Source organism: Streptomyces sp. NPDC049687 (genome assembly GCF_044465285.1).
Lineage (GTDB): Bacteria > Actinomycetota > Actinomycetes > Streptomycetales > Streptomycetaceae > Streptomyces.
Genome location: NZ_JBITLN010000015.1, coordinates 1 through 56,221 on the forward strand (window position 1 = coordinate 1; position 56,221 = coordinate 56,221).

A 56,221-nucleotide genomic window follows, 5' to 3' on the forward strand; every position below is an offset into this window, starting at 1 on the left:
CGGTACGCGGACGACCCTCCGCCTTGCGATGCACCGCACCAGACGCCGCGGGCCCCGCCCTCCGGGCGGACGACGCTACTTTCGAAACACGCCCTGGGGCATCGCTCGCGGGAGCCCGCCCGTCTCCGGGTCGCGGCCGGTGAGGCAGTACAGGCCGCCCGTCGGGTCGCGCATCACCGTCCAGTGGGGGCCGGGGGCGACGGGGGTGGCGCCGAGGCGCTCGTGCCGGGCGCGTACGGCGTCGATGTCGGGGCCGCAGGCCAGGTCCAGGTGGGCGGAGACCGCGTCCCCCTCGTCGAGCCGCTGGAGCAGGATCCGGACCGGCAGGTCCGGCAGCGGGGCGAGCACATGGAACTCGGGCCGGGAGCCCGGCCGTGACGACCAGTCCGGCAGCAGGCCGCTCCAGAACGCGACCTCGGTGTCGTACGCGGACGGCGGGACGTCGACGCAGACCTGGTCCAGACGGCTGCCCCCGGTCACCGGCGGCCGGACGGACTCGCCGTGCCACGGCACCGCGCAGAACAGCTGTCCGGCGGGCGAGCGCAGTACGGCCCATCCGTCGTGCGAGGCGGACGTTCCCGCCCCCAGTTCCAGCGCCGCCCGGACGAACCCGGCCACGTCCTCCACGGCGAAGTCGAGATGCGCCCCGCCGTCCCCGGCCGCGACCCCCTGGGCCTTCACACAGGCGTCGGCGCCGCCGCCGGGCAGCAGGGTGACGAACTCGTCCCGCTCACCCCGGGGCGCGGACAGGGAGGTGTCCGTGACGGCGGTCCAGAAATCGCGGGCCCGCTCGAAGTGCTCGGCGGGCCGGTCCAGGAAGGCGTACGTCCACCGGACGGGTGTGTGGGTGCGGGAGCTCATGGGGCGATCGTAGGGCGGTGGCCCGCGCGGGTTCGCCCGGGATGCGATGGGTCATATCCCGGTCGACTCCGGGACGGTGGTCGCCCACCGAGTCGCCGCGGATGTTCTCCGGTGGCTGAGAAGACCGCACCCGGACCGCGGTGGACGCCGTTGTCGGCGGCCTGCGGGCCGGGTGCGGGGGATACGACCGGGCGAACGAAGAACGCGCAGGTCAAGAGGCGTGAAAAAAATCAGGCCTTCTTCGTCTCCCAGAAGATCTTGTCAATCTCGGCGATCAGCTCCAGGGCCTTCTCACCGGTCTTCGGGTCGGTCGACGCCTTGGCGGCCGAGAGCGCCTTCAGGGTGTCGTTGACCAGGGTGTGCAGCTGGGGGTACTTCTCGAAGTGCGGGGGCTTGAAGTAGTCGCTCCACAGCACGGAGACGTGGTGCTTCGCAAGCTCGGCACGCTGCTCCTTGATGACGGTGGCGCGCGCCTGGAAGTGCGGGTCGTCGTTGGCGGCCATCTTCTCCTGGACGGCCTTCACCGACTCCGCCTCGATGCGGGCCTGGGCCGGGTCGTACACACCGCAGGGCAGGTCGCAGTGTGCGCTGACCTTGACCTTGGGGGCAAACAGGCGGGAAAGCATGGAGCATTCCTTCCTCGTGATCGTCTTCTCAGGTGGGACATTACTCCCTGCAAGGCTGGTTTACGCGGGTGCCCCCATGGGCTTAGGACAAAAGTCGGGGGTGAGACTGAGACTGGTGGAGGAACGGACCGGGGAGGTGCCGGGGATGCCGGAACTGTCGCAGGAGACGGAGCGGGGGAGGGTGGTGGCACCCTTCGGGCTGGCCGAGGTGACCGGGCCGTCCATGGTGCCCACGCTCCACCACGGGGACCAACTGGTGGTGCACTACGGCGCGCGGGTGCGGGCCGGTGACGTGGTCGTGCTGCGGCATCCCTTCCAGCAGGACCTGCTGGTCGTGAAGCGGGCCGTGGAGCGGCGGGACGGGGGGTGGTGGGTGCTGGGCGACAACGCGTACGCGGGTGGGGACAGCACCGACTACGGGACCGTGCCCGACGAGCTGATCCTGGGCAGGGTGCGGCTGCGCTACCGCCCGCTGAAGCCGGATCAGCGCTCGCCGCTGGCGGTGGTGCGCTGGGCGCTGTCGGCGGCGAGGCCGGTGCTGACGGTCCGGTCGGCCTCCAGGCGCTTTCGGGCGCGGTAGGCGGCCACGTTGGCGCGGGTCGCGCAGCGGTCCGAGCAGTAACGCCGGGAGCGGTTGGTGGAGGTGTCGAGGTAGGCGTTGCGGCACGGGGCCGCCTCGCACAGCCCCAGGCGGTCGACACCGTACTCGGTGAGATGGAAGGCCAGGCCCATGGCGGCGATGGCGGCGTAGCCCGCGGTCGCGTTCGAGGGGTGGTCGGCCAGGTGCATGTGCCACAGGGGGCGACCGTCGTCGTCGCGGAAGTTGTGCCCGGAGATCTGAGGGCTGACCGGGAACTCCAGGAGCAGTGAGTTCAGCAGGTTCACCGCCAGCGTCTCGTCACCGCCGTCCGCCGCGTCGAAGACCGCCCGCAGCCGTGCCCGGACCGAACGGAAGCGGGTGACGTCGGCCTCGGTGGCGCGGCGGGCCGCCTCCTGGTTGGTGCCGAAGAGGTCCCGGACGGCCTCCACCGAGGTGAGCGAGTCCTTGGCCCTCAGCGGTTCCTCGGTGTTGACGAGGCGAACGGCATAGTCCGAGTAATAGGCCAGTTCCACTTGTAGTCCTTACGGAGGGGCTCTATGGCACGGGTGCGGTCGGGTAACGGCTGATCGTGCTTTCAGGGTATTACGCGACGGGCGGCGAAGGGGGTTTCAGGACCACCACCGGTACCGAACCGACTGGCAGGCCTGACAACAGAGCAGGGACCGGCACGGGAAAGGGGCGGCACGGGAATGTCCGTACCGCCCCTTCGCCGTCGTGCCGCTACAGCACCTTCGACAGGAACGCCTTCGTCCGCTCGTGCTGCGGGTCGGTCAGGACCTCGCGCGGGTTGCCGGACTCGACCACCACGCCGCCGTCCATGAAGACCAGGCTGTCGCCCACCTCGCGGGCGAAGCCCATCTCATGGGTGACGACGATCATCGTCATGCCGGACTCGGCCAGGTCGCGCATGACGTCGAGGACGTCGCCGACCAGTTCCGGGTCCAGGGCCGAGGTCGGCTCGTCGAACAGCATCAGCTTCGGGTCCATGGCCAGCGCCCGGGCGATCGCCACGCGCTGCTGCTGGCCGCCGGAGAGCTGCGAGGGGTAGCTCGCGGCCTTGTCGGCCAGGCCCACGCGCTCGAGAAGCTGCATCGCGCGCTCCTTGGCCCGGGCCTTGTTCACGCCCTTGACCTGGACCGGCGCCTCGATGACGTTCTCCAGCGCGGTCATGTGCGGGAACAGGTTGAACCGCTGGAACACCATGCCGATGTCCCGGCGCTTCAGCGCGACCTCGCTGTCCTTGAGCTCGTACAGCTTGTCGCCCTTCTGGCGGTAGCCCACCAGGTCGCCGTCGACGTACAGACGGCCGGCGTTGATCTTCTCAAGATGGTTGATGCACCTGAGGAACGTGCTCTTGCCCGAGCCGGAGGGGCCGATGAGGCAGAACACCTCGCCGGACTTCACCTCCAGGTCGATGCCCTTGAGCACCTCCACCAGGCCGAACGACTTGTGGACGCCCTCGGCCCTGACCATCGGCACCGCGGAGTCCCTGACGGACGTGGTGGCCTTCGCGATCTTCTCGGTCATGCCATGCCTCCCTCGCGTCGGCCGATCGACAGCACGTTGGCCCTGATCTTCTGGAAGGGGGTCGGCGGCAGCTGACGCAGGGAGCCGCGGGCGTAGTACCTCTCGAGGTAGTACTGGCCGACGCTGAAGATCGAGGTCAGCACCAGGTACCAGGCCGCGGCGAGGAACAGCATCTCGGCCGGGGCGCCGGAGGTCTGGCCGATGTCCTGGGCGACCCGGAGCAGCTCCGAGTACTGGACCACGGACACCAGCGAGGTCGTCTTCAGCATGTTGATGACCTCGTTGCCCGTGGGCGGCACGATCACGCGCATCGCCTGGGGGACGACGATCCGGCGCAGCGTCCTGCCGTGGCTCATGCCCAGCGCCTGCGACGCCTCGGTCTGGCCCTCGTCGACGGAGAGCAGACCGGCACGGCAGATCTCCGCCATGTACGCGGCCTCGTTGAGGCCGAGGCCGAGCAGCGCGGTCAGGAACGGGGTCATGAAGTCCGACCACTCGTTCTTGTAGACCGGCCCGAGGTTGATGTACTCGAAGACGAGGCCCAGGTTGAACCAGACGATGAGCTGGACCAGGACCGGGGTGCCGCGGAAGAACCAGATGTAGAACCAGGCGACGGACGACGTGACCGGGTTCTTCGAGAGGCGCATGACCGCCAGCAGAATGCCGCCGACCACGCCGATCAGCATGCACAGCACCGTGAGCAGGAGCGTCTTGCCCACGCCGCTGAGGATGCGGTCGTTGAAGAAGTAGTCGGGGATCGCCCCCCAGTTGATCCTGCCCTGGGAGAACGCGTAGACGATGCCGGCCAGCACGGCCAGGGCGACCACGGCGGAGATGTACCGCCCGTAGTGCCGGACCGGGATGGCCTTGATCGCCTCCGGGCCGGCCGGCGGGGTGTCCGCCGGCCCGTCCGTCTTGTCGATGTCAACAGTCACGGGTGTTGCCTTTCAGTGGCCGCGGAACGCGGTCACTTGCCGCCGTTGATGGTGACTTCCTTGACGGCGCCGTCGGCGACGCCCCACTTCGCGATGATCTTCTCGTACTCGCCGTTCGCGATGATGGCATCCAGCGCCGCCTTCAGGGCGTCCCGCAGCTGGGTGTCGTCCTTGGCGACCGCGATGCCGTACGGGGCGGCCTCGACCTGCTCGCCGACGAGCTGGAAGTCGTTGCCGCCGCCGGAGGTCTTCACGGCGTACGCGGCGACGGGGAAGTCGGAGGAGCCGGCGTCGGCGCCGCCCGCGCGCAGGCGGGTCTGGGCCTGCTGGTCGTTGTCGAAGGCCTGGATGGAGATCGTCTTGCCGCCGGTGCACTTCTTGGCCTCGGCCTTGGCGAGGTCCTCGGAGACCGTGCCGCGCTGCACCACGATCTTCTTGCCACACAGGTCGGACCAGGTCTTGATGCCCTGGTCGTCCCCCTTCTTGGTGTAGATCGACACACCGGCGGTGAAGTAGTCCACGAAGTCGACGCCCTCACCGACCTTCTTGCCGGTGTCGGAGTCGATGCCCTCCTGGCGGTCCTTGGTGTCGGTCATCGCGGACATGGCGATGTCGTACCGGTTGGAGCGCAGGCCGGTGATGAGGGTGTCGAAGGTGCCGTTCTGGAAGTCGAACGTCACGCCGAGCTGCTTGCCCATCGCGGCCGCGAGGTCCGGGTCGATGCCCACGGTCTTGCCCGCGGAGTCCTTGAACTCGACCGGGGCGTACGCGATGTCGGAGCCGACCTTGATGACGCCGGCGTCACGGATCGCCTTCGGAAGCTTGCCGGCCAGCGGGGCCGAACTCGTGGAGGCGGAGCCACTGCTCTCCGAGCTGCCGCTGTCTGTCTGGTCGCCGCAGGCGGAGAGCAGCAGGGCGCCCGCGACCGCGAGGGATCCGACCGCTGCCAGGCGGGTGCGCGCGGCGGTCGTGTGTCGGGTGGTGCGTGCGGTCATGGTGGGTTCCTCCGGCGGATGGATGGAGATGCCGATGGGTCGGCACATGCCGATGGGTCGACGAGAACACACACCTTTGGGTGTCGCGACCTCGTGTGATTACCGCATCTTGCCATTCGGACTAGGCCAATCAGGGGGCCAGCCATGTCAAAATCGGATAACGGGCGACCCCCGAACCGCATAGTCCGGTACATCACGCCCGGACGACGCCGGACCATCTGCGGCAATCCGCTCCTCCAGCCGGAGGATCTTCGGTTCCTCTCACGAGGCGTTCGCGAGCCGTACGGCCCATCCGTTGACTTGAGTCCGTGTCAAGGGTTCAACGGCGCCCCTGGCCGGTCTTCGAGCATGAGTCGTGTCACTTGTGATCACCTCTGTCGAGGGTCCACAGACCGAGGGATGTGACCTTGCACGGATTGGACTCGTCGGCTGTGGTCTCCGTCCGGTAAGAAGGTTCTTTACACCCCTCATCCGGGGCTCAGGGCGCGTGTGCGGCGCGCCCGACGCGCAGGCGCCCGTACGCATCACCTCTGGGCCCTGTGCGACGCCCGCCCACTCCTCACCCGGAGTGGCCACCCTCATCCAAGAACACCTAAGGGGTACAACACAGTGGCAGCGGAGATCGTCAATCCTCGCAGCGAGAGCGCGGACCAAACGGGCCAGGAGGGCGGTGCGGAACCCCTCGACTCCTTCGATCCGGCGTTCGCACTGCACCGCGGCGGGAAGATGGCCGTGCAGGCCACCGTCCCGATCCGTGACAAGGACGACCTGTCCCTCGCCTACACGCCCGGCGTCGCACGCGTGTGCACCGCGATCGCGGAGCAGCCGGACCTGGTGAACGACTACACCTGGAAGTCGTCCGTCGTCGCCGTCGTGACCGACGGTACGGCCGTCCTCGGCCTCGGGGACATCGGGCCGGAGGCCTCCCTCCCGGTGATGGAGGGCAAGGCCATCCTCTTCAAGCAGTTCGGCGGGGTCGACGCGGTTCCGATCGCGCTCGCCTGCACGGACGTGGACGAGATCATCGAGACGGTGGTGCGCCTCGCGCCCTCGTTCGGCGGTGTGAACCTGGAGGACATCTCGGCACCGCGGTGCTTCGAGATCGAGCGCCGACTCCAGGAGGCGCTCGACATCCCGGTCTTCCACGACGACCAGCACGGTACGGCGGTCGTGACGCTGGCGGCGCTGCGCAACGCGGCGCGGCTGAGCGGACGGGCCGTCGGTGACCTGCGGGCCGTCATCTCGGGCGCCGGCGCGGCCGGTGTGGCCATCGCCAAGATGCTGGTCGAGGCCGGTATCGGGGACGTCGCCGTCGCCGACCGCAAGGGCATCGTCTCCGCGGACCGGGAGGACCTCACCGAGGTCAAGCGCGAGCTGGCCTCCTTCACCAACAAGGCCGGGCTGACCGGCTCCCTCGAGGACGCGCTGGCCGGCGCCGACGTCTTCATCGGCGTCTCCGGCGGTACGGTCCCGGAGGAGGCGGTGGCCTCCATGGCCGAGGGCGCGTTCGTGTTCGCCATGGCCAACCCGAACCCCGAGGTGCACCCCGAGGTCGCCCACAAGTACGCGGCGGTCGTCGCGACCGGGCGGTCGGACTTCCCGAACCAGATCAACAACGTGCTGGCGTTCCCCGGGATCTTCGCGGGGGCGCTGCAGGTGCGGGCGTCCCGGATCACCGAGGGGATGAAGATCGCCGCGGCTGAGGCGCTGGCCGGGGTCGTCGGCGACGATCTCGCGGCCGACTACGTCATTCCGTCGCCCTTCGACGAGCGGGTCGCGCCCGCGGTGACGGCCGCGGTCGCGGCCGCTGCTCGGGCCGAGGGCGTTGCCCGTCGCTGACGTCCGCCTCGAATGGCCCCGTCCGTCCGGGCGGGGCCGTTTCTTTGCCCATCCGCCCGCCCGTCCGGTGACTTGAAGGGTCGGCATCGCTTGGAGGAGCGGGGGTCGTACGGCGGCCGCGGGAGCGTTGTGGCCGGGCGCGCGGTTCCCCGCGCCCGTCGGGCCTCTCCGGTCACGCTTCCCGGCCGGCCGCGCAAGAGGGCATGTCTCACAGTGGCCTCCGGTTTCGCCGGCCCCTCCCCGGCTCTATCGTCGTGCTCATGTTCGCCGTCTACGCCGCCCGAATCGACCGCGACCAGCCGCTTTCCGGACTGGAGTTGGGGGAGCGCCCGGCCCCCGAGGCCCGGCCAGGCTGGAGTACCGTCACCGTGCGGGCCGCTTCCCTCAACCATCACGACCTCTGGTCCCTGCGGGGCGTCGGTCTCGCGGAGGACAAGCTGCCGATGATCCTCGGCTGTGACGCCGCCGGTGTCGACGAGGACGGCAACGAGGTCGTCCTGCACTCCGTCATCGGCCAGACCGGGCACGGAGTCGGGCCCGACGAGCCGCGTTCCATCCTGACCGAGCGCTACCAGGGCACCTTCGCCGAGCAGGTCGCGGTGCCGACCTGGAACATCCTGCCCAAGCCGAAGGAACTGTCCTTCGAGGAGGCCGCCTGTCTGCCCACCGCGTGGCTGACGGCGTACCGCATGCTCTTCACCAACGCGGGTGTCAGGCCGGGCGACTCGGTTCTCGTCCAGGGGGCCGGCGGTGGTGTCGCCACCGCCGCGATCGTCCTCGGGAAGGCCGCCGGGCTGCGGGTCTTCGCCACCAGCCGGGACGAGGCCAAGCGGAAGCGGGCGCTGGAACTCGGTGCCGTGGAGGCGGTGGAGCCGGGTGCGCGACTGCCGCAGCGGGTGGACGCCGTCATCGAGACCGTCGGCGCGGCCACCTGGTCCCACTCGGTGAAGTCGCTGCGGCCCGGTGGCACCCTCGTCATCTCCGGCGCGACCAGTGGTGACCGGCCCTCGCACGCCGAACTCACCCGGATCTTCTTCCTGGAGCTGAAGGTCGTCGGTTCCACGATGGGCACCAAGGACGAACTGGAGGACCTGCTCTCCTTCTGCGCCGCCACCGGTGTCCGCCCCGTCGTCGACGAGGTACTGCCGCTGGACCGGGCCCGCGAGGGCTTCGAACGCCTGGCCTCCGGCGACCAGTTCGGCAAGATCGTCCTCACTCACTAGTGCCGCGGCACTGGGGCAGATCCCAGTCGTCGTCGGTCGCTGCTCGGCGGGTCCGGGTCCCGGACCCGCCTTTTGCGTGCCGCATACGTCAACCTGGGTTGACATGGAGAGGCCTGTCAACCTAAGTTGACGTCATGACCGAAGCAACGGATCTCGCCGAGCGTGCCGGTGACCGCGATCCACGGGTCGGACTGCGTGCCGTCGCCGCACTGCGCCGGCTGCTGGAGCAGCTGGAGACGGTGCAGGTGCGCAATGCGCGCAACCAGGGCTGGTCGTGGCAGGAGATCGCCGCGGAGCTCGGAGTCAGCAGGCAGGCCGTGCACAAGAAGTACGGGAGGCAGTGATGTTCGAGCGATTCACGAAGGACGCCCGCGACGTGGTGCGCGGTGCCGTCGAGCGCTGCGAGGGGGCGGGGGCCCGGACCGTCGGTACCGAGCATCTGCTGCTCGCACTGCTGGACCGGGAGGGCAGCCGGGCGTCCTTCGCGCTCGCCGCCCTCGGGCTCGCGGAGCGCAGGGACGCTGTACGGGAGGCGCTGGACGAGACGCGTCGGCGCGCGGGCCTCTCGCGCGCCGAGAGCGACGCCCTCGCGGGACTGGGCATCGACGTCTCGGAGATCGTCTCGCGGATCGAGGAGGTGCACGGCGCCGGCGCGATGTCCGACGGCTCCCCGTCCGGCGGAGCGGCGGGCGGCGGAGCGAAGGGCGCGGGGCGGCGGACGGGGCGGCCGGCCTTCGGCCGGGGCGCCAAGCGGATCCTGGAACAGTCCCTGCGGATGGCGCTGTCCCACCACGACCGGCGCATCGGGGACGAGCACATCCTCCTGGCCCTGACCGTCCACCCCGGCCCGGCCGCCGAGGTCCTCGCCGACCACGGGGTCACCCATGCGTCGCTGACACGGGTGCTGTACGGCGGGGGAGAGGCCCAGGCGGGCTGACCCGGCCTCCCCTCCTCCCCCGAGGAGCCTCAGCCCCTCGGCGCCCGGAGTACGGCCCCGATGTGCGCCGCCGCCGCCGACAGGTGGCGGCGGGCGTCGCGCAGTTGGTCGACCGTGACACCGTGGTCCCGGGCCGCGTCGCGGATGTCGTCGCGGAAGCGGTCGAGCAGACGGTCCAGATCGCGGGCGGGGTCGCCGCTGGAGTCCTCGTGGGCCCAGGTGGGCTCGTAGTCGGCCGGGAAGTCCTCCGGGGTGCGGGAGTACTCCGGGCGGGCGGTCGCCGCCGAGGACGGCGGCGCCGACGACTGCGTACCGCCGGCCGAGCGGCCGAAGCCGAGGTCCTTGCCGAACTCCTTCCCGAAGTCCTTGCCGAACTCGCCGAACTCCTTCGCCAGTTCGGTCAGGCCCTCGCGGACGCCCGTCGGCCAGTCGCCGCGCGCGAAGTGGTCCTGGACCTGCTCCTGGACCCGCCGCGCGATGCGCTGCATCTCCTCCTGCGCCTGGGCCCGGGCGTGGTCCTGCGCCTCCTTGGCCTGGCGGCGGGCCCGTTGGGCCTCCTCACGGGCCCGGCGGCTCTCGTCCTTGGCCCGCCGGGCCTGCTCCTTCCACTCCTGCTTGACGCGGCGCATCTCCTCCTTGGCGGCGCGCCAGGACTCCTTGTCCCCGTACTCGCCCTGGTCCGGGCCGGGACCGGCCGGGGCCCCACGCCGGGCCTCGGAGGCCGCCGCCCGCATCTCGCGCCGCAGATCACCCGCCGCGCCCCGCACATCGGCCCGGATCTCGGCGGCCAGCTCGGCGACCGACTCGCGGATCTCGAGCTCCAGGTCGGCCAGCTCACCGCTGCGGTCGGCGAGTTCGGCTCGGCCGGCGTCCGTGATGGCGTACACCTTGCGGCCGCCCTCGGTGGTGTGGGTGACCAGGCCCTCCGCCTCCAGCTTGGCCAGGCGGGGGTAGACCGTGCCCGCCGAGGGGGCGTACAGGCCCTGGAAGCGTTCCTCCAGGAGGCGGATCACCTCGTAGCCGTGGCGCGGGGCCTCGTCGAGCAGCTTCAGCAGATAGAGGCGGAGACGGCCGTGGGCGAAGACGGGAGGCATGTCAGAGCACCTTCTTGTCGGTCGTGCTGTCGGCCGGGCCGTCGGAGGAGGACGCGCCGTTCTGGCCGGAAACGGCATTGTCTCCCGCGGAGGAAGCGGCTTCGCCGGCGGCGGGCTCCCCGGGAGCCGGTTCGCCGTGGGCCGGGCCGTCCTCCGTCGGTGGGCGGCGCAGCAGGGCGATCGAGCCGGAGATCGTCGTCGCCTTCAGCCTGCCGTTGCCCGCGCCGAGGCGGCCGGTGATCCGCTTGGCGCCCCACTGGCCGCTGACCCGGAGGTCCTCGAAGGCGTTGGACACCGAGCCGCTCGCCGTATTGGCCTCCACCTCGGCGTCCGCCGGATGGGGCAGCCGGATGGCGATCTCGCCCGAGACACTGGTCAGGCTGATGTCGGTGGGACGGCTCGCCGGGTCCAGGTCGACGATCATCGACCCGCTCACCGAGTCGGCCTTCACCGAGGAGCCAGCCTCGACCACGGTCAGATCCCCCGAGACGGAGTTGAAGCGCAGATCGCCGGTGAGGGCCTGGGCCTCCACGTTCCCCGAGACGGTGTCCGCGCGGGCCGGGCCCGCGAGGCCCACCAGCGCGGTGTCCCCGTTGACGCTCTTGACCTCGGCGTGGCCGTCGATCCCGGAGACCACGGCGCCGGCGCTCACCACGCCCACCTCCACGCGGGTGCCCGCAGGCACCGCGAGCGAGACGACCGCGCTGCGCCGCCACCCCTTGCGGTCGAGCCACTTGAGGAACCCCTTCCAGGGCAGGTCCTCGTACGCCACCGTCAGCGTGCCGTCGCGATGACTCACCACCAGGGGCGGTCCCTCGATCCGGGACACCTCCAGGCGGGCGGCGCCCTCCTCCGTGCCCACCACGTTCACCGTGCCGTCGACGATGCGTACGTGCAGTTCGCTGACGGGCTCGTCGAAAGTGAGCTTGCTCGGCTCGGCGACGGACACTTCGGACATGGTGACGACCTCCTCGACGACACGACACGCCATATCGCGTCTTCCTCGATTCACGATATATCGCGCCTGGGGAAAGTCAAGGCATCCCGGACACCGTCCACGCGAAAGAGGGCCGCGCACGCAAAAGGGGCGCCCGAAGGCGCCCCGCCGAGTCAGCCGCTCTACTCGTCGTCCTCGTCGTCCAGCCGCGCCAGCCACGTCGCCAGCCGCTCCACCGGCACCTCGAAGTCCGGGTTCAGATCGACGAACGTACGCAGCTGCTCGGCCAGCCACTCGAAGGTGACCTCCTCCTCGCCGCGCCGCTTCTCCAGCTCTTCGATGCCACGGTCCGTGAAGTACATGGGTCAAGGATAAGTGCGTAAAACGGCCGGGCCGCACCCCCGGAAAGGGGTACGGCCCGGCCACGTACGGCCCACGAGAGGGCTCGGCGACTACGCCTCGAACACCTCGCGCACCAGCTGCTCCTGCTCCGCCTGGTGGCGCTTGGCGGAGCCGACGGCCGGGGACGAGCCGTGCGGCCGCGAGATGCGGCGCAGGCGCTCGCCGTGCGGGATGTCGGCGCCGACCGCCAGGTCCAGGTGGTCGATGAGGTTCAGGGCGATGAACGGCCAGGCACCCTGGTTGGCCGGCTCCTCCTGGACCCACAGGTACTTCTCGGCGTTCGGGTACTTGTTGACCTCCGCCTGGACCTCGGCACCCGGCAGCGGGTACAGCCGCTCGAGGCGGATGATCGCCGTCTCCGTGTCACCGCGCTTCTGACGCTCGGCGTCCAGGTCGTAGTAGACCTTGCCGGCGCAGAAGACGACCTTCTTGACGGCGGCCGGGTCCGTGACCGACGTGTCGCCGATGACCGGGCGGAACTGGCCCGTGGTGAACTCCTCCGCCTTCGAGGCCGCCGCCTTCAGGCGCAGCATCGACTTCGGCGTGAAGACGACCAGCGGCTTGTGGTGCGGGTTGTGCACCTGCCACCGCAGGAGGTGGAAGTAGTTCGACGGGAGGGTCGGCATCGCGACCGTCATGTTGTTCTGGGCGCAGATCTGGAGGAACCGCTCCGGGCGGGCGGACGAGTGGTCCGGGCCCTGGCCCTCGTAGCCGTGGGGGAGGAGCAGGACCACGCCGCTCGTCTGGCCCCACTTCTGCTCGGCGGACGAGATGAACTCGTCCACGACCGTCTGCGCGCCGTTGACGAAGTCGCCGAACTGCGCCTCCCACATCACCAGAGCGTCCGGGCGGGCCAGCGAGTAGCCGTACTCGAAGCCCATCGCCGCGTACTCGGAGAGCAGCGAGTTGTAGACGTTCAGGCGGGCCTGGTCCTCGGAGAGGTACAGCAGCGGGGTGAAGTCCTCGCCCGTCTCACGGTCGATGATCACCGCGTGGCGCTGGCCGAAGGTGCCTCGCTGGGAGTCCTGGCCCGCCAGACGGACCGGGACGCCTTCGAGGAGCAGGGAGCCGACGGCGAGGGTCTCGCCCATGCCCCAGTCGATCGTGCCGTCCTCGACCATGGCCGCCCGGCGCTGCAACTGCGGCAGCAGACGCGGGTGGACGGTGATGTGGTCGGGGATGTTGACCTGGGACTCGGCGATGCGCTTCACGACCTCCGTGGAGACCGCGGTCGGCACCGAGACCGGGAAGCCGTCCTGCGGCTCCTGGGCGTCGCTGCCGACGGGCTGCGCGGTGGTGGCCTCGCGGACCTCCGTGAAGACCTTCTCCAGCTGGCCCTGGTAGTCCTGCAGCGCCTGCTCGGCCTCTTCCAGGGTGATGTCGCCGCGACCGATCAGGGACTCGGTGTACAGCTTGCGCACCGAGCGCTTCTTGTCGATCAGGTCGTACATCAGCGGCTGGGTGAAGGCCGGGTTGTCCGACTCGTTGTGACCGCGGCGGCGGTAGCAGATGAGGTCGATCACCACGTCCTTGTTGAACGCCTGACGGAACTCGAAGGCCAGCCGGGCCACGCGGACCACGGCCTCCGGGTCGTCGCCGTTCACGTGGAAGATCGGGGCCTCGATCATGCGGGCCACGTCCGTCGCGTACATCGACGAACGCGAGGACTCGGGGGCCGCGGTGAAGCCGACCTGGTTGTTGATGACGATGTGGACCGTGCCGCCGGTGCGGTAGCCGCGCAGCTGCGACATGTTCAGGGTCTCGGCCACCACGCCCTGGCCCGCGAAGGCCGCGTCGCCGTGCAGGGCCACCGGCAGGACGGTGAAGTCCGTGCCGCCCTTGTTGATGATGTCCTGCTTGGCGCGGGAGACACCCTCCAGGACCGGGTCCACGGCCTCCAGGTGCGAGGGGTTCGCGACCAGGCTGACCTTGATCTGCTCGCCGTCCAGGCCGGTGAAGGTGCCTTCGGCGCCCAGGTGGTACTTCACGTCGCCGGAGCCGTGCATCGACTTCGGGTCGAGGTTGCCCTCGAACTCGCGGAAGATCTGCGCGTACGACTTGCCGACGATGTTCGCGAGGACGTTCAGGCGGCCGCGGTGGGCCATGCCGATGACGACCTCGTCCAGGCGCGACTCGGCGGCGGAGTCGAGCACCGCGTCGAGCAGCGGGATGACGGACTCGCCGCCTTCCAGGGAGAAGCGCTTCTGGCCGACGTACTTCGTCTGCAGGAAGGTCTCGAAGGCCTCCGCCGCGTTCAGCCGGCGCAGGATGCGCAGCTGCTCCTCGCGCTCCGGCTTGGTGTGCGGGCGCTCGATGCGGTCCTGGATCCACTTGCGCTGCTTGGGGTCCTGGATGTGCATGAACTCGACGCCGGTCGTGCGGCAGTACGAGTCGCGCAGCACGCCGAGGATGTCGCGCAGCTTCATCAGGGACTTGCCGGCGAAGCCGCCGACGGCGAACTCGCGCTCCAGGTCCCACAGGGTGAGGCCGTGCTCGGTGATGTCCAGGTCGGGGTGCTTGCGCTGGCGGTACTCCAGCGGGTCGGTGTCGGCCATGACGTGGCCGCGGACCCGGTAGGAGTGGATCAGCTCGAAGACCCGGGCGGCCTTGGTGACGTCGTCGTCGTGGCTGGCGTCGATGTCCTTGAGCCAGCGGACCGGCTCGTAGGGGATCCGCAGGGCCTCGAAGATGTCGTCGTAGAAGCCGCTCTCGCCGAGCAGGAGGTTCGCGACGATCCGCAGGAACTCGCCGGAGGCGGCGCCCTGGATGACCCGGTGGTCGTAGGTCGACGTGAGCGTCATGACCTTCGAGATGCCGAGCTTGTTCAGGGTGTCCTGGCTGGTGCCCTGGAACTCCGCCGGGTAGTCCATGGAGCCGACGCCCATGATCACCGACTGGCCGGGCATCAGACGCGGCACCGAGTGCACGGTGCCGAGGCCACCGGGGTTGGTCAGGGAGACCGTCACGCCGGTGAAGTCGTCCATCGTCAGCTTGCCGTCGCGGGCGCGGCGGACGATGTCCTCGTAGGCCTGCCAGAACTCGAAGAAGTTCAGGGTCTCGGCCTTCTTGATGCCGGCGACGACGAGCTGGCGGTCGCCGTTGGGCTTCACCAGGTCGATGGCCAGGCCGAAGTTGACGTGCGGCGGCTTGACGAGGGTGGGCTTCCCGTCCTTCTCCGCGTAGTGCCAGTTCATCGACGGCATGGCCTTGAGGGCCTGCACCATCGCGAAGCCGATCAGGTGCGTGAAGGAGATCTTCCCGCCCCGGGCGCGCTTGAGGTGGTTGTTGATGACGATGCGGTTGTCGAACAGCAGCTTCACCGGGACCGCGCGGACCGAGGTGGCGGTCGGCAGTTCCAGGGAGGCGTTCATGTTCTTCGCGACCGCGGCGGCCGGGCCGCGCAGCGTCACCAGCTCGGGGCCCTCGGGGGCCGCGGCGGCGGGCGCGGCCTTCGCGGCGGCGGCCGGCTTCGCGGGGGCCGGGGCGGCCTTCGCGGGGGCCGGGGCGGGCGCGGCGGCGGCGGGCTTCGGGGCGGCGGCCGGAGCCGGCACGGAAGCCGGAGCGGCGGGCGCGGCCGGGGCGGCGGGCGCCGGGGGCGTGGTGGTGGTCCCTGCGGCCCCCGCGGCCGCAGTACCCGCCGGAGCCGAGGGACTGGCCGCCCCCGGCTTGTAGTCGGCGAAGAAGTCCCACCAGGCACGGTCTACCGAATTCGGGTCCTGGAGGTACTGCTGATAGATCTCGTCGACGAGCCACTCGTTCGGACCGAACGCGGCCGCGGGGTTCTTGCCCGCTTGGTCTGCGTCGGTCGAGATGCTCGAGTTACTGGGGGACTGTGGCGACACGGCGGCAACCGCCCTCTTCCGCTTCACAAGGTGATGGACAGCGGGAATAAAGGCTACGCCTCCAAGACCGCCAAGGTCAGGTCGAGCCGGTCCATCGTCGCGTAAGTCACATCAGAAAGTGTGTTTCGGGGGTTGAAATGGCGGGAAACAAGCGCGGTTACGCTCGGAAAAGGATGCGTTGACGCAGGTCGCGCACGCCGAGCGCGCGGACCCGTGCGAACCGGTGCCGACCTGCACCGGACCTCTGCCTGATCACAGGTGTCCGGCAGCGCGGACAACCGGTGGATCTTGGGGCTCCGGTTCGCACTTTACGTCAACTTGGCAGAGATGGCTCTCCTGGAAGAGTGATAAGAATCCGGCAACCCCGATGGGATTCGGCCACTCCGATCCGGCCGCCGTGCAGATCGACCGCCCAGCGGGCGATCGCGAGCCCCAGTCCCGTGCCGCCGTCGCTGCCGGGACCGTGCGGCCGGCGGACGGCTCCCCGGTTGAACCGCTCGAAGACGCGGTGCCACTCCGAGCGGGGAATGCCCGGACCCTCGTCCAGGACCTCCAGCTCCAGCGAGTCCGGCTGCGCCCCGCGCCGCGCCTTCACCGTCACCCGGCCGTGCGGCGGGCTGTGCTTGACCGCGTTGTCGATCAGGTTCGCGACGACCTGGTGGATGCGCTCCGGGTCCGCGTGCGCGGTCAGCTCCGGAGGGGTGACGTCCAGGTGCAGATGGACGTCCGTACGCGTGTGGCTGCCACCCGAACCCATGGTCGCGCGCGCCGAGGCGACCATGTTGGCCTCCTTCAGCACGCCCGACAGGTACGGCCACACCTCGAAACGCCGCTTGCGCAGCGGTACGACGCCGTTGTCGAGGCGGGAGAGGTCGAGCAGCGTCTCCACCAGCCGCCCGAGCCGCTCCGTCTGCTTCAGTGCCGTACGCATCGTCTCGGGGTCGGCCTGGGCGATGCCGTCGACCACGTTCTCCAGGACGGCGCGCAGACCCGCGATGGGGGTGCGCAGCTCGTGCGAGACGTTGGCCACCAGCTCCTTGCGCTGGCGGTCCTGCGCCTCCAGCTCGTCCGCCATGACGTTGATCGTCTGGGCCAGGTCGCCCAGCTCGTCACGGCGGTTCTCGCGCACCCGGCGGGTGTAGTCGCCGTGCGAGATGGAGCGGGCGACCGCGTTCATCTCGTCCAGCGGCGAAGTGAGCGAATGGGCCACGAACTGCGTAATCAGCAACGTGGCGATCATCGAGAAGACCGTGATGAAGCGCAGTTCCGTCTTGGTGTGCACCGCGATCATCGACAGACCGGTGGTGATCAGCACCGAGATGACGACCAGTGCGCCCAGCTTGGTCTTGATCGAGAACGGGCGTACGCCGCCCCAGGGCTCCCCGGGGCTTCTCGGTCCGTCCGCGCCACTCATGGCGTCGGGGTCTCCAGCGCGTAGCCCACGCCGTGCACCGTGCGGATCCGCTCGGCGCCGATCTTCCGGCGCAGCGCCTTGATGTGGCTGTCGACCGTGCGGGTGCCGGAGGCGTCCGCCCAGTCCCAGACCTCGGCGAGGAGCTGCTCACGGGAGAGCACCGCGCGCGGGGTGTTCGCCAGGCAGACCAGCAGGTCGAACTCGGTGGGCGTGAGGTGCACGTCCTCCGAGCGCACCCGCACCCGGCGCTGCGCGTGGTCGATCTCCAGCTCGCCGAGCCGCAGGATCCCGCTGCGGGGGGTGGTGGCCGCGATCGCGGCGCGCTCCACCCGGCGCAGCAGGACGTGCACGCGTGCGGCCAGCTCCCGCATCGAGAACGGCTTCGTCATGTAGTCGTCGGCGCCCACGCCGAGCCCGACGAGCATGTCGGTCTCGTCGTCGCGCGCGGTGAGCATGAGCACCGGCACCGGACGGGCGGCCTGTACACGACGGCAGACCTCCAGACCGTCGAAGCCGGGCAGCATGATGTCGAGGATCAGCAGATCGGGCTGCCAAGCCTCGGCGGTGTCGACGGCCGCCGGACCGTCGCCCGCCGTTTGCACGAGGAATCCCTCGGCGCGCAGGCGGGCCGCGATGGCGTCGACGATCGTCGGGTCGTCCTCGACCACCAGGACGCGCCGCTGTGCGCCCGGCGTCGCCGTCGCCGTGCTGTTGTGTGCGGTGTGTGTCTGCTCCATCGCCCGCCCCTGAGTGTGCTTTCCGGAACCAGTGGGGTGATCCCTTGTCTGCGCATGACTGCGGTTGACGCGTAAATGATCGGCGTCAGGGATGCAACGTACCCGGAGTCACCTCGCCTTTGCTATCCAGGCCTGACGGCGATGTGTACGACGTCCGGCACGCCTCGGGCAACCGGGATCTCTTCGGTACGCACCTGTTGGAACCCGGCATTCCCCAAGGTTCCCTCGAATTCCGGAGAGGGCCGCGCCGACCAGACGGCCAGTACTCCACCGGGTCTCAACACCCTTGCGCAGCCTGCGAGTCCGGCGGGCCCGTAGAGACTGTCGTTGTCCTCGGTGACGGTCCAGTCGGGGCCGTTGTCGATGTCCAGGCACACCGCGTCGAACGTGTCGGATGTCTCATTGACGTAGTTCAGCAGGTCCGCTTCGACGAGTGTCGTGCGCGGATCGGCGAGGGCCGGCGAGGAGAGTTCCCCGAGCGGCCCGTCGAGATGCCAGTCGATGACGGCCCGCTCCCGCTCCACGACGGTGACGGCGCCCCAGCGCGGATCGGCGGCGGCATGGGCGAGCGAGAACCCGACACCCAGGCCGCCGATCAGCACCTCGGGGGCGGCGCGGTCCCCGAGCGCGTCCAGCGCGGCGTCGACGAGCAGCCGCTCCGAACGGCCGTCGGAGGTGTCCATCAGGAAGCAGCCGTTGGCGATGATCTGCAGCAGTCGGCCGTGCCGGCGCAGCACGATCTCGCCGTAGGGCCCCTCGCGACGGTCCAGGACTTCGGGTGCTTCTGGGATGTCGTACGAGCTGGGCATCGCCCCATCCTGGCACTTGCCTGACGGTTTGTTGACGCATTTGGGAGAGGCCTGGTCGAAGGCGGGTGAGTGGCTGGTGTGACGTTGACGAGCTCTTGTGCGCTGAACATCCAGGAGCCTGAGGATTCTTCAGAGCTTCCTGTGAATCGGCCCCGGCGTGGCGCCGATCACAGACACGGCACAGGTCGGGCACGAAGGGTGGGGTGAAACGGAAGGAGCGCCTCACAGTGGAACCCTCGGTTGCCCGTACGAGCCCGCCCCTTTCCGATGCCTCGGAACTGCTGGACGCCATCCCCGCCCAGCGTCCGCCGCACCACGCCGAGACGCCCGTCCGGACGAGCCCCCGCCCCCGGCTCCCACGGATCCCCGTCCCCTTCACCCTCTCCTACGGCGCCGTCCTCGCCGTCACCTCCTACGTCACCGCACACGCCGACCCGGCCCTCGTGCACGCCCTCCATCAGGGCTCCAGCACCGACGTGGCCCATCTGCTGCGCACCCCGGTACTGGTGCTGGTGGCCAGCGCGCTGTGGGTGGCCGGCGGTTTCGTCTCGCCCTTCGCGCTCGCCTTCCTGGTGGTCCTCACCGCCCTGGAGCGGCGCGTCGGCGCCGCCCGGACCGCCGTCGTCTTCCTGCTCGGACACGTGCTGGCCACCCTCGCGACCGAGGTCCCGGTGGGCCTGGCCGTCCTGGTGGGCCATCTGCCCGACAGCTCGCTGCACCGCCTCGACTACGGCATCAGCTTCGGCGTCGCCGCGAGCGTGGGCGCCCTGGCCGGGCTGCTCCGCCCCTGGCTCCGGTGGCCGCTGCTCGCCGCGTTCGCCGGAATGCTGTTCCAGGACCTGATCGCCTTCACGGACCCCCTGACGAACTGGGGGCATCTGATCGCCCTGTCGACAGGGGTCGCCACCTGGCCGTGGGTACGGCGCTGGAGCAGGGAAGCCCGCTCCTAGTGCCGCCTGCCGCCTCAGCTGTTCTGCCGCCGCCAGGCCCCGGGCCGGTGCCGGGATGCTTGCTCGCTGTGCACCGGTTTGCGGTGTGCGTGAGTTGCCCGTGAGTTCTGTTGCGGGTGTGCAGCGGTGCTCCCGCGAGGACATGGCGACGCGACCGGCGGAGGTCGTCCGGACGACGACGGACGCGGTGTACCGCGCGCCCGCCGGTCAGTCGTCGTACCGGACCGTGCCGTCCTCCCGCAGAGTCGGGTGGATCTTCATCGGGCCGTACTCGTCGACGTCCGACCGACGGGGCGGTTCGGGGCCGTCCGGGCCCATCCGGACCATGCGCTCGACGCGGCAGACCCGGAACAGGCGGTCCTCCACGCTCACCTCGTCGGCCCGCCCGGCCGCCCGGAACGCCTCGGCGGCGCGCGCGTAGCGGGCCTTCTTCCGGTCGTCGAAGCGGTACAGCATCGCCCAGACGCGCGCCATCCCGTCGTACAGCGAGCGGCGTGCGTCGTGCGGGGTCGGGTGGAGGGAGCCGCGCGGGGTCCAGCCGGTGTCGCCGCGTTCGGCCACCGCGAAACCGACGGGCAGCCGGACCACGTCCGGATGCGTGGTGGCGGCACGGGCGGAGTCCGCGCGCACCTCGGGGGGAAAGCGGGCGCCCGTGTACACGAAGTCGCGCAGACCCAGGCAGAGGGCGCCCGCCATCGGCCCCTCGTCCCGGCCCGGGTCCAGGGCGAAGCCGACGTCGGGCGAGGGGACGCCGATCCGCTCCTCCCAGGAGGGGGTCACCGGCTCCGGATCGGTGGGCCGGGGCGGCTCCAGGCCGTCCTCGCCGGTCCGCGCGAACTCGTCGCCGCGTACGACCCGGTAGCGCACCCCGAGCGCCTCCACCTCGTCGGCCGGGTCCCGCTCCAGCACCGACACGGCCGCGAGCAGGGCGCGCCGGACGGCCGGGTCGTCCGTGCCGTCCTTCGCCGTGAACCACAGGTACGAGTTCAGCCCGTCCCGGGCCTGCTGGGGCATGCCGTCCACCATCGGCTGCAGCAGCCGCCAGCGCGGTTCGGCGGCGGCGGGGTCCCGGGCGGCGACACCGAAGACGGGCCCGCGCAGCGCGATGTGCGGATAGCGCCGGGAGGCCTCCACGGCATCCGCCTCCGTCACCCAGGCGACCGGGTCGTCCCGGCGCACCAGCTCCGCGTGCAGCGCGTCGAGTCGTCGCTTCCAGTCATCGGTCATACGCGCATTGTGGTCGCGGCACGCGACCGCTTCGGGCCGAATGCCGGAAGTGGGCGGGCCCGGGGGAGGGGCGGCTGGAGCGGGGAGGCGCATCCGCCCGCGGAACACCCCACGATGCGCCCCCGAGCGCCCCGCGCGTCCGTATGACGAGGGCGCCGACGCCGCGACGGCGGTGGAGGAGGAGGTCTCGATCAGGTCGACGACCGCCGCCGCGGTGCGACGGCTCGGTCACGGCGGTGCGGCGCCGCGCGAGACGACTCAGCCGTCAACCCGAGCCTGAAAACCGGTCCATGTCCCGCCCGCCGTAATGCCTGGGAATTCCCCCCGTCCATGACGGGCTGAAGGTAGGTGTGAGCTCCCGCCCCGCCCTCCGTGATCGCCCACAGCGAACGGGCGCCATCGTGGGGAACATTCGAAGGCTCATGTGCATTGAGTCGGCATAGCTCAACTTGACTGCCGAAGGGGAGATCATGGCTTCGACGTCCGCATCGCTCACCCTGCCCGTACTGCCTCTCGATGACGAGGTCGTACTCCCCGGCATGGTGGTTCCGCTGGACCTCAACGACACCGACGTCCGCGCCGCGGTGGAGGCCGCCCAGGCCGCCGCCCGTTCGGAACCGGGCAAGCCGAGGGTGCTGCTGGTGCCCCGCATCGACGGGACGTACGCGAGCACGGGTGTGCTCGGCACCGTCGAACAGGTCGGCCGGCTGGCCGACGGCGACCCGGGCGCGCTGATCCGCGGCCGCAGCCGCGTGAAGATCGGCGCCGGGACCACCGGTCCGGGGGCCGCCCTGTGGGTCGAGGGCACGAGGACCGACCAGACGGTCCCCGAGCCGCTGCCCGGTCATGTCGCCGAACTCGTCAAGGAGTACAAGGCGCTCGCCACCGCCTGGCTGCGCAAGCGCGGCGCCTGGCAGGTCGTCGACCGCGTCCAGGCCATCGACGACGTCTCCGCGCTCGCCGACAACTCCGGTTACTCGCCGTTCCTGACCACCGAACAGAAGGTGGAGCTCCTGGAGACCGCCGACCCGGTGGCCCGTCTGAAGCTCGCCACCCAGCAGCTGCGCGACCACCTCGCCGAGCAGGACGTCGCCGAGACCATCGCCAAGGACGTCCAGGAGGGCGTCGACAAGCAGCAGCGCGAGTTCCTGCTCCGCCGCCAGCTGGAGGCCGTCCGCAAGGAGCTGCGCGAGCTCAACGGCGAGCAGGAGGGCGAGGAGTCCGACGACTACCGCGCCCGCGTGGAGGCCGCCGACCTGCCCGAGAAGGTCCGCGAGGCCGCCCTCAAGGAGGTCGACAAGCTGGAGCGGTCCAGCGACCAGTCGCCCGAGGGCTCCTGGATCCGCACCTGGCTGGACACCGTCCTCGAACTGCCGTGGAACGAACGGACCGAGGACCGGTACGACATCCAGGGCGCCAAGTCGGTCCTCGACGCCGAGCACGCGGGCCTGGAGGACGTGAAGGAGCGCATCACCGAGTACCTGGCCGTGCGCAAGCGGCGCGGCGAGCGCGGCCTCGGTGTCGTCGGCGGACGGCGCGGAGGTGCCGTCCTGGCCCTCGTCGGACCGCCCGGCGTCGGCAAGACCAGCCTCGGCGAGTCCGTGGCGCACGCCATGGGCCGCAAGTTCGTCCGGGTCGCCCTCGGCGGTGTCCGCGACGAGGCCGAGATCCGGGGCCACCGCCGTACGTACGTCGGCGCCCTGCCCGGCCGGATCGTGCGCGCCGTCAAGGAGGCCGGGTCCATGAACCCGGTGGTGCTCCTCGACGAGATCGACAAGGTGGGCTCCGACTTCCGCGGCGACCCGGCCGCGGCCCTCCTGGAGGTCCTGGACCCGGCGCAGAACCACACCTTCCGGGACCACTACCTGGAGGTGGAGCTGGACCTGTCGGACGTCGTCTTCCTCGCCACCGCCAACGTGCTCGAAGCCATTCCGGAGGCACTGCTCGACCGCATGGAGCTGGTCCGCCTCGACGGCTACACCGAGGACGAGAAGGTCGTCATCGCCCGCGACCACCTGCTCCCGCGCCAGCTGGAGCGGGCGGGCCTGAACCACGACGAGGTCGTCCTCGACGAGAGCGCGCTGCGCAAGCTCGCCGGCGAGTACACCCGCGAGGCGGGCGTGCGCACCCTGGAGCGGTCCATCGCCCGGCTGCTGCGCAAGGTCGCCGCCCAGCACGAACTGGGCGAGCGGGAGCTGCCGTTCACCATCACCGACGCGGACCTGCGCGGTCTGATCGGCCGGCCGCACCACGTGCCCGAGTCCGCCCAGGACCCGGCCGAGCGGCGGACGGCCGTGCCGGGTGTGGCCACGGGCCTCGCGGTCACCGGCGCCGGCGGTGACGTGCTCTACGTGGAGGCGTCCCTGGCCGACCCGGAGACGGGCGCGGCCGGCCTGACCCTGACCGGTCAGCTCGGGGACGTGATGAAGGAGTCGGCGCAGATCGCGCTGAGCTTCCTGCGGTCGCACGGCGCGGAGCTGGAGCTGCCCGTCGGCGACCTGAAGGACCGGGGCGTGCACATCCACTTCCCGGCGGGCGCGGTCCCCAAGGACGGCCCGAGCGCCGGCATCACGATGACGACGGCCCTCGCGTCCCTGCTCTCCGGCCGGCTGGTCCGCACGGACGTGGCGATGACCGGCGAGGTCTCCCTGACCGGACGGGTGCTGCCGATCGGCGGCGTCAAGCAGAAGCTGCTCGCCGCCCACCGCGCGGGGGTGACGACCGTCATCATCCCGAAGCGCAACGAACCCGACCTGGACGACGTCCCGGCGGAGGTGCTGGACGGGCTCGACGTCCACGCCGTCACGGACGTCCGCCAGGTCCTGGAGCTGGCGCTCGCGCCCGCCACGAACGGCGCGAAGCCGCAGGTTCCGGCCGCGGCGTGACGGACGCGACCGGATGAAGGCAAGGCCCGGGTTCTCCGTGAGGGAGGCCCGGGCCTTCGCCGTACCCCTGCCTTGCCCCGCACTCATCCGTCCCCCGGACGGCCCAGGAAGGGCTACGCCCGTAGACGAGCGGCCGGGAGGGGGCCTGGGAACAGCCACTGGTCTGCGCCTGCGAAATACTTGAAGTGCCGCGGCCATGGTGGGAACCGGCGGAAACAGGAGTGTGCTGACGTGCACGAGGAAGCGAACGGCGACGCGTCGCCGCGCGGTGTGGAGCAGGGCGACCGGGAGTTCCTCTCCCTGGAGAGGGAGCTCACGGTGCTCTTCCGGCGCGCCCGGGCCAACCAGGGCGAGATGGCCCGCGAGGTCCACCCGGACCTGGAGTCCGCCGCGTACGGCCTTCTCGTCCGGCTGGAGGAGTGCGGCCGCCAGCGGGCCACCGAGCTGGCCGGCTACATCGGCGTCGGCAAGGCCACGATGTCCCGCCAGCTGCGCGCCCTGGAACAGCTCGGCCTGATCGCCCGCGAACCCGACCCGGCGGACGGCCGCGCCTGGCTGGTCGACCTGACCGGGGAGGGCCGCAGCCGGGTGAGCAGGGTCCGCGAGGCCCGCCGCGAGCGGTACGTCAGTCACTTCTCGCACTGGGACCGCGGCGAGGTCGCGGAGCTGGCCCGGCTGCTCCACCAGCTGAACCGGGGCATGGAGAAGTAGCGCTCAGCGACGGGACGTCAGAGCTCGGCGTACACCACCGTCGCGTCGTCGTGCGTCTTGCCCCGGCCGGGACGAACCGGGTCGGCGTCCGCCCGTTCCAGGGCCCGCACCCGGTCCACCAGGGCCTGCGGGCCCTCCGTGCCGAGCAGGGCGAACAGGTCCGTCCAGTCGCCCTCGCGGAAGGTCTCCGCCCAGCGCGCCGCTCCGTCCGACAGCGCGGCCAGGGCCCGCACCTGCCCGCGCGGCACGCTCCCGGTCACCGCTTGCCCGGCCACCGCCGGGTCCGCGGCGGCCGTGAAGAAGCCGCCCTCCCGGTTGCGCAGGGTGCCGTCGACGAACGCCGCGCTCCGCAGCAGCTCGCGCGGGATCCGGGCCAGCCGGTCGTCCAGCACCGGGGTGACCTCGCCGTCGGGGGAGGCGAGCAGAAGCGCCGCGTCGGACAGGACCAGGTACTCGACGTGCTCCGGAGACCAGCGCGCGACGGCCACCGTCGCCTGTGGAGTGCGCGGGTGAGAAAGGTCACAGGTTTCGGCATGAGCCTCAGCGGTACGCGCAATCGCGAGGGAGAGGGCCTCGACCAGCGGAACATCCGTGAGTGAAACGGTCAGTTCGGTCAGGGCCCCGCCCAGGCGTGCCGTGAACCAGGGGACCGAATGCAGACAGCCCGCACCGCCCGGTGGCGGAGTCACTCCGTCGAGGACGACGACCGAACCGCCCTGTCCGGAGGCGGGAAGTCCGACGCTCGCGAAGTCCTCGTTGGGGCGGGCCGGATCGCCGGGTTCCGACACAAGTTCCGTACGCATTCGGCCAGTCTGCACGAGCCCTTCACGAGCTCCCCGAAAGGCTTGCATCGCTCCCCGAACAGCCGTGCCACCGCAGGTCAGACGCCTGTTTTGGGGCGTAATGCAGGGGTGCGGAAAGGTGTGGCGGCGAATCCTGCCAAAGCCCGCCGCCCACGTCCAACCGGCCTGCCCGGCAAGGGCGCTGCACGCGCCAGAGGAACTTGCCCGCCAACTCCCCTCCGATGTTCACTCCTTCGGGTGGCGGGGCAGGCGATGCGCGGCCCCCGCCCACCGGCACTGGGAGGGTCGGGGACCGAACCGGGCGTACGCGACAGTTGACGGAGCGTCACATCCGGCCCATGGGTACACGAGTCAGGAATGCGAGCACCGGTGCAGAAGACGCGGCCTCGGCGCACAGGCAGCATGACGGCCTCCGAGGGGGGCGCGGAGCGCACCCCCGTCGGCAAGGGCCGTCCCACCCACGTACGCAACCGGCTGATCGTCGCCGTGGCCGTGGTGGCCGCCGCCATCGCCGGAGCCGGCGCCCCCGCCGTCCTCACCGCCTCCGGGCAGCTGAAGGACTCCCAGGACCTGGTCACCCTGGCCGAGCAGACCCAGGACGCCCTCGTCCTCGCCCAGTCCGTCGCGGACGAGCGCGACGAGGTCACCTCGTTCGTCGCGGCCGGCCGCCCCAAGTCCAAGGCGCCGTCCACCGACAGCAGTACCCGGGTCGACCGGCAGGCACGCGAGCTGACCGGGGAGACGGACACCTCCGCCGCCCTGCGCACCGCCCTCGCCACCCTCGGGTCCGTGCGGCAGTCGGCGCTCACCGGCAAGAGCACCGCCCTGGAGGCGCACGAGGCGTACTCCAAGGTCATCACCGCGCTGCACGGCCTCGCCGACCGGCTCGCCGAGGACATGCCGCCCCGCGCGGGCTCTGGCGCGTACGCCCTCGCCGAGCTCGACACGGCCGTCCAGCAGGCCTCCGCCGCCCGCGGACTGCTGCTCGCCGCGCTGGACGTGCCGACGACCACCAAGTCCGTCTACGACCCCGTCACCGGGCTCACGAACTCCGAGCGGACCTCCTCCGAGGCCGACGCCAAGCAGCGCGACGCCCTCACGGCCGCCGCCCAGCAGGCCCGGGTGCGCTCCGACGCCGCCCTCGCCGCCTTCCGCGAAGGCGCCCCGCAGAACGCGGTCGACTCCTACGACTCCACCGTCACCGGCGGCGACGTCGACACCGCCGAGAAGTACCTCGCCGACCTCACCGACCAGCCCCGGCTGAGCGACGGCGAACTCGGCACCGGCGTCACCAGGCTGGACACGGCGCTCTCCGCCCGCGTCGACCTCATGCGCGGCGTCGAGTCCTCGTTCTACGACCATCGCACCAAGGATCTCGCCCAGCTCCGCGACGACGACGTCACCGCGCTGGAGATCCGGGTCGCCCTGCTCGGCGCCCTGATGCTGCTCGCCGTCGTCGTCAGCACCGGCATGGCCCGCAGCCTCACCTTCCCGCTGTCCGTGCTGCGCCGCGGCTCGGCCCGGCTCGCCGGGGCCGAGAACCCGGCCGCCGAGGAGCCCGTCAGGTTCACCGGCCGCAACGACGAGTTCGCCCAGGTCGTCCGCTCGGTCAACGCCCTGCACGCGCACGCCGTCGCCCTCCACGAGCGCGTCACCACGCTGGAGTCCGACCGCAAGCACCTCGTCGGGCAGCGCCAGAGGATGGCCGACGCCCGCGAGGAACTCCGCGCCGAACTCGCCGACTCCGCCGCCCGCCTCGAGGGGCTGCGCGGCGCCATCACCGGCACCTTCGTCAACCTCGCCCTGCGCACCCTCGGCCTCGTCGAGCGCCAGCTCGCCGTCATCGAGACCCTCGAGGAGCGCGAGCAGGACCCGGACCGGCTGTCGACCCTCTTCAAGCTCGACCACTTCGCCACCGTCATGCGCCGCCACAGCGAGAACCTCCTCGTCCTGGCCGGCACCGAGCACGTCCAGCAGCACGCGGGCCCCATCCCGCTGGTGGACGTCGTCCGGGCGGCGGTCAGCGAGATCGAGCGCTACGAACGCGTGCGCATCGCCTCCCTGCCCCCGCACGCGCACGTGGCCGGCTTCGCCGCCGACGACCTGAGTCATCTGCTGGCCGAACTCATGGAGAACGCCACCTCGTTCTCCCCGCCGGACCTCCCCGTGGAGATCTCCGGCTGGCTCCTGGAGAACGGCGAGGTGATGCTCTCCGTCCAGGACGAGGGCATCGGCATCACCGAGGAGAAGCTGGCCCACCTCAACGCCCGCCTCGCCGAGTTCGACCCGGAGAGCCCGTACGACCAGGAGGGCGAGGAGGGGCTCGGCCTCGGCCTGTACGTCGTGGCCCGGCTGGCCCACCGGCACGCGGTGCGGGTGCAGCTGCGCGAGCAGAAGCAGGGCGGGGTGGCGGCCGTGGTCGTCCTGCCGACCCCGCTGCTGGCCACCGCCCCGGCCGCCGCGGTCCCGTCGGCCACGCCGGCCTCGTCGGCCACCCAGGTCTTCTCCCTGCCGGGCGCGGACGCGGAGGTCAACTCCAACGTCCTGCCGGGCCGCACGAAGGGCGGCGCCGGCGACCCGCTGGTCGCCCTGGCCGAGAAGGCCGTACGCCAGGCGGCGGAGCCCCCGGAGCAGACCCCTGCCGAAACGCGGAACGAGACGCCCACCGAAACGCCGGCTGAGGCGCCCGCCGAAACGCCGAAGGCGACTCCCGCCGAAACGCCGGCCGAGACGACCATGGAACTCCTGCTGCCGATTCCGCAGGAGGCCCCCGAGCCCGAGACGCGGGCCGGTGCGGAGCACAGCCGTGTTCCGGACGAACCCGAGGAACTCGTCACCGACAAGGGACTGCCCAAGCGCACCCCCAAGATCACCACACCCGCACAAGCCCCGCGCCAGCGGACCGGCTCGGTCGACGCCGAGGCCCTCCGCCGCCGCCTGGGCGGCTTCCACCGGGGGGCGGAGGCCGGCTACCGCGACGTAGAGGCGGAGATCGAAAAGACGGGCCGGAACCAGGCTCCGTCGCCTCGAGAAGCACACGCACACGCCGAAGAAGACACGGGGGGCACAGTCGAGGAGGCAAGCAGTTGACCGCGCCCAGTACCTTCGGACTGAGCAGTGAAGCCCGTAATCTGCACTGGCTGTTGACCAACCTCGTGGAGGAGGTCCCCGGCATCCAGTCCGTCGCGGTCGTCTCCTCCGACGGCCTGCTTCTGCTCTCCTCCGACCCCGGCCGGAACGACGAGGCACGTCAGCCCCGGGGCGGCAAACCCACCGGACCGCGCGGCTCCTCCGCCGACCTGGCCACCATCGTCTCCGGCATCGGCAGCCTCACCATCGGCGCCGCCAAGCTCATGGACTTCGGCGGGGTGAAGCACACCATGATCGCCATGGACGAGGGCAGCCTCTTCGTGATGTCGATCAGCGACGGCTCCCTGCTCGGCGTCCACGGCTCCGCCGACTGCGACATGAGCGTGGTGGCGTACCACATGGCCCTCTTCGTGGGCCGCGCCGGCCATGTCCTGACCCCCGAACTCCGCAGCGAGCTACGGCAGTCCCTGGAGTCGGCGGGGAGCGGCCGATGAGCACCGGCCCGGGCGACAAGAAGCAGCTCCCCGTCCGCGGCGGCGACCGCAAGCCCGCCCGTGTCCGTCCCTACTCGCTCACCGGCGGCCGCACCCGCTTCGGTCACGTCCTCCTCGTGGAGACCTTCGTGGCGGCGCTCGAAGCCCCCGAGGAGCGCAAGGAACTGACGAACGGCTCCCTCAAGGTCACGGTCATGCCGGAGCTTCGGGCCATCGTCGAACTGTGCCGCCGTATGCGCACGGTGGCCGAGATCGCCGCGCTGCTGAAGATGCCGCTCGGTGTGGTCCGCGTGCTGCTCAGCGACCTCGCGGACCAGGGAAAGATCCGTGTGTACGGCACCGGTACCGCTCACGGTACGGGCCGTCCCGACCGCGCTCTGCTGGAAAGGGTGCTGAGTGGACTCCGTCGTCTCTGACGCCTCCCCCTCCTTTGGCGTCACCCCCCTCGTCGAACCCGACGAGACCCTGCAGCCCTGGCAGACGGACCGCACCCGAGCCCCCATCGCCACGAAGATCGTGGTGGCGGGCGGCTTCGGCGTCGGCAAGACCACCCTCGTCGGCACCGTCTCGGAGATCGAGCCCCTCCAGACGGAGGCCCTGATGACCGAGGCGAGCGCCGAGACCGACGACCTGACCGGGACGCCGGAGAAGACCACCACCACGGTGGCCATGGACTACGGCCGCCTCACGCTCGACGACGACCTGGTGCTCTATCTGTTCGGCACGCCGGGCCAGCAGCGGTTCTGGTTCATGTGGGACGACCTGGTGCGCGGCGCGATCGGCGCGGTGGTCCTCGCCGACACCCGCCGCCTGAAGGACTCCTTCCCCGCGCTGGACTACTTCGAGAGCTGCGGACTGCCGTACGTCGTCGCGGTCAACCACTTCGACGGCAGCGAGCTGTTCGAACCGGAGGACGTGCGGGAGGCGCTGACGATCCCCGCGCACATACCTGTCATGATCATGGATGCGCGGCGCCGGATCTCGGTGATCGAGACCCTTCTGGCCCTGGTGGGCCACGCGCTCGACGAAACCCCCGAGTAGCACCGACCAAGGAGTCTCCCCGCATGCGGAAGATACTCGTCGTCGGAGCCGGTCAGTCCGGTCTCCAGCTCGCCCTCGGCCTCCAGTCGCACGGGTACGAGGTCACCCTGATGTCCAACCGGACGGCGGACGAGATCCGCTCCGGCCGGGTCATGTCGACGCAGTGCATGTTCCACACGGCCCTGCAGCACGAGCGCGATCTCCAGCTGAACTTCTGGGAGTCCCAGGCCCCGAAGATCGGCGGACTCGGCGTCTCGGTCGCGGCGCCCGGCTCCCACGACCCGGGCCCGACGCAGCGCGCGATCGACTGGGTGGGCCGGCTGGACGGGTTCGCGCAGTCCGTCGACCAGCGGGTGAAGATGGCCGGCTGGATGGAGACCTTCGCCCAGCGCGGCGGGCAGCTCGTCATCCACGGCGCGGCCGTCTCCGACCTCGACTACTTCTCCCGCGCCTACGACCTGGTCCTGGTCTCGGCGGGCAAGGGCGAACTGGTGTCGATGTTCGCCCGCGACCCCGAGCGCTCCCCCTACTCCGAGCCGCAGCGCGCCCTCGCCGTCTCCTACGTCCACGGCCTGGGCCCGCGCCCCGAGCACCCCGATCTCGAAGCCGTCCGCTGCAACCTCGTCCCCGGCGTCGGCGAGCTGTTCATCATGCCGACGTTCACCACCTCCGGGCGTGCCGACATCCTCTTCTGGGAGGGCATACCCGGCGGCCCGCTCGACGTCTTCGACGGCGTCAAGGACCCGGCGGAGCATCTCTCCCTGACCCTGGAACTCATGGAGAGGTTCACGCCGTGGGAGTACGCCCGGGCCACGAAGGTCGAACTGACGGATGCCGGTGGCACTCTGGCCGGTCGTTACGCGCCGACGGTGCGCAATCCGATCGGCCGTCTTCCCGGCGGGGGACTGGTGCTCGGTGTGGCCGATGTCGTGGTGGCCAACGACCCGATCACCGGGCAGGGGTCCAATTCCGCGTCCAAGTGTGCGGCGGCCTACCTCGCGTCGATCCTCGAACACGGGGAGAAGGAGTTCGACGAGGAGTGGATGCGGCGTACGTTCGACCGGTACTGGGAGACGGCTCAGTACGTCACCAAGTGGACCAACGCGATGCTGGCGCCGCCGCCGGAGCACGTCGTGAACCTGCTGGGTGCGGCGGGGGCGCTGCCGGTCGTGGCTGATCGTTTCGCCAATGCCTTCAACGATCCCGCCGACTTCGAGGACTTCTTCTACGAGCCGGAGAAGACCGCCGCGTATCTGACCTCGGTCACCGGCGCCTGAGGGCCCTCCGACCTGGACTCCGACCGTCGTCGTCTGTCGTTGCCGGTCAGCGTCGGCCGCCCTCGCACGGCCCACGGACGGCCCCGGAGACAGCCTCTCCGGGGCCGCCGGCGTTCTTGGCGTTCAGCCCTTCGAGGCGAAGCGCGGGATGGTCCCGCGCACGTGGGGGCCGGGGTGCGGCACGGCGGCACCGGCCCTCGGTGGCTGACGACCGCGGCGTCCTATGCGCGTACCGCGGCAACCGCCTCGTCGAAGGCCCGGTCCATGTCGACCGTGCCGTTGCTGCGGACCCAGGTTTCCGTTGCGGCTTCGGAGCAGGCCAGGGCGCAGGCGACGAGCGCGCGGGCCCGCAACTCGGTCATGGCGTCCGCCGGAGTGCCCAGTCGTCTGGCGATGTCCGGCAGCAGCAGCTCCGTCCACTGCTGCCGTTTCTCCAGCTGACGCCCCCGGAGAGAGGGCGACGCGTGCAGCATGCCGGTGATCTTGAGAAAGTCCTCCGGTGTGTAGGGAAGAGACTCGACGAGCGCCTTGAGCGCCGCCCTGAGTGCTTCCCACGGGGGCTCGTCCGCCGGACGGGCTTCCAGCGCGGCCCGCAGTGTCCGGCCGTTTTCGGCGTGGTCGCCGAGCACGATGTCTTCCTTCGTGCCGAAGTAGCGAAACAGGGAGCGCCGCGAGATGCCGATCTCGCCGGCGATCTGTTCCATGGTGGTCGCTTCGAAACCGTGTTCGAGGAACAGTCGCATCGCGGTGGCGGCGATCTCGGCCTGCACTGCCCGCCGGGTGCGCTGTCGTAGCCCGGGCGGGCCGCCTTCGCGATCGTTCATGAGCCCCAGTCTACCGCGTTATGCACTCGGTGCGGTATTGGCACTGGGTGACAAGATAGGCTTATGGTGTCACATGCTGAGTGCAGCCGCCGTCTCCCGGGAGCAGCCCATGAACGCCGTCGACTACCGCGGCCAGACCACCCTCATCACCGGTGCCAGCGCCGGCATCGGAGCAGAGTTCGCCCGCCAGATCGCCGCGCGTGGCTCACACGTCATCCTCGTCGCCCGCCGCCGGGAACGGCTCGACGAACTGGCCGCCGAACTCACCGCGGCTCACGGTGTCCAAGCCGCGGTCATCCCTCTCGACCTCAGCCGGCCTGGGGCAGGCCAGATGCTCGCCGAGGAAGTGGCACGGCGGGACCTGACCGTGACGAGCGTCGTGAACAACGCGGGCTTCGGCACCTTCGGCCCGTTCCACACCGAGGACCCGCAGCGCCTGCGGGAGGAGATCTCCGTCGACGTCGCAGGTGTGGTCGACATCAGCCGGGCCTTCATCGAGCCGCTGCGGACCTCCGGCACCGGGGTGCTGATCAATGTCGCGAGCATGGCCGCGTACTTTCCCTCCCCGAACATGGCCGTCTACGCGGCAGCCAAGGCGTTCGTGCTGAGCTTCACCGAAGCCCTGTGGCGGGAGTCCCTCGACACCGGGCTGCGCGTGCTCGCCCTGTCCCCCGGCGCGACCAGCACCGAGTTCTTCGACGTCATCGGCACGGACTCCGCGGACGGCGGCACCAGACGCCAGTCCCCCCAGGAGGTCGTGACGACGGCGCTGCGGACGCTCGACCGCCGCACGCCACCACCGAGCGTCATCTCCGGCCGGCTCAACCGCGTGATGGCGAGCCTGGGCCGGGCAGTCACCAGACGCCGCGCGGTCCTGCTCATGGGATCCATGACCGCTGCCCGCTAGAAACCGGGTTTTCGATCAGACAGGTCGGTGTCGCGGTCGTGCTCAGCAGGGGGATCTGCCCGACGAGGAGTGGGCGGTGCTGGAGCGGCTGCTGCCCAGCGGTCTGGATGAGTCGCTCGGCGCGTCCAGCCTCGTCCTCGCGGACGAGGCCGGCCCGTGCGTTGCGCAACTACCAGCGCGTGGTGACACCGTCCGGGCCATGCATGGGCGGCGAGTGCAGCCACAGCCGATACCCCGGGTGTGTCCGAAACAGACAGGCGGCCGCAGCGCCACGTACACCAGCGAAGGCTGCAAACAGTCACTACAGAGCGCCCTGGACCAGGCAGGCGTCTGAGACGACCTGTATCGCCCGTGCGACCGGGGCCCGTCAGGAGGTGCCCTTCACCAGTTGACCCGCCGCCCGTGACGGCGGGCACGCGGGAGCGCGTGCGTGCCTGGTCCTGCGGTCCTCAGGAACGCGGGGGCGCGAAGGGGCCTCTGAAGACCGACGTCAACCGCCTGCACGTCCTCATCGGCGGCCGACGGCACAAGACCCTGCCCTCCTGCGACGGCTTGTGGTCGTCGCGGAGCGCGCCGGACGCCATGAGCTTCTCCCGCGCCTGCGCGCTTCCCTTGTTCTCGAGTTCGGCGATTGCGGCCAGCTGGGCGGCGGTGAGGGAGGCGAGGAGTTTCTCCACGTCGTCGAGGCGCCGGCGGACGTCGTCGCGTTCCCTCTTCCTCCGCTCGGTGAGGGTGAGCTGGGCGTCCAGGGAGGCTCGGGCCTCGCGGGCCAGGCCGTCGGCCCTGCGCTCGCTGCCTTCGAGGCGGCCGACCGTCTCGGCCCGCTCCCGCGCCAACTGGCCGATCACATGGCCCTGGTCGAGGGCGTGCTGGGGATCGCGGGCGAGCAGCAGCCGTACGTAGGGGGAGATGTCGGTGGTGCTCTGGTACTGCTGGCGGGCCAGCCGACCGGCCGCGCCCCGGCTCTCGTGCAGGGTCAGCCGGGCCTTCGCCAGGTCGGCCTCCAGGCGGTCGGTCTCGGCGCGGCGTCGCTTGAGCGCCTCCTCGGTGGCGTTGTAGGCCTCGGTGGCCTTCTCCGCCTCCCGGTACACCCGCTGAAGGTCCGTCAGCAGCTCGGCCACGGTCCGCTCGGCGGGAGCCGGGGGCTCCGTTACGGCCATGGCGGCGCCGGTGGCCAGAACGGCCTGCGCGGCCATGACCGCCGTGGAGACCGCACAGGCCAGACGCAGCAGCCTTCCTGACACGTCATCACCTCCGCTGCGGCGGAGGCACCCGGGTGGCCCCTCCGTCCCGCAGGGCGAGCATGAGACGTACCGGCGCGGTCCGCGCGGCAGGCGTGCGCGGTTCGGCGCAACGGGGTCACCCGTCGGTGTCGTCCCGCTTCCCGCCCGGCGTGGGGGTTTCCGGTTTCGACCAGGGCCACTTCAGGCGGCTGCTCGCCTGTCCCGCCCCTTGGTCACCTTCGGCGGCGTACTGGTACTTCCACCCTTGCTGCAGACCGAGCCGCTTGCCGTGCCCGCGCGGCACCCGCCGGTACACGAGAACGGTCGGCGGGCCGCCCTCCGGGTCGGGGACCGGGATGCGGTACGTCTTCGGCGGGTGCCCGGTCATGCCCAGCAGGACGGGCAGGACGCGGCCGTCCATCGGGCCGCCCTCGAAGGGGGTGTCTTCGCTCTTCACGACACCAGTGTCGATCAGGACTCCGCGGCCAGCGCACCCCGGACCAGCTCGGCGGTCTGCGGGTCGCGTGCCGCGGTCACCGTGAGGAGCGCGACGAACTGCTCCACCAGCCAGTCCCGCAGCTCCTCGGCGGGCGGCTGCTGGTCCTCGTCCAGCCAGATGAGGGAGGCCGCCTCGACCGCGGTGATCCACATCCGGACGGTCATCCGGAGCCGGGGGCCCGGATCGACCACCCCGAGGTGGCTGTAGATGTGCTCGGCCGCGGACCGCCGTACGCCGTCCACGATCGCCGTCGTACGGGAGGTCTCCACCACGCTGCCGCCCTGCAGCAGGGCGCTGAAGCCGGCGTCGTGGCGGCCGACGAACCCGAGGTAGCGGTCCAGGGCGCGGGCGAGACGGGGGAGGAGCGGGCCGTCGTGGGGTTCGTCGAAGCAGTGCTGGAGCTCTTCCGCGGCGGAGCGCAGCGCGGCCTCGTACAGCTGCTGCTTTCCGCCCGGGAAGTACCGGTAGACCAGCGGGCGGGACACCCCGGCGGCCTCCGCCACGTCGTCCAGCGAGACGTCCTCGGGAAGCCGGTGCGCGAAGAGGGTGAGCGCCGCGTCGAGGAGCTGGCTGCGCCGCTCCTCGACACTCAGGCGGCGATAGGCGGGCGCGGCGGGGGGCATGGGTGCAGCGTAGTCGCGCGGCCGCGGGTCCGTCGTGGCCGGCCGTGCCCGGGCGGCGGGGCCGCGGAGCACACCGCCCCGGGCCTCTTCGGGTGGGCGTCCTCCCCTACGCGAGCAGGCCCGACGACCTCCACAGCCGCCGCCCCACCCCGCGCAGCACCCCGATGTCCTCCAGGAAGTCCGTCAGCTTCTTCGCCCCGGTCTGCATGACCTCCCGCCGATGCCCGCTGGCCTTCACCTGGGCCATCGCCTCCCGCTTGTCCAGCCCCACGTTCGTGTAGACCTCGGGATTCACGAAGGCCACCGAGAACACCCTCGCGAACTCACCCGACGTCACCCGGGTGAACTCCTGGGACCACCTCGGCGCGGTCACCATCTGGCGCCGCAGCTCCTCGCGGGCGTACCGGACATGGCGCGCCTCTTCCGCCACGTGAATACGGGTGACTCCCCGGACCAGCGGCTGCACCCGCTCGTCGGGGAAGGTCAGCCGCTGCATCCAGTCCAGCACCTCCTCGCCCAGCAGTGTCGCCGTGAAGGAGCCGGGCGTGGTGGAGACCGTCTTGAAGAGGCGGCCGAGGTTCTGGTGCACCCGGCTCACCGGGTACCAGGGCGTCCCGCCGGCCGTGATGAGCCGGGCGAACATCTTCGAGTGCCGGCACTCGTCCTCGATCTCGGTGAGCGCGTACCGCACATGCGCGCTCGTCGCCGCCTTGTCGTAGATGTGCCGGACGAGCAGCTGCATCAGGATGATCTCGAACCAGATGCCCAGCGAGGCCAGCGCCGCCGCCTCGTGCTGGGACAGCAGGATCCGCTGCTCCTCGCCCATCCGCTTCCACAGCGGTGTGTCGTACAGCGACACCAGCTCCGGCGGCCAGAACCACTTGCCCTCCTCGAAGGGCGCGTCCCAGTCCAGCTCCTTGTCGGGGTCGAAGGAGTGCTTGGCGGAGGACGCCAGCAGCCGCTCGGCCACCTGCTCCCGGTCCCTGAGCAGGCCCAGCGCATCCCGCAGCCCGTGCAGCGCGTCGGCTTCCGTGAGGGTCGTCATGGCACTTATGAGACTGCCTGTCAGCAAGGCCGTCAACCCTCGTGCGCATCGAATCGACGGCGGATCGACGGCTCCCCCCTATGGAGTAACGTGCTGACGTGTCCACGCCCCCGCCGCCGCAGAACCCCTACGGCCCGCAGAACCCCTACGGCCCGCAGAATCCCTACGGCTCCCAGAACCCGTACGGTCAGCAGCAGCCCCCGCAGCCTCCCCCGGGCCCGTACGCCCCCGGCCCGTACGGTCAGCCGCCCGCCCCCCAACAGCCGTACGGCGCTCCGTACCCGCCGCCCTACGGCTGGGCCCCGCCCCCGAAGAAGAGCCGGGTCGGGCTGGTCCTCGGGATCGTGGGCGGAGTCGTCGGGCTGGCCGTGCTGGGTGTGGTGGCGCTCGTGCTGATCGGCATGAAGGTCGAGAGCGACTTCCCCGAGGCCGAGTACCGGCTCACGCTGCCCAAGACGCTGGACGACGGCCGCTACGAACTCACCGACGACCTCTCCGACACCGAGGGGCAGAGCATCGAAGACGAGATGGACGGCGCCTGGGACGCCAAGGTCACCGCTTCCAAGGTGGGTCAGTACAGCCTGGGGGGTGACGAGACCGCGGGCGCGCTGCTGGTCTCGGGCATGTACGGCCGCTTCCAGAACGCGGACGACAACCGCGACGCCATGCTGAAGGGAGTCGGCGAGGCCGACGGGCTGACGGTGGCCGTGAAGCCCAGGGACTTCCGCCCGAACGGCTCGGACACCACGGTCACCTGCGAGGTGGTCACTCAGGAGGAGGCCGGTACGACGCTGACGTATCCGGTCTGTGCCTGGGTGGACGGCAACACGGCGGCCGTGGTCGCCGAGATCACCGAGGAGAACGTCTCCCAGGACGCCTCGGACGTGGACCTGGAGGCAGCCGCCGAGACCACCCTCAAGATCCGCTCCGAGACCCGGAAGCCCCTCCGGCAGGACGCGAGTTGACAACAATGAGCCAACATCGTCTGGCTCGTTTTCCTCTCGAACTCAGGTACGATCGGCGCCCCCAGTGCTGCCGGATGCGTGCGGCGCCGCTCTCCTGAAAGGACGCCACACCCGTGTCCGCTCCGCTGCCACGCCGGTCGAAGGGGCCGTCGGCGATCGCCGCGGCCTCCGCTGCCAACGCCAGGGGTCTTTCCGGGTCCGAAGGCGACACCGGGGGCAGGCCCGAGCGGGAGACACCCGAGGCCGCGCCGCCGCCCATGCCCGCGGCGGCGGTCACCTTCGTGGCGGGGCTCAGTGGTTCGGTGCCGGTCGGGGCGGCCGACGACCCGGCCGGGGCGGTCCCCCGGCCCCCGGCCCCGGTCCGGCGGCGGCTGCCCCGGGCGGTGCCGGCGGCCGGCGCGGCGGTGGCGGTGGCCGCCCTGATCGGCGGCGCCCTGCTCATGACCGGCGGCGGTGACACGCGGCCGTCGGCATCGGCGCCGGGTGCCGCACCGGGCATCACGCACGGGGGGCCGTACGGCAGCCCGCCGAGCGTGACCGGCTCGGCCTCGCCGTCCATCTCGCCGTCCGCCTCGTCGTCGGCGGACCGCGCGAGCGCGTCGCCGAAGGCGTCGGCCAAGGGATCCGCCACCCCGGGTGGCGCCCCCACCACGGCGGCGGCCAAGTCGACGGCCACCACGGCCGCCGGTACCCAGCGTTCCGGCACCGGGTCGGGCAGCAGCGGCGGCGGCAGCTCCTGTGTCTCCACCGCGGGCTCGGGCGCCATCACCGACCACTCCGCCTGCGCCTCCTCGGGAACCCTCACGTTCCAGGCGACCTTCCACGCCTCGGAGTCCTTCTACCACGTCTTCATCAACACCGACGGCGACACCTCGACCGGCTACCAGCTCCCGTATCCGTCGCCGTCGGTCCTCGGCGCCGACTACATGATCGAGAACGGCGGCCTCTACCGCAGCCGGTCGACCGGCTGGAGCTGGACCGAGACCGCCGCCCGGCCCACGATGAAGGTCAGCGGCTCCACGCGGACCTGGACGCTGTCGCTGAGCACGCTCGGCTCACCGGCCGGGACACAGAGGGTGGAATTCAACGCGGGGTCCGACTACACGCCGGTGATCACCTTCAGTCCGAAGTAGCGGCCGGCCCGGCACGGGGCCCGCTCAGGCCGAGCAGCCCAGGTCCTCCGGCACCGCGAGGCGCACCGGTTCCGCGCCCTGCGCCGGGAACGAGGTGCGCAGCGTGAAGGCGTACGGGGTCGGACCGTTGGTCCGCAGGTGCAGCAGGCGAGACTCGGCCTCCGCGACCGTGGGGCGGTGGCCCGCCGGGACCCACCACAGCACCGCCATCGCCTCCCGCACCCGCTCGAACCACTCCCTGCGCCGGGCGAGCATCTCGCGGTGGCGGCCCTGGTACATGTACGCGGTGAGGGCGTCGCTGTCCCGCCACACCGACATGTTGACGATCAGCCACTCGTCCCCGAAGACCGGGATGGCGGTCGCGTCGCCGCTGTTGTCCTGGAGGCGCCACACGAAGCCGGGCGCCGCGTCGGCGTCCGCGTTGACGGGGTCGAGGGCGTCGACGAAGTCCTTCAACTCCGGGGAATCCAGGGGGAACTTGAGGCGGGCGAGGTTGACCTGGGCGAGTTCGAAGGCGGTGGTGTTCTCGAGAGGCGCGGCGGCTTCAGACATGAGCAAACCGTAGGACGGGCCTGTACGGTCCCGGAACCCCCCGTCTCACGACGTGAGCACCGCCTCCATCGCCGCCCGTGCGATCGGCGCCGCCATCCCGCCACCGGTGATCTCACCACGGTTCGCCGACCCGTCCTCCACGACCACCGCCACCGCGACACTCGGCTCGAATTCCCGCTCGCCCTGCGCCCAGGAGACGCACCAGGCGTACGGCGTCCCGGCGTTGCCGATGCCGTGCTGCGCGGTGCCGGTCTTGGCGCCGACCCGCGCGCCGGGGATCGCCGCGTTCGTCCCGGTGCCCTCGCGCACCACGTCCTCCATCAGCTCCCGCAGCCGCCTGGCGGTCGACGGATACATCGCCTGCCGTGCGGCACGGGAGCCGGCCGTGGCCACCGTGGCACCATCCCGCCGCGTCGTCCGCTCCACCACGTACGGCTGGCGCACCACGCCCCCGTTGGCCACCGCCGCCGCCACCATCGCCATCTGCAGGGGCGTCGCCCGGGTGTTGTACTGCCCGATCGACGACAGCGCGAGCTGCGCCCGGTCCAGCGAGGTGTCGAAGGTGCTGGTGGCGACCGAGAACGGAATCCGCACGCCGGTGTCGTTGAAGCCGAACGCCTGGGCCGTGCGCGACATCCGCGCCAGCCCCACATCCACCCCGAGCTTCGCGAACACCGTGTTGCACGACCACTCGAAGGCCTCCCGGAGCGGGGCGTTCGCACAGCCGTCGCCCTCGTTCGTCAGGCTCGTCGTCGTCCCCGGCAGCCGGTACGGCGCGGGCGAGTCGGTCGGCTCGTCCAGGTCCTTGATCACGCCCGCGTCCAGCGCCGCCGCCGCGGTCACCACCTTGAAGGTCGACCCCGGCGGATACGTCTGCCGCACCGCCCGGTTCAGCATCGGCTTCTCCGGATCGCCGTTCAGCCGCGCCCAGGCCTGTTCGGCCCCGGCGTCGTTCCCGGACAGCAGGGAAGGGTCGTACGACGGACTGGACACCAGCGCGAGCACCCGCCCCGTCGCCGGTTCCACCGCCGCCACCGCGCCCTTGCGGCCGCCCAGCGCCTCGTACGCGGCCCGCTGGACACGGCTGTCGAGCGTCGTGACGACCATCCCGCCGGGCGGGCGGCCCCGCGTCACGTCGTTCCACAGCGGGAACGGCGACAGCATCGGGTCCACGCCGGACAGCACGTCGTCCTCGGCGTGCTCCAGGAACGTCGTCCCGTACTCCTGCGAGGCGAAGCCGGTCACCGGCGCGTACAACGGCCCGTCGCGGTACGTCCGTTCGTAGCGCAGCTGCTCGCCGGTGTCCCGGGAACCGGTGACGGGGCGGCCGTCGACCAGGATGTCACCGCGCGGCTGGCCGTAACGGGCGATGGACCCACGGCGGTTGGCCGCGTTGTCGTCGTAACGGGCGGACTGGACGACCTGGACACGCAGGGCGTTGGCCAGGAGCGCCAACAGGAGCAGGGCGCAGAAGGCGGCGGCGTGCCGGATGTGCCGGGTCATGCCGTTTCCTCGCCGGTCATGGTGCCGCCTTTCCGTCGTACTGGCGCCGCGCCGAGTCGCTCACCCGGATCAGCAGCGCCACGATCGCCCAGTTGGTGACCACCGACGAGCCGCCCTGCGCCAGGAACGGCATCGCCATGCCCGTCAGGGGGATCAGCCCGGTCACCCCGCCCGCGATCACGAACACCTGCACCGCCACGATCGAGGCGAGGCCGATGGCCAGCAGCCGCCCGAAGGGGTCCCGCAGGGCCAGACCCGCCCGGTAGCCGCGTTCCACCAGCAGGCCGTAGAGGAGGAAGAGCGCCGACAGACCGGCCAGACCCAGCTCCTCGCCCGCCGTCGCCAGGATGAAGTCCGACTTCGCGGCGAAGCCGATGAGGATGGAGTGCCCGAGCCCGAGTCCGGTGCCGAGCACACCTCCCGCCGAGAACGAGAAGAGGGACTGGGCCAGCTGGTTGGGCCCCAGGCCCGCCTCGATCGACGCGAACGGGTGCAGCCAGTCCTCGATCCTGCTGTGGACATGCGGTTCGAGCCGGCCGACGGCCACCGCGCCGAGCACCGCCAGCAGCAGCCCGACCGCGATCCAGCCGGTGCGGCCGGTGGCGACGTACAGCATGATCACGAACAGGCCGAAGAAGAGGAGCGAGGTGCCGAGGTCCCGCTCCAGGACCAGCACGCCCACGCTCACCAGCCAGATCGCGACGATCGGCCCGAGCACCCGGCCGGTCGGCAGCTGTATGAACCAGATCTTCCGGCCCGCGTACGCCAGCGCCGTGCGGTTGGCCGCCAGGTACGCGGCGAAGAACACCGCGAGCAGCACCTTCGCGAACTCCCCCGGCTGGATGGAGAACCCGGCGATCCGGATCCAGATCCGGGCGCCGTTCACCGCCGGGAAGAGGATCGGCAGCGTGAGGAGGGCGAGCGCGGCGACCACGCAGACGTACGCGTACCGCTGGAGGACACGGTGGTCGCGCAGCGCCGCCACGACGACGATGAACAGACCGATGCCCAGGGTGGACCAGACGAGTTGGGTGGGGGCGGCGTGGTCGCCGGGGGTCTCCAGGTCCAGCCGGTAGATCAGCACCAGACCGATGCCGTTCAGCAGCACGCCGATCGGGAGCAGCAGCGGATCGCCGTAGGGGGCGCGCAGGCGTACGGCCAGGTGCGCCAGCAGCGCGAGCACGCCGAGCCCGGCGCCGTAACCCGCGGCGCCGGGCGGGACGGTGCCGTTCTTGGCGAGGCCGACCGCGCAGTAGCCGTACACGGAGAGCAGGACGGCCACGACGATGAGGGCGAGTTCGACGCCGCGGCGCCGGGGGAGGCGTACGGCGGGGTCGGCGGGGACGCCGGCGGCCGCCACTGGGGTCGCGGCTCCGGCTCCGGCTCTCGTCATGCCCGGAACTTACCCAAATGGGGCTCCTTGTGAGCCTTGGACGTTTTTTCGTGTCAGCACCAGCGCGGGGCCTCGCCGATGTTGTCGATGTAGCGCGCCGCGCCCCAGGCCCAGGTGCCGTCCGTGAGGAGGTACCAGAGGGGGTTGCCCTGCACGTTCTGCCCGGCGGTCTTGCAGAAGATGGAGACGATCTCGCCGCGGTGCGCGACCCGGATCACCTGGCTGGCCCTGGTCGGCCTGCTGCGCAGGAGCAGTTGGCTCGCGGTGACGCGGCCCCGGTACAGGCGCTGGTCGTTGTTGTGGCCGCCGCCGCCCTGGTGCCAGCCGTTGCCGTCCCCGCCTTGGCCGCTGCCCTGGTGCCAGCCGTTGCCGTCCCCGCCTTGGCCGCTGCCCTGGTTCGAGTGGCCCCCGTTGCCCCCTTGGCCGCCGTTGCCGCCTTGGTTCTGCCAGGAATTCCCGTTGCCGCCCGGGTCGTTGCCGTTGCCGTTCCAGCCTCCGTCGTCACCCCCGCCCTGACTCCCGTTGTTCCCCGCACTGGAGCCGGGGTCACCGCCACCGTTCCCGTTCCAGCCGTCGTCGGCGGTGGCGGGGGTGACGGCGGCCGCGGTGACCAGTGCGCCGACGGCGGTCGCCAGGGCGAGGCGGGTGAGGGCGGAGCGGCGCAGGGACATGGCGATACCTCCATGAAGAGGGTGAAACTGACTAACCGCCACATTAGAAGTGCTGACCGGGCGTCGCCCGTCACGCTGGGCCATCGGGGAGGGTGTCACCGCCCGGAGGTGTCCGAGGAAGCGTCAGCGTGGCCACCGCCCCGCCGTCCGGCGCGTTGGCGAACTCCAGCCGGGCGCCCAGCACCTCCGCCTGGCCGACCGCGATGGTCAGTCCGAGCCCGTGGCCCTTCGCCCCGCCCTCCGTGCGGAACCGCTGCGGCCCGTGCGCGACGAGGTACTCCGGATAGCCGTCCCCGTGGTCCCGCACGGTGACCACCGGCCCGTCCACCGTGAGGACGACGGGTCCCCGCCCGTGCCGGTGCCCGTTGGCGACGAGATTGCCGAGCACCCGCTCGAGCCGCCGTCGGTCGGTCTCTGTCCGGGCGTCCCGTACGACCCTGATCTCGGTGTCGGTCCCCGACGCCCGCACCACCCGCCCGGCCAGCACCCCCAGCTCCTCGTCGTCGAGCTCCAGCCGCTCCCGCCCGGTGTCCAGCCGGGAGATCTCCAGCAGGTCCTCGGTGAGCGTGCGCAGCGCCGCCACCCGGTCGCGCACCAGCTCCGTGGGCCGGCCCGGCGGCAGCAGCTCGGCCGCCGCGTGCAGCCCGGTCAGCGGGGTGCGCAGTTCGTGCGCCACGTCGGCGGTGAAGCGCTGCTCGCTCTGCAGCTTGCCCTGGAGGGTCGCCGCCATGGTGTCGAGCGCGGCGGCCATGGCGGCCACCTCGTCCTGCGGCCGGCCCGGCTCCTTGGTACGGGGATCGTGCACCCGTGCGTCCAGGTCCCCGGCGCTGATCCGCCGGGCCACCTGTGCGGTGGTGTGCAGCCGCCGGGTCACCCGGGTCACCGCGAACGCGCCGACCAGCAGCGTCGCCCCGATGGCCAGTCCCGACGACCACAAGATCGCGGAGTCCAGACCCTCTATGGTTCCGGCGCTCTGCGCGTAGTCGACCTGGACGGCTAGGGCCCGCCCGCCGTCGGCCGGTCCGGCCGCCCACATCGTGGGGCGTCCCCGGTGGTCGGCGACCATCGTGCCGCGCTCCCCGTGCAGCGCCAGCGCCCGCAGCGAGGAGGGCAGTCCCGGCGGGTCCACGCCCGCGCCCCAGCCGAGTGTGTCCCCGGCCTCGAAGGCCGCCGTCGCGTCCTCGAGCCGGGACAGCGCGAGGTCACGGGCCTGGCCGACGGTCTGGTTCGTCACGGACACATGGACCAGGACGCCGAGCAGGGCGGCCAGCGCACAGCACATCACCGTGATGAACACGGCGGCCTTCACGGCGAGCGTGCCGGACCACCGGGGGAGCGCGAGCCTCATCGGCCGCTCGTGGAGGAGGAGGCGGACGGGGGCCGGGCCGGCGAGGGCGTCGGGCCGGGGGAGCGGCCGGCGGGACGCCTCGGGTCGCCGGTGCGCAGCATCTCGTCGTGGGTGAGCAGCATGGCGTGCTGCTGCTGGTCCCAGGTCCACTGCAGCCGGTACTCGTAGCCGGCGACCTCCGAGGGGGAGCGGATGATCACGGACCGCCCCGCCAGTTCGACCCCGCTCACGGCGTCCTCGTAGGCCATGACCTGTACGAGTCGCCGGTCGCGGACGGTGTAGACGCGTACGGCCGTGAGCTTGCCCGGCAGCTGACGGAAGCCGAGTGTCATCTCGTCGCGCCCGTCACCGGTCAGGTCACGGTAGTAGGCCTTGAGGACGGGACACTTGCGGCCCTGAGTCCCGCTCCTGCCGCAGTCGGCCATCAGCCGCGCGGTCTCGTCGTACGCGCCGGCGCCGTAGTCGCCCGGGGCGGCGGCGATCTCCGCGCGGACGACGGCGACCGGATCCACGTCCCGGATGTCGCCGTGGGGAACGGCGACCCCCTTGATCACCTTGGTGTCCACCTCGCCGATCTCGAAGGCCGGGCTGGAGGCGGGGGTCAGATGCGGCCAGAGCCTGTCCGGGCTCACCGCGGTCGGCGTGGCCCCCGCACTCTGCAGCTCACCGGCGTCGCCGCAGCCGGCGATCACCGAGGCCGACAGGGTGGCGAGGGCGAGGGCGCGGGCGGTGCGGCCGAGGCGGGGGAGACGGCGGGGACGACTGGGCGGCACGGGCTCGGGGCTCCTGTGATGCATGGCGATGCGGGACCCCGTACACCTTATTACCTATGGGTAGGTAAGTCCCTTTTGTGTATGGGGTGACTGGTGAAACGATTGTGCACGGTCACTCGGCCAGCTCCTCCAGCAGCCTGGCCGTGGGCAGCCCCGCCCGCAGGTACTCCACGAACAGCTCGTTGTGCAGGGCCCACGGCGAGCGCCGCGACCGTATCAGCCGGATCGACTCGTCGGCGGAGTGCCCCCGGCGCATCAGCGTGTGGCCGACGACGAGCCCCGAGCGGTTGTACCCGCTGTAGCACCGCACGAGGACGCTCCGCCCCTCGTCCAGGGCGTCACCGGCGGCCTGAGCCAGCCGGATCACCCCCGCGAGCTGGGTCCCGTCCAGCGGCCCGTCCGGAATCGGCCACACATGATGGACGACGTGGGGGTCGGGTCCATGCCCGTCCCGCGCCCGGGTCAGCGTCTGCACGAGATCGAACTCGTCCCGCACCACGGCGAGCACGGACTGCCCGGAGGCCCCCTGGTACTCGTGCCCGCCCATCCACAGCCCCGGCACGATCTCGTCCCACGGACGCTCCGGAGCCGGTACGTCGGGTTGCTTCCTGCGGCTCCGCAACGACGCCTCCCCACGCGCGCACCCTGAGCCCTATGACCTGCCCAACTCCTTCTCACGGTAACCGCCTTCTTGCCCTCGCAGCACCCCGCCTGTTCCCATGGTCGTGGGGTGATGGTGCATGAGCGGACTGCGCGTCGTACCAACCTGGCGGCACGGCCAGGAGCGGCTCTACGTCTGTCTCGCGGACGGCAGGAACATCGCCTGGTACGACCGTGAGGCAGCGAGGATCAACCTGCTCGTCGACGACCGCCGGGAGGACGTACTCCAAACGCTGGGCCCGTTCCTCACCGGCCCGGTCACGGTCGGCCCGCCCCCGGTACCGACCCCCGCGGAGCTGGCCCGCCTCGCCCTCCACCCGGACGACGACCTGGCCCCCAACCGCCCCGGCGAGGCCCTGCTGGTCGACCTGGACCGCGCCCCTGGCCCCGCCCACCGCCTCCGTCCCGACCCGCGCCGCCACGCGCTGGCCGCCGAGCAGACGATCGGCGAGGCCCTGGACCGCCTGGACGGGGCCGGCTGGCACACCCTGCACTCGATCCCGCTCCCCGGCGGCGACCGCGTCCACCACCTGGCCATCGGCCCGGGCGGCCTCTTCGCGATCCACGCCCTGCACGCGCGCAAGCAGCGCGTCCGCGTAGCCGACCCCCTGGTCACCCTGGGCCGCCGCCCCCCGGACGCCCTCCTGCGCCGCATCCGCTCCGACGCCGGCCGTGTCTCCTACGCCCTCACGGCCGAGGTCCACCCCGTGCTGGCCCTGGTCGGCCCGGCCGACGTCTCCTTCACCACCGCCCCCCGCGAGGTCCGCATCCTCACGGACCCCGAGATCGAGAGCTTCGCCCGCCTCGGCGCCGTCCTGAAACCGGCGGACGTGGAGGCGCTCCACGCGATGGCCCGCGACCGGAGAACCTGGTCGAAGGTGTGAGCCCTGGGGCCGCCGGTGCGCCTCGCTCGGCCGGGGCTCCCCTTCCGGGCGGGTCTCCGTCGCCCGGCCCGTCCGGTGTTCGAGGGCGGGTCCCGTTCAGGGCCCAAGAGGGTCCGGGGCCGCTGCCCCCGGCGGGGCCGAAGGGGCGGCGCCCCCGAGGAGGGGAACAGGTAAGGGCCGCGGAGGCGGAAAACCCCGCGGATCACGGCAGCGCCCCCGCCCGTCCGGCATCCAGCAAGGGCTCCAGCAGATCTCCCTGCTCCCGCACCCGCGCCGCGACATCCGACGCCCGCAACACCAACCGCTCCGCCGCCCGGAACTCGGCGACCTCCTCCACTTCCTCCCATCCCACCGGCGCCGAAACAGTCGGCTCCGCCCGGGCCCGCAACGTGTACGGCGCCGCCGTCGTCTTCCGTGCCGCGTTCTGACTCCAGTCCACGAACACCTTCCCCGGCCGCAGACTCCGCGTCATCCGGTGCAGTACCAGCCGGGGCATCGCCCGCTCCGCCTCCACGGCCAGCCGCTTGGCGTACTCGGTGACCCGTTCGGACGACGCCCCGCGCACCGCCGCCAGCAGGTGCAGCCCCTTCGACCCCGACGTCTTCGCATACGCCTCGATCCCGTCCCCGGCCAGCCGCTCCCGCAGCCACAACGCGACCTCGCAGCACTCCACCACACTCGCCGGGGCCCCGGGATCGAGGTCGAAAACAAGCCGGTCGGCCTGCTCGGGATCCTGAACCACCCACTGGGGCGTATGGAACTCGGTCACGAGGTTCGCCGCCCACACCAGGCTCGCCAGATCCTGCACCACCACCATCCGGGCCGGCCCCTCCGACCGCGGAACCTCGGCGGTGGTGACCCACTCGGGCGTCCCCGGTGGCACGTTCTTGGCGAAGAACATCTGCCCGTCGGGCCCGTCCGGATAGCGCAGAAAGGACAGCGCCCGGCCCCGCAGATGGGGGAGCAGCACGTCGGCGACGGTGACGTAGTAGTGCAGCACCTCGCCCTTGGTGAACCCGGTCGCCGGATACAGCACCTTCTCCAGATTGCTGAGCGCGAGCCTCCGCCCCTCCACCTCTGTGATCGGCGTCATACGATGAGAATCACACGAAACCGGCACAAAACGCCCGACGCGACGACATGGCCCGACACGACGACGCGGCCGGACCCGACGACTCGGCCCGCCACAACGCTTCAGGAGGACGCTGCCCGTGCGATCCATATGGAACGGCGCCATCTCCTTCGGCTTGGTCAGCATTCCGATCAAGCTGGTGAACGCCACCGAGAGCCACTCGATCTCCTTCCGCCAGATCCACACCGAGGACGGTGGCCGTATCCGCTACCGCAAGGTCTGCGAGCTGGAGGACCGCGAGGTGACCCAGTCGGAGATCGGCAAGGGGTACGAGGACGCCGACGGCACGATCATCCCCATCACCGACGACGACCTGGCCCATCTGCCGCTGCCGACGGCGAAGACGATCGAGATCGTGGGCTTCGTTCCGGTCGACCGGATCGACCCCCTCCAGATGGACGCCGCGTACTACCTCCAGGCGGGCGGCGCCCCCGCCGCCAAGCCGTACACCCTCCTGCGGGAGGCGCTGAAACGCAGCAACAAGGTCGGGATCGCGAAGTACGCGCTCCGGGGCCGGGAACGCCTGGGCATGCTCCGTGTGGTCGGCGACGCGATCGCCCTGCACGGCCTGCTCTGGCCGGACGAGGTCCGGGCCCCCGAGGACGTCGCCCCGGACACCGACGTCACGGTCCGCGAACAGGAACTCGACCTCGCGGACGCCCTCATGGACACCCTCGGCGAGGTCGACCTGGACGACCTGCACGACGAGTACCGCGAGGCCGTCGAAGAGGTCGTCGCCGCGAAGGCGGCCGGCGAGACGCCCCCCGAGGCCCCCGCCCCGCCGTCCGGCGGCAAGGTCCTGGACCTGATGGCGGCCCTGGAGAAGAGCGTGCGCGCCGCGAAGGAGTCGCGCGGCGAGGCCCCCGCCGAGGAGGCGGAGGTCAGATCCCTCCCGCGCGAGACGGCCCCCGCGTCCCCCAAGCAGACGGGCGGCAAGAAGTCGACGTCCGCCGCGAAGAAGACGGCATCGGCGTCCGGGTCCGCGCGGAAATCCACGGCCAGGACCGCGAAGACGGCGAAGTCGGCACAGGGCGCGAAGAAGGCGACGGCATCGAAGAACACGACGGCATCGAAGAACACGGAGGCCAAGAAGACCGCGGCGAAGAAGACGCCGGCGAAGAAGACCACCTCCCGCAAACGCCCCGCCTGACCGGACGCACCGCTCACCCTCCCCGGCCCCGTCCTGGTGGTCCCCGCCCGGTGGGGCAGCGCCCGCCACCGCCACCACTGCTGCGCGATGCCGGCCGAGGGGATGAACATCGCCGTGAACGTCTGCTCTCCGTGGCCGTCCGGGCGGGCGGCGCCGTGCCCGCCCTCCGCTCGGCCGAGACCGCCGCCCTCCGCTCGGCCGAGACCGCCGCCCTCCGCTCGGCCGAGACCGCCGCCCTCCGCTCGGCCGAGACCGCCGCGCACCGAACGGCCACGGTCGCCGAGCACGGCGAGACCCTGCCCGGCGGCGGAGTCACGTGGTGAGCGGCCGAACGGACCGTCGGCATGGGACGGCGGTTTCGCGCGCAGGGACACCCCGCCCCCACTCCCTCAAGCCGCCTCCTCCAGGGCACCCTCCACCGCCACCGGCCGGCGCGCACCCGCCCGCCCTCGCCCCGGGAACAGCACCAGCCCCGTCCCCACCGCCAGCCCCACCGCGGCGGCAACGGGAAACCGGCCGCCGTAGGCGAACCCGTGCCCGGCGAAGTACGTCAACGCCCCGACGCTCAGCCCCATCCCGGCCCACAGCCGCCATGCCGCCACCCCCCGGAGCCCCGCGTCGGGCCGCATCCGCCCCGACAGCTCCGCCAGCCCCCGCTCCAGCGGCCGCAGCGCTGCCACCACACCCCCCAGAACGCCCCCGAGCACCAGCAACCACGGCACCCGCATCGCCCACCAGGCCCCCGAGCCGTACTCGGGCTGAGGCGCGAGGCCGGTCAGATAGAAGGCGGCGGCCACCACCAGCACCGGCAGCATGTGCCACAGGTAGAGCGTCATACTGGCGGCCCCCATCCCCCGCACCACCCGCCACACAGCCGCCCGCTCCACCACCCGCCGCACCCCCGGCGCCACCAGCAGACACACCCCGACCTGTGCCACCGCCCACGCCAGCATGGCCATCGACGGCGGGTTGGTGTTGCTGGGGTCCTGCCCGGTCACCAGGATCAGACTCACGGGAAACGGCCCGAGGCCGACGAGCAGCGCGAAACCGACCCCGCCCCCCACCGCCATGGCGGCCGGCAGGGCCCGTCGTCTCCCACCCTCGCCCAGCGACCCGTCCCGCCAGCAGAAGCCGAGCTGATAGACGACACCCCAGACGAGCAGATAGTTCAGCGCCCCCACGGCCTCGACGACCCCGCCGTACGACGCCCCGCCGGCACCCCCCACCACCAGCGTCCCCACCCCGAGAGCCACCACCCCCATCCCCACGGGCACCCGCGCCCCCCACCGCCGATGCAGCCCATACATCGCCGGCGTAAGGGCACTGAGCAGCAGATACACCGGCAGGAACCAGAACTGCATCGCCATCGCCCAGCCCACGAGAGCGAGCGTGCCCCGTTCCACGCCGACCGCCGAACTGACTCCGACGGCGAGGAGCACCAGACAGCTGTACGCGGCCACGGGCAGCAGCAACCGCACCGCCCGCTGCCCCACCCACCCCGCGCCCGTCGCACCGCCGGCCCGCGCCCGCTCCCAGGACCCGCTCGCCGCATGCCCCCCGGCGAGAAAGAACAACGGCATGATTTGGAAGCCCAGCGTGAGCCACTGCGTCCACGGCACGGCCGCCAACAACTCCGGCGCCGCGATCCGCCCGTCCGGATCCCGCACCAGCCCCGTGATCAACCAGTGCCCCGCCACGACGAGCAGAATGGCCCACGCCCGCAAGAAATCGACATACCGATCCCGACTGCCGCCCATGCCCGGCATGCTTCCCCCCTTCCAACTCCAGGGCACCGAAGAGCCCTTGTCGCAACCAAGCCGTGCCCAGGACGACATCCCCGGCGTCCGGCCCGGCCCCGGTCCCGTTACTCGTTCCGAGACCGCACGAAACGGAGGACGGCGATCCGCTCGCCGGGCTCCGGCGGCCGGGTCCAGGACCGGGTGGTAAGGGTGTACGCCCGCCCCCGGGTCACGGCGAACCGGGGGATCCGCACCCCGAACTCGCCCGCGACGGCGTCCAGGAGCCCCGCCTCACCCGCACGGCCGCTCCCGAAGAAGCGGTCCGGATCGAGCGACCCGGGTACGGCTCCCCGCCGGTCGGTCGTCTCGTCCCCCCGGACCGTGAACGCGTACCGCTCCTCGCCGTCCTCCGCGACGGAGAGGTGGAAGACACCCGGCGGCCCGGGACGCACGGCGGGGGAGCTCCACACCACCACCGCCCGGCCCCCTTTCCTGCCGTCAGGAGCGTGCCCGCCCCGCGAGGCGACAACGGCCGGCGACACGAACCGCTGCGCGTTGAACGGATGCGGCCGCCCGTCGAACGCGAAACTCCACTCCGGCCCCGCCAGACCGACCGCCGTGGTCGCCCGGTCCTCCCAGTCGGCTGCGGCCTCCCGCCCGGCGTCGCGCCCCGCCCCGAAGAACACCTCGAACCGGCTCTCCGGCCCCCGCAGTCCGGACCCGCCCTCGGCCCCTATGAGGGCGGGCAACTCGTCCGGCCGGACCCCCTCGACGAGGACGAACCGGTACCCCGCCCGCAGCTCACTGTCCTCCGCGTCGGCCAGCCAGGCCAGCCCCGGAGGGTCGATGTCGGCCGCGGGCACGGGCGGATCCCCCGTCTCTCCGGCCCGGGGGGTGGCCAGCAACTCCAGTCCCCGCTCCCGGACACCGCACACCGGACCGAGGAAGGGATCGGCCAGCAGCCCGACCGGCGCCAGCAGCTCCGGTCCCCTGGGCCGCCACTGCGGCAGTGCGGCTCGCAGAATGCGCCAGGCCTCGTCGCTGAGCCCCCAACGGGCCGCTTCCCGGGCCTCCTCCACGGCCCGGCCGAACGGCCCCTCCGCGCTGTACAGATACGAACCGTCCCGCACCTGCCGCAGCACGGAGTCCCCCAGTTCCCGCACGGACCTGTCCGCGGTCTGCAGACGCATGGTCCAGGTGCTGTCGTCCTTCCAGCTGTCGCGGGCGTGATCGGCCGCGAGCACGGGCAGCAACTCGGGCGCATGCACGGGATCTGCGGCCAGCGGCCAGAAATCGACCATGTAACTGTGTCCGGACAGCCGCCGTATCTGGTCGTACAGCCCTCTCGCGCGAGGCCTGCCGTACTCCTTCGCCTCGGCCAGCACGGCCTCCGCCCGCTCGTACCGCCCGCCCAGGGCGTCCAGCCGGGCCTGCTCCACCGACGCGTCCAGCGCCCGGGTGGTGTCGTTGACGAAGGCGGACCCCAGCCGGCCCGCCGCCAGATTGTGGAACTCCCGGTGCATCGCCCGCATGTACTCCCGGAAGGAGCCGTACCGCGTGGGCGGGGCGGCGTGCCAGGACGCCCAGACGTACACGGCCCACTCACCCGAGTCGTCCACGTCCCCCGGATCCATCAGCACGTACATCGCGTCCGCCTCGACGCTCAACTGCAGCGCCCGTCCCCACATCCCCGCGAGCAGCACGTCCGCCGGTGCCGGGTCCTCCTCCAGCTCACCCGGAAAGTACTCGCTGAGCCCCGCGGCGTCCTGATGCCACGTCAACTGCTCAGTCCCGGCGAGCACCCAGACGAACCCGCCCGCGTGCCGCCACCCGTCGCTCACCTCCAGGAACGCCCGGTACGAAGGCGGCAGCCGACACCCGAGCCGCTCCTCGGCAGCCGCGATCCGTGCCTCGTCCGCGCCGGCGAATCCGAGCCACCGCTCCCGCAGAGGCCCCTCGTCCCGCGCCCCGACCTCCTCCCCGGGCTCCCGGGCATCAGCCCACTCCGCACTCCACTCCACCAGGAACTCACGCCACTCGAACCCACCCGTTCCGACCATGCAGCCATGCTGACACCCGCCACTGACAACGCCCGGGAACGAGGGGGCGGGCGACCGACGCAGACCATCTTGACGCCACTGATGTTACCGGTAACATCGACGCCTGTCGGAGCATCCACCCCTGCCCGCACCGCCGTGGCCCGTCCGCCCCTGGAGCCCGCGTGACCGACCAGCCCACGCAGCGACGGCCTGCCTCGCCGGAGCCGGAATCCCCGGAGGCACCACCCATCACCGGCCGCCCGGCGACGCGCCGCCCCGCCGTCAGCGCGCCCGTCCGCACCACACCCGTCTTCACGACGCCCGCAGTGGTCGCCTCCTGCCTCGGATTCGTCCTGATCGGCGCGCTGCAGGCCCTCTACGGCCCCGCGATCCCGGCCCTGCGCGAGGAGTTCGGGCTCGCCCCGTCCACCGCGGGTCTCGCCCTCAGCGCCCACTTCGTCGGCGGCGTCGCCGGAGTCCTCCTCTTCGACCGCCGGTACGGCCGCAGCGGCAACCGCCGGATCCTCGGCACCTCCTACCTCCTGATGGCCACCGGCGCCGCAGGCTTCGCCCTCGCCCCGAACTGGCCCCTGGCCCTCGCCGCCGCCCTCCTCGCGGGCCTGGGCTTCGGCGGCATCGACTACGGCCTCAACCAGCTCTTCGCCGTGGGCTTCGGCCACCGCTCCACCGCGATGCTCAACATCCTCAACGCCCACTTCGGCATCGGAGCGATCCTCGGCCCGGCCCTGATCGGCGCGGTCGGAGCCGACCACTACCCCGCCCTCTTCCTCGCCTTCGCGCTGGTCGACCTGCCCCTGCTCCTCTGCCTGCGAGGCGTGCGCGACCAGGCCCCGCAACCCCCCGCCGACACGGAAGGACCCAGGCCCGCCGCCCTCGCCCTGCGCTCCGTACTGGCGGTCTTCGTCACCCTCTACGTCCTGCACGTCGGCATCGAGGCAGGCGTGGGCGGCTGGGAGCCCACCCACCTCCAGAGCGTCGGCTACGGCGCCGGCCTCGCCGCCACCGCCACCTCGGTCTACTGGCTGATGATGACCGTCGGCCGCTTCCTGGTCGCCCCCCTCGCCCTGCGCCTCTCGGCCCAGGCGATCATCACCGTCTCCTGCGCGGGCATGACGGCCTGTCTGTTGCTGGCCGCCGTACCGGACCTGGCGCCCTACGCCTACGCCGGCGTAGGCCTCTTCATCGCACCGATCTTCCCGACCGGCCTGCCCTGGCTCCACCGTTCCGCCCCGAGGGCCCGCCGCGCCGGCGCCCTGGTCATCGCCGCGTCGATGGCCGGCGGGGTCGCGGCAGGCCCAGCCCTCGGCAAGGTCATCGAGTGGTCCGGCGTCCGCGCCGTACCCCTCCTCCTGTCCGCGGTCTCGGCGGCCTGCCTGGCGGCGACACTCTGGCTGACCCGGGCCACACGCACGAAGGACGGCCCCTAGCCACCCCCAGGCCCCCAAGCCCCCAAGCCCCCAAGCCCCCAAGAAGGGACCCGCAGTGCCGGCCCTCACCACCACCTCCGACGGCTTCCTCCTCCGCGGAGAACCCTTCCGCATCCTCTCCGGCGCCCTGCACTACTTCCGCGTCCACCCGGACCAGTGGACCGACCGCCTCCGCAAGGCCCGTCTGATGGGCCTGAACACGGTGGAGACGTACATCCCCTGGAACCTCCACGAGCCCCGCCCCGGCACCCTCGACCTCGACGGCCTCCTCGACCTCCCCCGTTTCCTCCGCCTGGCCCAGACGGAGGGCCTGAACGTCCTCCTCCGCCCCGGCCCGTTCATCTGCGCCGAGTGGGACGGCGGCGGCCTCCCCTTCTGGCTGACCACCGACCCCACCATCCGCCTGCGCACCAGCGACCCCCGCTTCACGGACGCCGTCGACCGCTACCTCGACCTCCTCCTCCCTCCCCTCCTGCCCTACATGGCGGCGGCGGGCGGCCCCGTCATCGCCGTACAGGTGGAGAACGAGTACGGCGCGTACGGCGACGACACCGCCTACCTCAAGCACCTGGAGTCCGCCCTGCGTTCCCGAGGCATCGAGGAACTCCTCTTCACCTGCGACCAGGCGGACGGCGACCACCTCACGAACGGCACCCTCCCCGGCGTCCTGGCCACCGCCACCTTCGGCAGTCGAGTCGACCGCTCGCTCGCCCGTCTGCGCGAGGCACAGCCCGAAGGCCCGCTGATGTGCTCGGAGTTCTGGATCGGCTGGTTCGACCACTGGGGCGGCCCGCACCACGGCCGCGACACCGCCGACGCGGCCGCCGACCTTGACCGCCTGCTGTCCGCGGGTGCCTCCGTGAACATCTACATGTTCCACGGCGGCACCAACTTCGGTTACACCAACGGCGCCAACCACCACCACGCCTACGCCCCGACCATCACCTCGTACGACTACGACGCCCCCCTCACCGAGAGCGGCGATCCGGGCCCCAAATACCACGCCTTCCGCGAGGTGATCGCCCGTCATACCACCGTGCCGGACGAGCCGGTGCCTGCGCCCGCAGCCAAACTCCCGTCCATCGAAGTCGAGTTGACCGACCGGCTGTCACTGTTCAGGCGCCTCGGCCACGACGGCACGCGCTCCGTCGATCCGGTCACCGCCGATGAACTGGGCCGGCGCGCCGGATACGTCCTCTACCGAACCCACGTGCCGGCCACGGGAGCCGGCCTGCTCCACTTCGATGGCGGAGTCGGCGACCGTGCCCAGGTCTTCGTGGACGGCGCGCCCGCCGGCGTCCTCGAACGCGAACGCCACGACGAGACGCTGCCCGTCCACGTCCCCCGCCCCGGCGCCGTCCTGGACGTCCTGGTGGAGAACATGGGCCGGGTCAACTACGGCCCCCGCATCGGCGTCCCCAAGGGCCTGCTCGGCCCCGTCACCTTCAACGGCGAGGCGCTGCGGGGCTGGGACTGCCACGCCCTGCCCGTGGACGACGTACCGCCCGAGACCGCCTTCACCCCCGCGAACACGCCCACCGCGGCCGGACCCGCCTTCCACAAGGGCACGTTCGAGGTCGCCGAGCCCGCCGACACCTTCCTCTCCCTCCCCGGCTGGACCAAGGGCCAGGCCTGGATCAACGGCTTCCACCTGGGCCGCTACTGGAACCGCGGCCCCCAGCGCACCCTCTACGTCCCGGCGCCGGTCCTGCGCCCCGGCGTCAACGACCTCGTCCTCCTCGAACTCCACGGCACCACCACCCCCCGCGCCCATCTCACCGACACCCCCGATCTCGGCCCGGCGCCGTCCTGATGCGGCACCACGAACGACCCGACGGCGTGCGTACGCGGGGGAGCGGCCGGTGGCCGACCAGTTCTTCGCGGCCCGCCGCCGGGACCAGGCCCAGGGCCGCCTGCCGCCCGGCGGGCAGGGATCCGTGAAGCGGCTGCCCCCGCAGCCCGAGGCGCGGGTGTACGTGCCGGGGGAGGCTCCGAGCGGGTGTCGCGGAGTGGGTGCCGCGCCGAAGACGGACGCTCGGCCGGGCCTGACCCCGGTCCCCCTCCCCCCTCCGGCCTATCCTGTGGTTCCGCCGGGCCGCGCAGCCCCGGCGGATCCGCGGTCGCGATCAGGACGCCCGCGGACCACCCGAGGCCGAAGGAAGCAGAGCACCCACCATGACCCCAAGCGCCGCCGACGGCCCGGCGACCAAGGGACGCAGCCGACGCAACTTCGCCGGCGCGCGCCCCGTGATGGACGACGTGGCGAAACTGGCGGGCGTCTCCAAGCAGACGGTCTCGCGGGTGCTCAACGACAACCCCGCCGTACGAGCCGAGACCCGCGAGGCGGTCCGGGCGGCCATGCGCACCCTCGGCTACCGCCCCAGCAGCAGCGCCCGCTCCCTGGCCAGCGGCCGCACCCGGATGCTCGGCGTGATCTCCTTCGACGCCGCCCG

51 protein-coding genes and 1 pseudogene (1 of these 52 cut by a window edge) are annotated in these 56,221 nt (G+C 71.5%); 22 read left to right on the forward strand and 30 right to left on the reverse strand.

Features of this window, described 5'->3' with window-relative positions:
• Window positions 1–75: 75 nt before the first annotated feature.
• Both ACIBVL_RS34895 and sodN read right to left on the reverse strand, forming a co-directional pair.
• Window positions 76–861: a VOC family protein gene (locus ACIBVL_RS34895; RefSeq protein ID WP_399103740.1), complete on the reverse strand. Its 786-nt coding sequence runs from the start codon at window positions 859–861 to the stop codon at window positions 76–78.
• A gap of 230 nt (window positions 862–1,091) precedes the next feature.
• Complete coding sequence (gene sodN / locus ACIBVL_RS34900) at window positions 1,092–1,487, reverse strand: superoxide dismutase, Ni (RefSeq protein ID WP_390822500.1); 396 nt, start codon at window positions 1,485–1,487, stop codon at window positions 1,092–1,094.
• Between the two features lie 145 nt (window positions 1,488–1,632).
• Between sodN and sodX the strand changes: the two genes are divergently transcribed.
• Window positions 1,633–2,067: a nickel-type superoxide dismutase maturation protease gene (sodX, locus tag ACIBVL_RS34905; protein WP_399104057.1), complete on the forward strand. Its 435-nt coding sequence runs from the start codon at window positions 1,633–1,635 to the stop codon at window positions 2,065–2,067.
• Here sodX and ACIBVL_RS34910 read toward each other — a convergent pair.
• The 4 genes from ACIBVL_RS34910 to ACIBVL_RS34925 all read right to left on the reverse strand — a co-directional run bounded on the left by ACIBVL_RS34910 (window position 1,971) and on the right by ACIBVL_RS34925 (window position 5,545).
• Window positions 1,971–2,600, reverse strand: a complete 630-nt coding sequence (locus tag ACIBVL_RS34910; protein ID WP_399103742.1) for a CGNR zinc finger domain-containing protein — start codon at window positions 2,598–2,600, stop codon at window positions 1,971–1,973. The two genes, sodX and ACIBVL_RS34910, sit on opposite strands and share 97 nt — an antisense overlap.
• Window positions 2,601–2,808: 208 nt before the next feature.
• Entirely contained in the window at window positions 2,809–3,561 is a 753-nt protein-coding gene (locus ACIBVL_RS34915) for an amino acid ABC transporter ATP-binding protein (RefSeq protein WP_399104059.1), read from the reverse strand.
• A 50-nt stretch (window positions 3,562–3,611) separates the two neighbouring features.
• Window positions 3,612–4,550: an amino acid ABC transporter permease gene (locus ACIBVL_RS34920; protein WP_399103744.1), complete on the reverse strand. Its 939-nt coding sequence runs from the start codon at window positions 4,548–4,550 to the stop codon at window positions 3,612–3,614.
• 32 nt (window positions 4,551–4,582) lie between these two features.
• Window positions 4,583–5,545: an ABC transporter substrate-binding protein gene (locus ACIBVL_RS34925; RefSeq protein WP_399103746.1), complete on the reverse strand. Its 963-nt coding sequence runs from the start codon at window positions 5,543–5,545 to the stop codon at window positions 4,583–4,585.
• Window positions 5,546–6,154: 609 nt separating this feature from the next.
• On the opposite strand from ACIBVL_RS34925, the gene ACIBVL_RS34930 reads away from it, so the two are divergent.
• From ACIBVL_RS34930 to ACIBVL_RS34945, 4 genes are all read left to right on the forward strand, one after another.
• A complete protein-coding gene (locus ACIBVL_RS34930) occupies window positions 6,155–7,384 on the forward strand; it encodes an NADP-dependent malic enzyme (protein ID WP_399103748.1) in 1,230 nt (409 codons plus the stop codon).
• Between the two features lie 260 nt (window positions 7,385–7,644).
• Window positions 7,645–8,607, forward strand: coding sequence for a zinc-binding dehydrogenase (locus ACIBVL_RS34935; protein WP_399103750.1), 963 nt, complete (start codon window positions 7,645–7,647; stop codon window positions 8,605–8,607).
• A gap of 134 nt (window positions 8,608–8,741) precedes the next feature.
• Window positions 8,742–8,951, forward strand: coding sequence for an HTH domain-containing protein (locus tag ACIBVL_RS34940; RefSeq protein WP_399103752.1), 210 nt, complete (start codon window positions 8,742–8,744; stop codon window positions 8,949–8,951).
• Window positions 8,951–9,544 (forward strand): Clp protease N-terminal domain-containing protein, encoded by a 594-nt coding sequence (locus tag ACIBVL_RS34945; RefSeq protein ID WP_399103754.1) that lies wholly within the window; start codon window positions 8,951–8,953, stop codon window positions 9,542–9,544. Before ACIBVL_RS34940 ends, ACIBVL_RS34945 begins: the two co-directional genes overlap by 1 nt.
• Before the next feature lie 29 nt (window positions 9,545–9,573).
• Here the strand turns inward: ACIBVL_RS34945 and ACIBVL_RS34950 are convergent, their stop codons facing one another.
• The 7 genes from ACIBVL_RS34950 to ACIBVL_RS34980 all read right to left on the reverse strand — a co-directional run bounded on the left by ACIBVL_RS34950 (window position 9,574) and on the right by ACIBVL_RS34980 (window position 18,779).
• Window positions 9,574–10,638: a helix-turn-helix transcriptional regulator gene (locus ACIBVL_RS34950; protein ID WP_399103756.1), complete on the reverse strand. Its 1,065-nt coding sequence runs from the start codon at window positions 10,636–10,638 to the stop codon at window positions 9,574–9,576.
• A 1-nt stretch (window position 10,639) separates the two neighbouring features.
• On the reverse strand, window positions 10,640–11,596 hold the full coding sequence (locus ACIBVL_RS34955; RefSeq protein WP_399103758.1) for a DUF4097 family beta strand repeat-containing protein: 957 nt from the start codon (window positions 11,594–11,596) through the stop codon (window positions 10,640–10,642).
• A gap of 161 nt (window positions 11,597–11,757) precedes the next feature.
• Window positions 11,758–11,937 (reverse strand): DUF6104 family protein, encoded by a 180-nt coding sequence (locus tag ACIBVL_RS34960; protein ID WP_003992906.1) that lies wholly within the window; start codon window positions 11,935–11,937, stop codon window positions 11,758–11,760.
• A gap of 90 nt (window positions 11,938–12,027) precedes the next feature.
• Complete coding sequence (locus ACIBVL_RS34965; RefSeq protein WP_399103760.1) at window positions 12,028–15,819, reverse strand: multifunctional oxoglutarate decarboxylase/oxoglutarate dehydrogenase thiamine pyrophosphate-binding subunit/dihydrolipoyllysine-residue succinyltransferase subunit; 3,792 nt, start codon at window positions 15,817–15,819, stop codon at window positions 12,028–12,030.
• Window positions 15,820–16,132: 313 nt separating this feature from the next.
• Window positions 16,133–17,233: a sensor histidine kinase gene (locus ACIBVL_RS34970; RefSeq protein WP_399103762.1), complete on the reverse strand. Its 1,101-nt coding sequence runs from the start codon at window positions 17,231–17,233 to the stop codon at window positions 16,133–16,135.
• Window positions 17,230–17,970, reverse strand: coding sequence for a response regulator transcription factor (locus ACIBVL_RS34975; protein ID WP_310433446.1), 741 nt, complete (start codon window positions 17,968–17,970; stop codon window positions 17,230–17,232). Before ACIBVL_RS34975 ends, ACIBVL_RS34970 begins: the two co-directional genes overlap by 4 nt.
• A gap of 122 nt (window positions 17,971–18,092) precedes the next feature.
• Window positions 18,093–18,779 (reverse strand): spermidine synthase, encoded by a 687-nt coding sequence (locus ACIBVL_RS34980; RefSeq protein WP_399103765.1) that lies wholly within the window; start codon window positions 18,777–18,779, stop codon window positions 18,093–18,095.
• A gap of 227 nt (window positions 18,780–19,006) precedes the next feature.
• On the opposite strand from ACIBVL_RS34980, the gene ACIBVL_RS34985 reads away from it, so the two are divergent.
• Window positions 19,007–19,729: a rhomboid-like protein gene (locus tag ACIBVL_RS34985; protein ID WP_399103767.1), complete on the forward strand. Its 723-nt coding sequence runs from the start codon at window positions 19,007–19,009 to the stop codon at window positions 19,727–19,729.
• Between the two features lie 207 nt (window positions 19,730–19,936).
• On the opposite strand, the gene ACIBVL_RS34990 is transcribed toward ACIBVL_RS34985, so the two are convergent.
• Complete coding sequence (locus tag ACIBVL_RS34990; RefSeq protein ID WP_399103769.1) at window positions 19,937–20,956, reverse strand: DUF5954 family protein; 1,020 nt, start codon at window positions 20,954–20,956, stop codon at window positions 19,937–19,939.
• A gap of 470 nt (window positions 20,957–21,426) precedes the next feature.
• On the opposite strand from ACIBVL_RS34990, the gene lon reads away from it, so the two are divergent.
• Together lon and ACIBVL_RS35000 are read left to right on the forward strand one after the other, a co-directional pair.
• A complete protein-coding gene (lon, locus tag ACIBVL_RS34995; RefSeq protein WP_399103771.1) occupies window positions 21,427–23,841 on the forward strand; it encodes an endopeptidase La in 2,415 nt (804 codons plus the stop codon).
• Window positions 23,842–24,072: 231 nt separating this feature from the next.
• The gene (locus tag ACIBVL_RS35000; RefSeq protein ID WP_399103773.1) at window positions 24,073–24,552 is read left to right on the forward strand and encodes a MarR family winged helix-turn-helix transcriptional regulator; all 480 of its coding nucleotides are present in this window, start codon (window positions 24,073–24,075) and stop codon (window positions 24,550–24,552) included.
• A 17-nt stretch (window positions 24,553–24,569) separates the two neighbouring features.
• Here ACIBVL_RS35000 and ACIBVL_RS35005 read toward each other — a convergent pair whose 3' ends face one another.
• A complete protein-coding gene (locus ACIBVL_RS35005) occupies window positions 24,570–25,355 on the reverse strand; it encodes a protein phosphatase 2C domain-containing protein (RefSeq protein WP_399103775.1) in 786 nt (261 codons plus the stop codon).
• A 402-nt stretch (window positions 25,356–25,757) separates the two neighbouring features.
• Between ACIBVL_RS35005 and ACIBVL_RS35010 the strand changes: the two genes are divergently transcribed.
• Genes ACIBVL_RS35010 through ACIBVL_RS35030 form a run of 5 tightly spaced genes read left to right on the forward strand, consistent with a single transcriptional unit; the run spans window position 25,758 to window position 31,257 of the window.
• Window positions 25,758–28,445 carry a nitrate- and nitrite sensing domain-containing protein gene (locus ACIBVL_RS35010; protein WP_399103777.1) on the forward strand — a complete coding sequence of 896 codons (2,688 nt, stop codon included), beginning with the start codon at window positions 25,758–25,760 and terminating at the stop codon, window positions 28,443–28,445.
• On the forward strand, window positions 28,442–28,939 hold the full coding sequence (locus ACIBVL_RS35015; RefSeq protein ID WP_399103779.1) for a roadblock/LC7 domain-containing protein: 498 nt from the start codon (window positions 28,442–28,444) through the stop codon (window positions 28,937–28,939). The genes ACIBVL_RS35010 and ACIBVL_RS35015 overlap by 4 nt, the downstream gene beginning before the upstream one ends.
• Window positions 28,936–29,355: a DUF742 domain-containing protein gene (locus ACIBVL_RS35020; protein WP_399103781.1), complete on the forward strand. Its 420-nt coding sequence runs from the start codon at window positions 28,936–28,938 to the stop codon at window positions 29,353–29,355. Before ACIBVL_RS35015 ends, ACIBVL_RS35020 begins: the two co-directional genes overlap by 4 nt.
• The gene (locus tag ACIBVL_RS35025) at window positions 29,336–29,980 is read left to right on the forward strand and encodes a GTP-binding protein (RefSeq protein WP_399103783.1); all 645 of its coding nucleotides are present in this window, start codon (window positions 29,336–29,338) and stop codon (window positions 29,978–29,980) included. Before ACIBVL_RS35020 ends, ACIBVL_RS35025 begins: the two co-directional genes overlap by 20 nt.
• A gap of 23 nt (window positions 29,981–30,003) precedes the next feature.
• Entirely contained in the window at window positions 30,004–31,257 is a 1,254-nt protein-coding gene (locus ACIBVL_RS35030; RefSeq protein WP_399103785.1) for a styrene monooxygenase/indole monooxygenase family protein, read from the forward strand.
• A 221-nt stretch (window positions 31,258–31,478) separates the two neighbouring features.
• On the opposite strand, the gene ACIBVL_RS35035 is transcribed toward ACIBVL_RS35030, so the two are convergent.
• Window positions 31,479–32,081 (reverse strand): TetR/AcrR family transcriptional regulator, encoded by a 603-nt coding sequence (locus ACIBVL_RS35035; protein ID WP_399103787.1) that lies wholly within the window; start codon window positions 32,079–32,081, stop codon window positions 31,479–31,481.
• A gap of 73 nt (window positions 32,082–32,154) precedes the next feature.
• On the opposite strand from ACIBVL_RS35035, the gene ACIBVL_RS35040 reads away from it, so the two are divergent.
• The gene (locus ACIBVL_RS35040) at window positions 32,155–32,988 is read left to right on the forward strand and encodes an SDR family NAD(P)-dependent oxidoreductase (protein WP_399103789.1); all 834 of its coding nucleotides are present in this window, start codon (window positions 32,155–32,157) and stop codon (window positions 32,986–32,988) included.
• 533 nt (window positions 32,989–33,521) lie between these two features.
• Here the strand turns inward: ACIBVL_RS35040 and ACIBVL_RS35045 are convergent.
• The 4 genes and pseudogenes from ACIBVL_RS35045 to ACIBVL_RS35060 all read right to left on the reverse strand — a co-directional run.
• Window positions 33,522–34,232 (reverse strand): annotated as a pseudogene (locus tag ACIBVL_RS35045) (coiled-coil domain-containing protein); the annotation flags it as partial.
• A 115-nt stretch (window positions 34,233–34,347) separates the two neighbouring features.
• Window positions 34,348–34,668 carry a hypothetical protein gene (locus ACIBVL_RS35050; RefSeq protein ID WP_399103791.1) on the reverse strand — a complete coding sequence of 107 codons (321 nt, stop codon included), beginning with the start codon at window positions 34,666–34,668 and terminating at the stop codon, window positions 34,348–34,350.
• A gap of 14 nt (window positions 34,669–34,682) precedes the next feature.
• Window positions 34,683–35,333 carry a TetR/AcrR family transcriptional regulator gene (locus ACIBVL_RS35055; RefSeq protein WP_399103793.1) on the reverse strand — a complete coding sequence of 217 codons (651 nt, stop codon included), beginning with the start codon at window positions 35,331–35,333 and terminating at the stop codon, window positions 34,683–34,685.
• Between the two features lie 106 nt (window positions 35,334–35,439).
• Window positions 35,440–36,378 carry a diiron oxygenase gene (locus tag ACIBVL_RS35060; RefSeq protein WP_399103794.1) on the reverse strand — a complete coding sequence of 313 codons (939 nt, stop codon included), beginning with the start codon at window positions 36,376–36,378 and terminating at the stop codon, window positions 35,440–35,442.
• A 98-nt stretch (window positions 36,379–36,476) separates the two neighbouring features.
• Between ACIBVL_RS35060 and ACIBVL_RS35065 the strand changes: the two genes are divergently transcribed.
• Window positions 36,477–37,343 carry a hypothetical protein gene (locus ACIBVL_RS35065; protein WP_399103796.1) on the forward strand — a complete coding sequence of 289 codons (867 nt, stop codon included), beginning with the start codon at window positions 36,477–36,479 and terminating at the stop codon, window positions 37,341–37,343.
• A 113-nt stretch (window positions 37,344–37,456) separates the two neighbouring features.
• Window positions 37,457–38,476: a hypothetical protein gene (locus tag ACIBVL_RS35070; RefSeq protein ID WP_399103798.1), complete on the forward strand. Its 1,020-nt coding sequence runs from the start codon at window positions 37,457–37,459 to the stop codon at window positions 38,474–38,476.
• A 24-nt stretch (window positions 38,477–38,500) separates the two neighbouring features.
• Here ACIBVL_RS35070 and ACIBVL_RS35075 read toward each other — a convergent pair whose 3' ends face one another.
• The 7 genes from ACIBVL_RS35075 to ACIBVL_RS35105 form a co-directional block, all read right to left on the reverse strand.
• The gene (locus ACIBVL_RS35075) at window positions 38,501–39,028 is read right to left on the reverse strand and encodes a DUF3291 domain-containing protein (RefSeq protein WP_399103800.1); all 528 of its coding nucleotides are present in this window, start codon (window positions 39,026–39,028) and stop codon (window positions 38,501–38,503) included.
• Between the two features lie 45 nt (window positions 39,029–39,073).
• On the reverse strand, window positions 39,074–40,531 hold the full coding sequence (locus tag ACIBVL_RS35080) for a peptidoglycan D,D-transpeptidase FtsI family protein (RefSeq protein WP_399103802.1): 1,458 nt from the start codon (window positions 40,529–40,531) through the stop codon (window positions 39,074–39,076).
• Window positions 40,532–40,547: 16 nt separating this feature from the next.
• On the reverse strand, window positions 40,548–41,924 hold the full coding sequence (locus ACIBVL_RS35085) for an FtsW/RodA/SpoVE family cell cycle protein (RefSeq protein ID WP_399103804.1): 1,377 nt from the start codon (window positions 41,922–41,924) through the stop codon (window positions 40,548–40,550).
• 53 nt (window positions 41,925–41,977) lie between these two features.
• Window positions 41,978–42,595 (reverse strand): SH3 domain-containing protein, encoded by a 618-nt coding sequence (locus ACIBVL_RS35090; protein WP_399103806.1) that lies wholly within the window; start codon window positions 42,593–42,595, stop codon window positions 41,978–41,980.
• A 70-nt stretch (window positions 42,596–42,665) separates the two neighbouring features.
• The gene (locus ACIBVL_RS35095; protein WP_399103808.1) at window positions 42,666–43,943 is read right to left on the reverse strand and encodes an ATP-binding protein; all 1,278 of its coding nucleotides are present in this window, start codon (window positions 43,941–43,943) and stop codon (window positions 42,666–42,668) included.
• A complete protein-coding gene (locus ACIBVL_RS35100) occupies window positions 43,940–44,740 on the reverse strand; it encodes a hypothetical protein (protein WP_399103810.1) in 801 nt (266 codons plus the stop codon). The genes ACIBVL_RS35095 and ACIBVL_RS35100 overlap by 4 nt, the downstream gene beginning before the upstream one ends.
• An 88-nt stretch (window positions 44,741–44,828) precedes the next feature.
• The gene (locus ACIBVL_RS35105) at window positions 44,829–45,338 is read right to left on the reverse strand and encodes a protein phosphatase (protein WP_399103812.1); all 510 of its coding nucleotides are present in this window, start codon (window positions 45,336–45,338) and stop codon (window positions 44,829–44,831) included.
• Between the two features lie 118 nt (window positions 45,339–45,456).
• Here ACIBVL_RS35105 and ACIBVL_RS35110 point away from each other — a divergent pair, with 118 nt between their 5' ends.
• On the forward strand, window positions 45,457–46,260 hold the full coding sequence (locus ACIBVL_RS35110; RefSeq protein ID WP_399103814.1) for a nuclease-related domain-containing protein: 804 nt from the start codon (window positions 45,457–45,459) through the stop codon (window positions 46,258–46,260).
• 202 nt (window positions 46,261–46,462) lie between these two features.
• Here ACIBVL_RS35110 and ligD read toward each other — a convergent pair whose 3' ends face one another.
• Window positions 46,463–47,353, reverse strand: a complete 891-nt coding sequence (gene ligD, locus ACIBVL_RS35115) for a non-homologous end-joining DNA ligase (protein WP_399103816.1) — start codon at window positions 47,351–47,353, stop codon at window positions 46,463–46,465.
• Window positions 47,354–47,471: 118 nt separating this feature from the next.
• On the opposite strand from ligD, the gene ACIBVL_RS35120 reads away from it, so the two are divergent.
• Complete coding sequence (locus ACIBVL_RS35120; RefSeq protein WP_399103818.1) at window positions 47,472–48,542, forward strand: Ku protein; 1,071 nt, start codon at window positions 47,472–47,474, stop codon at window positions 48,540–48,542.
• 131 nt (window positions 48,543–48,673) lie between these two features.
• Complete coding sequence (locus ACIBVL_RS35125) at window positions 48,674–48,865, forward strand: hypothetical protein (protein WP_399103820.1); 192 nt, start codon at window positions 48,674–48,676, stop codon at window positions 48,863–48,865.
• A gap of 66 nt (window positions 48,866–48,931) precedes the next feature.
• On the opposite strand, the gene ACIBVL_RS35130 is transcribed toward ACIBVL_RS35125, so the two are convergent.
• A complete protein-coding gene (locus ACIBVL_RS35130) occupies window positions 48,932–50,308 on the reverse strand; it encodes an acyltransferase (RefSeq protein ID WP_399103822.1) in 1,377 nt (458 codons plus the stop codon).
• 98 nt (window positions 50,309–50,406) lie between these two features.
• Window positions 50,407–52,341, reverse strand: coding sequence for an SMI1/KNR4 family protein (locus ACIBVL_RS35135; protein WP_399103824.1), 1,935 nt, complete (start codon window positions 52,339–52,341; stop codon window positions 50,407–50,409).
• 305 nt (window positions 52,342–52,646) lie between these two features.
• Between ACIBVL_RS35135 and ACIBVL_RS35140 the strand changes: the two genes are divergently transcribed.
• From ACIBVL_RS35140 to ACIBVL_RS35150, 3 genes are all read left to right on the forward strand, one after another.
• Window positions 52,647–53,768, forward strand: a complete 1,122-nt coding sequence (locus tag ACIBVL_RS35140; RefSeq protein ID WP_399104061.1) for an MFS transporter — start codon at window positions 52,647–52,649, stop codon at window positions 53,766–53,768.
• 55 nt (window positions 53,769–53,823) lie between these two features.
• A complete protein-coding gene (locus tag ACIBVL_RS35145; protein WP_399103825.1) occupies window positions 53,824–55,581 on the forward strand; it encodes a glycoside hydrolase family 35 protein in 1,758 nt (585 codons plus the stop codon).
• A 362-nt stretch (window positions 55,582–55,943) separates the two neighbouring features.
• Window positions 55,944–56,221, forward strand: partial view of a LacI family DNA-binding transcriptional regulator gene (locus ACIBVL_RS35150; protein ID WP_399103827.1) — the start only. The gene runs 793 nt beyond the window's last position; 278 of the gene's 1,071 nt are visible here — the first part of the coding sequence; the start codon lies at window positions 55,944–55,946; its stop codon lies off the right edge, out of view.

Excerpts from the sequence above, each read along its gene's own strand:
- ACIBVL_RS35005 (WP_399103775.1), bottom strand. The coding sequence starts at position 25,355 with ATGCGTACGGAACTTGTGTCGGAACCCGGCGATCCGGCCCGCCCCAAC.
- sodN (WP_390822500.1), bottom strand. The coding sequence starts at position 1,487 with ATGCTTTCCCGCCTGTTTGCCCCCAAGGTCAAGGTCAGCGCACACTGC.
- ACIBVL_RS35110 (WP_399103814.1), top strand. The coding sequence starts at position 45,457 with ATGAGCGGACTGCGCGTCGTACCAACCTGGCGGCACGGCCAGGAGCGG.
- ACIBVL_RS34945 (WP_399103754.1), top strand. The coding sequence starts at position 8,951 with ATGTTCGAGCGATTCACGAAGGACGCCCGCGACGTGGTGCGCGGTGCC.
- ACIBVL_RS34960 (WP_003992906.1), bottom strand. The coding sequence starts at position 11,937 with ATGTACTTCACGGACCGTGGCATCGAAGAGCTGGAGAAGCGGCGCGGC.
- ACIBVL_RS35020 (WP_399103781.1), top strand. The coding sequence starts at position 28,936 with ATGAGCACCGGCCCGGGCGACAAGAAGCAGCTCCCCGTCCGCGGCGGC.
- ACIBVL_RS34940 (WP_399103752.1), top strand. The coding sequence starts at position 8,742 with ATGACCGAAGCAACGGATCTCGCCGAGCGTGCCGGTGACCGCGATCCA.
- ACIBVL_RS34935 (WP_399103750.1), top strand. The coding sequence starts at position 7,645 with ATGTTCGCCGTCTACGCCGCCCGAATCGACCGCGACCAGCCGCTTTCC.
- ACIBVL_RS34970 (WP_399103762.1), bottom strand. The coding sequence starts at position 17,233 with ATGAGTGGCGCGGACGGACCGAGAAGCCCCGGGGAGCCCTGGGGCGGC.
- ACIBVL_RS35100 (WP_399103810.1), bottom strand. The coding sequence starts at position 44,740 with ATGCATCACAGGAGCCCCGAGCCCGTGCCGCCCAGTCGTCCCCGCCGT.
- ACIBVL_RS35030 (WP_399103785.1), top strand. The coding sequence starts at position 30,004 with ATGCGGAAGATACTCGTCGTCGGAGCCGGTCAGTCCGGTCTCCAGCTC.
- ACIBVL_RS35040 (WP_399103789.1), top strand. The coding sequence starts at position 32,155 with ATGCTGAGTGCAGCCGCCGTCTCCCGGGAGCAGCCCATGAACGCCGTC.
- ACIBVL_RS34980 (WP_399103765.1), bottom strand. The coding sequence starts at position 18,779 with ATGCCCAGCTCGTACGACATCCCAGAAGCACCCGAAGTCCTGGACCGT.
- sodX (WP_399104057.1), top strand. The coding sequence starts at position 1,633 with ATGCCGGAACTGTCGCAGGAGACGGAGCGGGGGAGGGTGGTGGCACCC.
- ACIBVL_RS35055 (WP_399103793.1), bottom strand. The coding sequence starts at position 35,333 with ATGCCCCCCGCCGCGCCCGCCTATCGCCGCCTGAGTGTCGAGGAGCGG.
- ACIBVL_RS35075 (WP_399103800.1), bottom strand. The coding sequence starts at position 39,028 with ATGTCTGAAGCCGCCGCGCCTCTCGAGAACACCACCGCCTTCGAACTC.
- ACIBVL_RS34975 (WP_310433446.1), bottom strand. The coding sequence starts at position 17,970 with ATGGAGCAGACACACACCGCACACAACAGCACGGCGACGGCGACGCCG.
- ACIBVL_RS35090 (WP_399103806.1), bottom strand. The coding sequence starts at position 42,595 with ATGTCCCTGCGCCGCTCCGCCCTCACCCGCCTCGCCCTGGCGACCGCC.
- ACIBVL_RS35060 (WP_399103794.1), bottom strand. The coding sequence starts at position 36,378 with ATGACGACCCTCACGGAAGCCGACGCGCTGCACGGGCTGCGGGATGCG.
- ACIBVL_RS34950 (WP_399103756.1), bottom strand. The coding sequence starts at position 10,638 with ATGCCTCCCGTCTTCGCCCACGGCCGTCTCCGCCTCTATCTGCTGAAG.
- ACIBVL_RS35095 (WP_399103808.1), bottom strand. The coding sequence starts at position 43,943 with ATGAGGCTCGCGCTCCCCCGGTGGTCCGGCACGCTCGCCGTGAAGGCC.
- ACIBVL_RS34895 (WP_399103740.1), bottom strand. The coding sequence starts at position 861 with ATGAGCTCCCGCACCCACACACCCGTCCGGTGGACGTACGCCTTCCTG.
- ACIBVL_RS35135 (WP_399103824.1), bottom strand. The coding sequence starts at position 52,341 with ATGGTCGGAACGGGTGGGTTCGAGTGGCGTGAGTTCCTGGTGGAGTGG.
- ACIBVL_RS34915 (WP_399104059.1), bottom strand. The coding sequence starts at position 3,561 with ATGGTCAGGGCCGAGGGCGTCCACAAGTCGTTCGGCCTGGTGGAGGTG.
- ligD (WP_399103816.1), bottom strand. The coding sequence starts at position 47,353 with ATGACGCCGATCACAGAGGTGGAGGGGCGGAGGCTCGCGCTCAGCAAT.
- ACIBVL_RS35085 (WP_399103804.1), bottom strand. The coding sequence starts at position 41,924 with ATGACGAGAGCCGGAGCCGGAGCCGCGACCCCAGTGGCGGCCGCCGGC.
- lon (WP_399103771.1), top strand. The coding sequence starts at position 21,427 with ATGGCTTCGACGTCCGCATCGCTCACCCTGCCCGTACTGCCTCTCGAT.
- ACIBVL_RS34925 (WP_399103746.1), bottom strand. The coding sequence starts at position 5,545 with ATGACCGCACGCACCACCCGACACACGACCGCCGCGCGCACCCGCCTG.
- ACIBVL_RS35010 (WP_399103777.1), top strand. The coding sequence starts at position 25,758 with ATGACGGCCTCCGAGGGGGGCGCGGAGCGCACCCCCGTCGGCAAGGGC.
- ACIBVL_RS35130 (WP_399103822.1), bottom strand. The coding sequence starts at position 50,308 with ATGCCGGGCATGGGCGGCAGTCGGGATCGGTATGTCGATTTCTTGCGG.
- ACIBVL_RS34990 (WP_399103769.1), bottom strand. The coding sequence starts at position 20,956 with ATGACCGATGACTGGAAGCGACGACTCGACGCGCTGCACGCGGAGCTG.
- ACIBVL_RS35080 (WP_399103802.1), bottom strand. The coding sequence starts at position 40,531 with ATGACCCGGCACATCCGGCACGCCGCCGCCTTCTGCGCCCTGCTCCTG.
- ACIBVL_RS34955 (WP_399103758.1), bottom strand. The coding sequence starts at position 11,596 with ATGTCCGAAGTGTCCGTCGCCGAGCCGAGCAAGCTCACTTTCGACGAG.
- ACIBVL_RS35035 (WP_399103787.1), bottom strand. The coding sequence starts at position 32,081 with ATGAACGATCGCGAAGGCGGCCCGCCCGGGCTACGACAGCGCACCCGG.